Below are 57671 nucleotides of genomic sequence, written 5' to 3'. Positions count from 1 at the left end.
CAGCCCCTTGCCAACCAGGATGATGGGTTTGGCATTTTTATCAGGACTGCCTTTATATTCCATGACTGACATCAGAGATTCATTCTGAGAACCCTGACCAACCGCCAGATACGCATTCATGCCTAGCTCTTTCATCTGCTCTTCACCAATCACTTTTGTTGTAATATGGCTATTAGCAGCATCTGCGAGCTGGCGTGCCTGAGAAGCTAGATAAGCTGCATTACAGATATTGGGTGGCATATTACCAAGATCTTTGGCCGCTTTAATACCGGCAGCAATAGCAAGGCCGTGCTGGATTGCACGTTCACCGCTGGTTAGCTCCCGACGGGTTGGAACATTGAAAACCATTTTACGCAGTGGGCGACGCAACTCATTTTTATTACTTTTGAGTTGGTTGAAAACATAGAGCGATTCTTTTGCTGTTTCTACCGCTTGGCGCACTTTCCAATAATTATTGCGGCCTTTAACATGCAATTCTGTTAAGAAGCAAACAGCTTCCATTGAACCCGTTTCATTGAGGGTATTGATAGTTTTCTGAATAATCTGTTTATACTGGCGTTCATCCAATTCGCGCTCTTTACCACAGCCGATAAGCAGAATACGTTCAGATAACACATTGGGAACATGATGCAGCAGCAGTGATTGACCAACTTTGCCTTCTAGCTCACCACGGCGTAGCAATGCACTGATGTAACCGTCACTTATTTTATCAAGTTGTTCAGCGATAGAGGAAAGACGGCGAGGTTCGAAAACGCCGACAATGATACATGCACTACGTTGTTTTTCCGGGCTACCGCTTTTTACACTAAACTCCATGCGTTCTCCTGAATCTTAAAGACAAAGACGGATGCTATCGCTAAAATATAGCGTTCCGCATTAATCTACCCCATAGAAAATTAACTATTTATGTTAAGCTAAACGCACTGGTTGTTATTATTTAGCTAACTATATAAGTATGTTCTGACTGGGAACCTGAATATGGAATGCTTCGATATCATTTTAGCAGTGAGGAAGCCAAACTGATGCACATAATAAATGGTATATATACAATGAAGTTAGCGATTTTCCTGCAAAAAGACAAGTTTTCACAGGCGTAATAAGCGTGATCATCATTAGATATCTGGTACGGGAAACCCTGAAAAGCCAAGTTGCGATACTCTTTATCCTTTTACTGATCTTTTTCTGTCAGAGATTAGTCGAAATTTTGGGTGCCGCAGTGGAAGGAAACGTCCCGGCAAATTTAGTTTTATCCTTGTTAGGATTAGGTGTGCCTGAAATGGCGCAGTTGATTTTGCCCCTGAGTCTGTTTCTTGGGGTATTGATGACTTTCAGTAAACTCTATACTGAAAGTGAAATTACTGTTATGCATGCGTGTGGTTTGGGCAAGCGTGTGCTGGTGGTTTCGGCGCTTATTCTGGCGTTGTTAACTTCCGCGTTAGCGGCAGTGAATGTCATTTGGGTCATGCCGTGGTCCTCGAAATATCAAGAGCAGGTGGTAGCTGATGCTAAAGCTAACCCACGCTTGGCAGCGATCATGGAAGGGAGGTTCAAGCCTTCCGAGGATGGTAATCTGGTGCTCTATATTGGCAATGTGCACGGCAATAAATTTGAAAACGTATTCCTTGCCCAACTTCGCCCTGTTGATAACCAGCGTCCTTCCGTTGTGATCTCTGATAGCGGTCATATGGTGGAGCGACCTGATGGCAAACAGGTGGTCGTCCTTAATCATGGTACTCGTTATGAAGGCACTGCAATGCTGCGTGATTTTAGGATCACTGAGTTCCGTGATTATCAAGCGATTGTCGGGCATCAGACTTCAATCGTAGATAATAGTAAAGTTGAACAGAAGTCTATTATCCAGTTATGGCAGGATAATGATAAGGATTCCCGCGCTGAGTTCCATTGGCGTCTGACTCTGGTGCTCTCGGTGCTGATTATGGCTATGATGGTTGTACCGTTAAGTGTGGTGAACCCACGTCAAGGGCGAGTGTTAAGCATGTTGCCTGCAATGTTGCTTTATCTGATTTTCTTCTTATTGCAAAGCTCTCTGCGTTCTAACGGTAGTAAAGGCAAATTGGACCCGATGATTTGGATGTGGCTGACTAATGGGACTTATCTGATATTGGCGCTGGTTCTCAATATTTGGGATACGTTGCCGGTGCGTAGGCTCCGGGCTCGTTTCAACGGCAGAGGAGTAGCCTGATGTTTGGTGTATTGGATCGTTATATCGGGCGGACTATTCTACAGACTATTCTGATGACGCTGTTTATGCTGGTATCACTCTCTGGCATTATTAAGTTTGTTGAGCAGTTAAGAAAAGTGGGACAGGGGGAATATACCACTATTTCCTCTGGTCTCTATGTTTTGCTAAGTGTGCCGAAAGATATTCAGATATTCTTCCCGATGGCAGCTTTACTTGGCGCCTTGCTGGGGCTTGGTACGCTGGCGAACCGTAGTGAGTTGGTGGTTATGCAGGCTTCTGGATTTACCCGTATGCAGATTGCTGGCTCAGTGATGAAAACGGCTATTCCGTTGGTAATCCTGACTATGGTTATCGGAGAGTGGGTCGCGCCACAAGGTGAACAGATGGCGCGTAATTACCGGGCTCAGAAGATGCTTGGTGGTTCTCTGGTTTCAACAAATAAAGGTATGTGGACGATAGATGGGGACGATTTTATCTACATCCAGCGGATTGTGAGTGATACAGAGATTAAAGGCGTCAATATCTATCATTTTAGTGATGAAAAAAAACTACTCTCTGTAAAGTATGCAGCCAGTGCGGTTTATGATAATGATAACGACCTGTGGAAGCTTTCTCAGGTGGAAGAATCTGATCTGACAGACAGCAAAAAAATCACTGGATCACAACATATTTCTGCTGACTGGAAAATTCTCCTGACGCCAGAACAGTTGAATGTGGTAGCACTTGAGCCAGAAGCGCTTTCTATCAGTGGCTTATATCAGTACATCAAGTACCTTAAGCAGAGTGAACAGGAATCAGGCCGTTATCAACTGAATATGTGGAAAAAAATATTTGCGCCGCTTTCAGTTGCAGTGATGATGTTGATGGCACTCTCTTTTATCTTCGGACCACTGCGCAGTGTGCCGATGGGAGTGAGGATAGTAACAGGGATCAGTTTCGGCTTCCTATTTTATGTACTTAATGAGATCTTTGGCCCACTGAGTTTGGTGTACAGCGTGCCAGCGGTTTTGGCGGCACTGTTACCAAGCCTATTGTTCCTTACTGTGAGTATTTATTTACTCCTTAAGAGAAGACAGTAGCTTCTAGAAATAGTGGTACCAGTATGGAGCCAGATATTAGAGGCAACATAGGGATAGGGTTTTTGGCTAAGAAACCCTATCTTGGATATCTCGATTTTAGGACGTAAAAGGTTCAAGCTTGATGGTGATTTTTCGACAATGCAGTTACTAGTTGATTAACCCCCGTTGTTACGCTACTGAACTGGCTGTGTTGTTTACGAGTGATCACAACAAACACCCCGATATTTTGTTCGGGGATCATTGCCATATACGTATTGAATCCTCCGCCACCGCCGGTTTTCTGATAAATACCCGGCACATCACCATGAGCGTTCATGTAAACCCAACCAAGGCCAACGCCATCTGCCTGACCGGCAACATCCATCCCTTTAATTGAAGCCAGATTGGAACGTTTAAAATAAATCCCTTGTTCGCGACTGGCCGTTTGTTTACGTAATTGACTGTCTGAGGATAAAAATTGCTGCATCCAGCGCTGCATATCTTTTGGCGTTGAATAGATTCCACCACTGCCTGCCGCAGCAACAGTATTAAGACACGGACTCGGTTTATAACTTTCCATCAAACGAGCACACTGAGAACGGTTTGGTGTCAGTGTAGTGTCTTTCATGTAATAAGGGCCGGTGATTTTATCGTATAACAAACGGGTATATGGCTTACCTGTAGCCTTAGAGAGCGCATCTGCCAATAAATCGTAAGCCAGATTGGAATAAGATGCTGTTGTGCCTGGTGCGGAGTCTAATTGAGCTGTTTTTAACCAGACCCAGCGATTGGCTTGTGCAGGCCAGACAAAAACAGGGCGCCCCCATTTACCGCCCGGCTGCTCACGAGGTAAGCCACTGGTATGGCTTGCCAGATGGAACAACCGGATAGGTTGAAGAGGGCTGTATTGGGGCACTTTCACGCCATAATAGCTATAATCCTGCAATGGATCGGTGGAGCGCAGAACCTCATCCTCTTCGAGCTTGATCATAATCTCACTGGTCATCAGCTTGGTTAGCGAGGCAATACGGATGAGTGAATCGGGCTTCGGACGGATACCACTTCCCGGACGTGTTTCACCGAAACTGCGGTAAACCGTCTGATTATTATCAATCACCACCATCGCCATGCCTTGCGCATTACTGCCGTCAAAAATATCCTGTGCATATTGATCAACCAACTGTGAAGCTAGCTTTTTAGTTCTCGCATTGCCTTCGAACACTTCCCATTTCAATGGTTGTTTCTTTGGTTGCAAAAACTTTACCGAAAATGTTTTATTTGAAGAAGAGCAGGCTGTAAGAGCCAACACTATGGCAGAAATAGAGAAGATCTTAAAAAACTGTTTATTCATTTTGAATTGACCAATCAGGCATATTTCCAGTGAATTCACAAACAGGATAAAGATAGCAAAAGCTGTTATTTATTCTTCTTAAACAGCATCATTAACGCGCCAATGACAATGCCCAAAAAGATCCCGGCGCCAATCCAGCTAATAATCGTCATAACCATTTACCTCATAGCGAATTATCATGTTGAGATTATATAAGGTGATTATAGGTTGTCTATCGACGTCAGGTAGAAAAGATATTGCTGGGTGTATTTATTTAAGGCTTTTATGTTCAGTAATTGAACGCACATTTGTGCTGAGAGATGGGTTTGATCTTTTTTTCGACATTTAAACCAAAGTTAGAAGGATAACAGTTGCTAACAGATCGCTGACAGGTATAATGGCCCTCGTTTTCCGCATACTACTTCAGTGCCGAAGTGGCGAAATCGGTAGACGCAGTTGATTCAAAATCAACCGCCTTCGGGTGTGCCGGTTCGAGTCCGGCCTTCGGCACCAACGGAACATCAATGGACGTTAACTGGCGTCTTTTTTTGTGCCTGAAATCCGCGTCACACAAGGCTTTCCGCGATTTTCCTTTCAACAGAAGTCAATCTGAGTCAATCCACATCAAGTCGCTTGTGAGTATAGAACCGAGTATATATGTTGGTTCGATAATGGTTATATACTCACAGCGGTACATGGAAGGAGAACCGTTATGGCTCTGACAGATATCAAAGTGCGTTCTGCAAAACCTCAGGAAAAGGAGTACACCCTTGTTGATGGGGATGGCATGTTTTGCTTATTCACCCTAATGGCTCAAAATATTGGTGGTTTCGTTTTCGCTTTGGAGGTAAGCAGCACCTGATGGCGTTTGGTGTTTATCCTGAAACATCATTAGCTGACGCTAGACAAAAGAGGGAAGAGGCCAGAAAGCTGGTTGCTGCCGGTATCGATCCTCGTGAGCATAAACGTGCTGTGAAAGAAGAACAGGTGAAAGAGGCCATTACATTTGAATCGGTTGCCAGAGAGTGGCATACCGCTAATAAGAAATGGTCGGAAGATCATAGTCGGCGAGTGCTTAAGAGTCTGGAGGACAATCTGTTTCCGGCTATTGGCAAGCGTAGTATCGAAGAACTTAAAACTCGCGATCTGCTTGCACCAATCAAAGTTGTAGAGGCGACAGGTCGCTTTGAAGTCGCTTCTCGTCTTCAGCAACGAACAACAGCTATCATGCGCTATGCAGTGCAAAGTGGCTTAATCGATTACAACCCTGCCCAAGAAATGGCTGGAGCTGTCGCTTCAAGTAATCGTGTCCATCGTCCGGCACTTGAGCTAAATCGCTTACCAGAACTACTCCACCGGATTGATGGTTATACGGGACGCCCTTTGCCCCGTCTGGCTGTTGAGCTCACGTTGTTAATCTTCATTCGTTCCAGTGAATTGCGCTTCGCTCGCTGGTCTGATATCGATTTTGAAACAGCAATGTGGACGATACCGGCAGAACGAGAAGCTATCGAAGGGATAAGGCACTTACAACGTGGTTCAAAAATGCGCAAGCCTCATTTGGTGCCATTGTCTCGTCAAGTGTTAGCAATTCTTAAAGAGGTTCATAAGCTCAGTGGGGATCGTGATTTTGTTTTCATAGGGGGTCATGACCCTCGCAAACCGATGAGTGAAAACACTGTGAACAAGGCGCTTCGTGTTATGGGCTATGACACGAAGGTGGAGGTTTGTGGGCATGGTTTCAGAACGATGGCGTGTAGCTCGCTGATTGAATCGGGGTTGTGGTCGAGAAATGCGGTAAAAAGACAAATGAGCCATATGGAACGTAACTCAGTGCGAGCGGCTTACATTCACAAGGCTGAGCGTCTGGATGAACGTCGGTTGATGTTACAGTGGTGGGCGGATTATCTGGATGTGAATCGGGAGAAGTCAATAAGTCCGTTTGATTTTGAAAAGAGGAATAGATGAGGTGATTCAGGGCACGAGAGTGTTTAGATAACTAGGTCAAATTTAGGACCTTCGTAGTCTACAGCCATGCACAGTATCAGGAAGGGAGAAGGAGCGGTGGTATGGGGATTTTGTCGAGCTATGCTAACTAAGACCCTTTAAATCTGTGAACAGGGAAAGAGGATATCTAACATCTTTCCCTTTTGTAAGATATCTATGGCTCTTGATTGTATATAAAAACAGTAAATTAAACAGTGCATTAGATCACTAAAAACGTTGACGTAATTTTATTTTTTCCAGTTTTCGTGATACATATCGCGTTAAATGGTTTCATTTGCATTCAGCCAGGACAGCTGGGTAACAATTGAAATTTTTAGCTATTGTAGGAGAGTGGGGTGGCTAAAAATAAAGCGGCAAATGCTGGAGTTGATGCGTTAACTGGTTTCAAGTTTCAAAGAAACTGTGCGCTATATCTTCTATTAGACAATTTTAGTTCTTTTATAAATAAGAATTTTTTTATTTGTATTGAGCATCACGATGATTTTCTCTTCTGCTTTAAAACTGACTGCTTAAGTTATATTAATGAGATTCATGCCTACCAAGCCAAAAAACTCAGCGGGAAAATATGGACTATAGATACTAGATTCTCAGAGGTGGTATCGAAAATACTATTGGTTGGAGATAATCTAAGAAATGATTCTTTCGAAAAAAGTGAAGATTATAAGCATCAGTTAACGTTTATCTCAAATACAGAAATAGAATTAAAATACTCACCAACAAAGAAGCTAAAGAGTGAAGGTGCTGTTGAACAGATATTAAAGATAAATGAGCAGAACTTTGTCTGCTTATATGATAAATTGCATCAAAACATTAAAAATAAAATTGAAGAGAAAATTACTGAAATTTGTAATGAAGAGTCTTCTGTTTTCCATCGACAAGAACTAGATAATCTAATTATTCAGTGGGTAGATTTTCCTAGAACAGCGGCTAAACAAAAAGAATCCCTTATAGGACTAATGTCTAAGAGATTTCCTCATATAGCTGATGCGAAAGCAGCTATTGATGTAATACTTAATCTATTTAGGGATGTGGAGACAGTATACAACCAAGGGCAGGAGATATGCTTGCTTGACCCTACAAAAAGGGTTGAAGGTGAGGAGGTTAAGAAGGTTATGGAAATAATTGACTCACAACAAAAGGCATTCGATCACTGGCGAGCCGCTGCTCAGCAATTCTCAATACAATTTAGAATACCAATAAATATACAGAAAAATCATGAAAGTTATATAATAAACTCTTTTGAATTGCTCAAAGATATGAGTAATTATGATTATCAAGTTATTAAAAACTTCATTAGAAATAACGATTACACAACTCAGCACTATACTCTTCAAGACATGTTAACTGCATATGTTCATGGTATTAGAAAATGTCACTCTCTAAGTCTAAATAGCATTGATACTTTTTTTGCAGTTCTTTGTTCTTATATTGAGTGCTATGATTAAGGAATATCATGAAGACAATTATCAGATTTGATAGACTGTTTGTTGTTTCTGAAACTCACGGTATGTATTTTGACCAGAAATTTTCACATGCAATAAATATAATTAGCGGATGCAATACTTCTGGTAAAAGTACTTTAATGCAAAGTATTTTATTTACTTTTGGTATAAATGATGTGAAAGATGGGTTAAATGAAATTCTTAGGTACAACCCTATTTTTAGATTGGATTTCTGTATTAATAAAGGGGGGATAGAAGAGAAATATACAATAGTAAGAAGTTCAGGCAGTGTGTATTTAAAAAAGATGGCGCAAGATGTTGTTGGTTTTCATGGGGTTGATGCTGACTCTCGAGTTGAACATATAAAACTTAAAGAGAAGCTTTCTCAATTATTTGACTTTGATATGTTTTTAGAGCAGAAAGGTGAGTTGAAAAAAGCTTCAATAGAATGCATGTTCCTTCCTTATTATATTTCTCAGTCTGTTGGTTGGGTTTACTTAAGGGAGTCCTTTTCTAATCTTGGTTTTTATAAAGATTTTAAAGACACATATCTAGATTATTATTTGGGTATTGAAAATAAATTTGATCGAGAATATTATTATCAACTAAAAAATGAAAGGGCACAACTTCAGTCTCAAATTTCTTCGTTAAATAAGTATAGTAATGAACCTCGCTTAATAGTATCGAAATTATTGGATGAGGAATTTGGTGATGAAGCTCAAAAATATATCGATGGTTACATCCATTCAGTAGAATTGTTAGATGAAGAACGCGATATTTATACAAACTTATGCAATAAGTTATCATTGACTAAAAATCATATCAAGATATTGAGAAGAACCAAGAGAAATATAAATACTCAAAGCTTTAATAATATCGATCGTTGTCCTGCCTGTACGCAAATACTCCCATATTCCTTGGAGGGGTTGTACAGTTTTTATCAAAATATTAATGATACAGATAAGCTTTTAGAGCAAATCAATATTAAAATGCAAAAAATTCAGTCCGACATAAATGGTTCGTTGGCGAAAATTAAAAATCTAGAAATTGATATATCCTCTAAGTATTCATATTTCCTTGAGAAAAAAGCACAAAACATTTCTGTTGATACATGGATCGACAATAAAGCAAACGTACGACTTTTAAGTAATATACATGGAGAGATAGAGGAGTATATGTCAAGGGTTGACGAGCTTAAATTATTAATTGATGACATGGGAGAGGAGCAGTCTCTTTTCTCTGCCCGATTGAGCAAGGAAAAAGATTTTAAGAGTATATTTCAAAAATATCTTAATCAGATGCAGTTGTTCAACGTAAAAGAACCTAGATACATAGAACTTTATAAAATTAATTCTTTCCCTTTCCAGGGCGTTGAGTTGCACAAAACTGTAATGTCATATCATTTTGCATTAAATGCTCTAATAGAAAAGACCGCTAAAATACACAGACTTCCATTTATGCTTGATGCAATCCTTAAGGAAGATATCGATGATAGAAATTTCGCCCTTATCCTGTCTTTTGTAGGAAAAAATCTTCCCTCAGATACTCAATCATTCGTATCTATCTCAGAGTATACTGATGATAAATTGGTAAAAGATGGTAAGGAAGTGAACGTTGTCAGAAGAACTAAGGCTCAGGATATTAAGGACCGATATTTCCCTAGTAATACGAAGCTATTTTTTATTGGTGATGGAAAACATGAGAGAACGTTTTTATCTAAGCCTTTGGATTTAAACCTTGATATCTACGTTGATACTTGTCTACTTATCGAATAATTTATTCAAATTAAAAGCCAGCGAGTAAATTTACTCGTTGGCTCAGATTATTGACAAAGTGCTGGTTTTTTTATCCGGCACTTTGTTTTAATTAACCCGAATATATGGACACCTACTTGAATTAAGTCGGTGTCCATATATTCGGGTTAGCTTAGATAACCCTAATCACCTTCAGATTCATGTTACGAATAATGCAATTTGTGAGGCAGTGTTGCTTGACGGTATAAGGACTGTTTACTCATTTCGTTACTCGTTTTTTGATAATTCCACTTTGGAGTTATTGTAAATGATGATATGCCTCCATTGGCAACTCTCTGGCTACATCACGAAACCAAGGCAAATCATGCCATACTGCTGGATCGCCAATTATGAAAATGTGTTTTTTTGCTCGAGTGAGCGCAACGTTTAACAGATTAGGCTTGCTGGCAGCCCATTTTGCGCCACTATCATTATTTTCGTCGCAGCCCAAAACAAAAATGACAATATCGTTTTCTTTGCCCTGAAAAGTATGCACTGTACCGGTACAGTTTTTTTGCCATACATTAAGCTCTTTTCGGGTTATCAATGGCATAGATTGCCGCCAGATAGCCAAATCGCGTTTTTCCAGTAACTCACAAAGTGCGGATTTAACCGCCTTGAACGGTGTAATAACGTAAATCGAATGGAGCGAGACATTAGCAGCAAGCAGTTGGTCTAATAGCCTGAGCAAATCTTTACCGTGGCTGTCACGATATTGTTTTTCACCTGTCCCCCCAACCGATGCCAGCCAATGATTTTCCAGAATGCTGTTCACAGGTTGGCAGCGAATCTTGTCCGCATCAAGCCCATGAATCATGCGGCCATTGTAGGTCATCCTATTAGCTAAACTAAACATCGGTTCAATACAACGACGGTGTACCCACAATGGAATACCTAGCCAGATCAGGTCGTTCATTACTTCTAATTCACATCCCCAATGATTGACGCGATCAGCAACCTGCTGCACTGAAAGTAATCCTGGATTCCAGTCTTTGGCCTTTTCATTCAGAGCATCCAGGCAAAGACGTTCAACCAACGGCGGAGGGGTCGTAAATACCGGTTCAATCTGCAAAGGGTCTCCAACGACCAATACCCGTTTTGCCCGCCAGAGTCCCCCGACAGCTTGTTGTGGAGGTGCCTGACCGGCTTCATCGATCATTAACCAACCGAGTTCTTAGCTTTCCACTCCATGAAACATGCGCCCCATAGATGCGAAAGTTGTGGATAATACGGGCACAAACATAAACAGCGTTTGCCACCAGCGTATAGGCGTGATTTCGGAATGAGGTTGTGCTAAAAAAGCCGCGAGATTAAATATTATGCAGTCTTTAAAACGAGGTACTACTAGTGCTTCATAAAGCCAAGCCTGATGAAGTTCCATCGCTGTGATAAATAATGTGGAACGTTGACGATTTATCTGTGCGTTCTGCCAAAAGGCCGTTCGTTGTAATGTTGCATCAGTGATAGGTTGGTTGATATCTGGCAACGTGATATCGGAAAACTGCTGTTTCAAAGTTTGCAGTGAACGATAGTCATTCTCCCGTTGTTGAATAATTTTTTCGATATCCTGTTGTAAGGTTCGCTTTTTTTCAGTTATGTCATTAACTGACTTGCGTTGTTCCGCAACACGTTGGGCTTGTTCGGCTTGCAACCCCATCAGTCTTAATACCTCGTGTTGTGCACACCGCAACGTTTCTTTATACGCATGCACTCGCTTGCGATTCATCAGACGCATTAGCCATCCTGGCGCATCACTTTCGATAATTTTTTGTTGCTGTTCCGCATGTTGGAGCTGTTTTCCTAATACGTCCTGTTCTGTTTTCACCTGTTCCAGCCTGTTAAGCTGAGTTTCGTACAGTTCTTCTGTTTGCTTCAGCTTTAGTGATAACGTGTCGAGTGAATTGTCATGCTGTTTTTCTATCAGATGCACAAACATTTCTAGTTGTTGTTGAAGTTTTTTTGTTTTTTCCAGACATACGAGGAAACGTTTTTTAGCGGTGGCGAAAGAGATGGGATTGTGATAATGCCTCCAGCTCCAAAGACTGAGAAAATTCTCTTCAGCGGGACGAGAGGCTTCAGTTGGGGTATCACGTAAAAAATGTTCATCAAAAAATAAGCGCTGAGAAAATTTAGTTCGGTTCGGTTTTTTGCCCAGAGCAGCGGAAATGATCCCCCAGCATTGTTTCTCTTTCTTCAATGGACGATAGAGGTGATAGGTTTTAACTTTTCCCTGACTATTTTTACTTTTTTTATGTTCGCGCTTTGGGCGGTTTTCGGCAGCTATCTGGTTTGCGGTTGGTGCTAAATAGTCAAGCGATTGGAATTCTTCAGCCAATGATTTCTTTTGCGGCAATTCTTTTGATATGTTTTCTGCTGCTGCGTTGTTGGATGACACAATGATCATTTCGAAACCAGTGAGTTCATTCACAATAAAACCGGAATTGTCCAGTGTGTCATCGACTTTTTGATAACGCGTAAGTATCTTCGCTCGTTCAACAATGTTATGTGCTACTAGATCGCGCAGAAGCGTCGTTTTTCCAGTTCCCGGAGGGCCGTTGACAGAAAGCAGCCCACCGTCAGCGAGTTCTTCTATCGCCGTATTAATAGCAAATTGCTGCATTAGCGACATGGCATGTGTGGGGTCGGAAGGCCAGCGTCCAAGAGGCATGTTCGCTGGATGCAGTTGCCTGATAATGGAGGCAAGCCCGTCTTGTGAATAAAGGTCTGGATTCCTTGAAACACTATGATGAGAAAGATACGTTCTGAGAGCTTTGCATCTATCTCCTCGTTTCAGGGCCGTAATAGCGTATTCAATGTCCTCAAAGAAAAAACTATTTAAAATAGGGAGTGCAAAGGTTTTATCATTGGCGCTGACTTCTTCTTCAATTTCATCACCATTTTCTTGTGATGCTTCTGTACAGTCGCCATTTCCCTCCATCCAGTCTATTTGTAAAGCATATTGCCATTGAGGTTCAAAATCTGCCCAACTCACCAGATGTGTTGTCAGCAGTGTTAAAATATCACTTGCTTTTAAAATACCGGGGCCATTTTCTCGTATTGGCCTCAGAGAAACGCTAAAGTTGCCGAGGATATTTTTAAGATGCTCGCAACTGGCTGAAAATATCTTCGTATTAAGCTGTTCAAAACGTTCATCACGCAGGTGCCCTAAAGCCCAGGGAAGAGAACTCACTGAAAATTTATCCAGAGCAGGGTTTCCTTCCGCGCCTAATGGAATTTTGGCAAAGCAGGTTGTTCCTTCTTTATCCAGCCGTTGCTCAAATTCTTCTGCATAATACCCTTCATCTGGGCCGAACACCGCTTGGCTGATCGTGTTAGCGATAGCTTTATCAAACAAACCGACGTACAAGTTGTATAAGACTTTTTGGTCGGGAATATCATGTTGTTGACGGAGTTCTGACGAAAGCCAGGGTAGTGCCTTATCTCCCAACTGATAGAGTGTTTTAAGCGGAATGAGTAAACTTTTATCTTTTTTTTCAAGAGTATAAGGTTGGAAGAACTCTATACGTTGCCAGGTACGGAGAATATCATTCGAAAGGGAAGTTGCGGTCATCATAGCTCTTTGAATTATCTAACAAATGCCTTGAATGATAAGAGTACAGCAATCAATATGAGTTTTGTAGGCGTTTGGCTTAAGCGTTATGACATACGTCACAGTCTAGTAGCAAAACCCCTCATACTTTATTCATCTCCTCCTTATATTCATCTTCATTTTCCTCTTTAACGCCAAGTTTTCCTTTTGATGACGGTAAATCCCCTCAGATCCCCGCTTCGCTGTAAATCAAAATTTCACCGCGTTTTAAGAGGATTTTGTCAGTAGGGAACACGGTATTAGCCCTTACAAAGTCAGATAAATAAAAGCCTACAGAAAAATGTGTATAGTGTGCGCAGTTGAGAGATGTAAAAAGATTTTCAGGGAGTATCATCCGGCAGGAATTAAATTATTTTTGTTGACCCTGTTTGTTATATAAACGAAGATGTTAAAAATAAGTAAAATTAAACTGGAGTAAAGAGGGTACATGAAATATAAAAAATATGATCCCAGTGTGGAAGGTTACATGGGGGATTTTTTAAGGGGTAATGTAGGTATTAATCAGTTAAAACCTCAACATGAATTCTTTGATGCTGTAGGGTTAGAAAAGGTATTGAGTGATAATACCATATATATTGCACTTCTCACTCCAGAGGAAGCTGTGAGTATTTTAAGTGATATTAACCCTTTTTCACCAACAAGACCAAAAATAAAATTAAATAATTACCATGAAAAGGTTTTCTATGTTACCGATCCCATTTCACCTTTTGCCGGAAATATACATGATTTTTTTGGATTTTACGCGATTGTCAGAGAGTTTAAAAGTATAGGGATCACAGCAACGGAATATTTTGATAAAAATGGCAAGTGTTATATAAAAATATCAGGTCATGCAGGTCTTAGACGTATTATTACAGGAACGCGATACGGTGCTAACAATCTTAAAATGCTATCGATGGGTATAGGACAGCAAGGTCTGAATTCAAGTATTGTTAAAGGGGTTAAATTCTGCATTATCTTTTCTGTTATGTATCGAACGATTGAAGCTGTTTTTAAAGATGAATATACCTTAGCCGATTTCATTGGCAATATAACTGTTGATATGGCTAAAACGGCAATAATTGCGGCTACTTCTTGGGCTGCGGGTTCATTTGTGACTGCTACAGCTATTTTAGGTGGTAGTATTATTGCCGCTGCTGGAGTTGTTCTTCTTGTTGGATTGGGGGTTGCTATTGGTCTGGAAATTCTGGATGCAAGATATGGAATAAGTAAAAAGTTAATAGAGTTAATAAAAGAAAAAATGGAAAGAAAACCAAGGTTGCCAGAAGGAAATTTACAGCATGTATTTAACAGCTTAGGTAAAATAAAATGAATAATAAGTATGTAAAAATCACATACGGGATAATATTATTAATAATAGTTACTTCTATAATGTACTTAGTAAGCGAGTGTGTTTTTTCATTGATTTTAATGAAAGAAAAAATAATATTTTCTGGCACTATTGTTATGTATTTTATTTCATTTCCTTTAATATTTTATGCTATATCAGGCTCCATTTTTTTCTTTGTTTTTGATCGATTGCCGAAATTTAATAAGCTGATTATCAGATACTTAACTATGCTGATGATTGCATCATTTATCGTTAGCTTTCCTATCTCTTTTTATGTTGGTTATAAGTTAAAAAATGACGGCTATTTAGTGTGTGAAAAGATTTCATGGATGTCGCCTACAACTTATGTCAAAGACATTAAATTGTGTGAGTAAAAATTTTGTAAATAACATCAACTTTGCCTAAAAGCAGCAATTTCAGCATCACGTAAATTCAAGCTCGGCTTTTTGGCTTGGAAGGTATAAACAATTAATCCCGACACAATCTCTAACAAAAACCGAACATACTAAGCTGTACTGGAGAAGAGAGCCAACAGTTACATTAAATTCCCTCTTAACACACCACACACATTGGTTTACCTGAAACCGGCTCGGGATGAATTTCTGCTTTGATGCTGAATACCCGCTGTAATAATTTCGGTGTCATAACCTCTTCTGGCGAGCCTTGGGCGACAACCTGCCCTTGCGAAAGCAGCACCAGATGGTCACAATACCGGCTGGCCTGATTAAGGTCGTGGAGTATGGTGACGACTGTTTTTCCTTCGTTGTTCAGCTCACGCAGCAACTTCATCAATTCCACTTGATGGTTGATGTCAAGATACGTAGTGGGTTCATCGAGTAGGACCAACGGTGTATTTTGGGCCAGAACCATTGCCAGAAAAGTGCGCTGGCGTTGTCCGCCTGAAAGGTCGGTAACGCGTTTATCGGCAAGATGACTAATCTGCGTTTTTTCCATTGCTTGTTGTACAAGATGACGATCATGAGATGTTAAACGCCCCCAGAATGTAAGCCAGGGGCTGCGTCCGTATGCAACCAGTTCATGGACAGCGATCCCCTCTGGAGTGAGAGGGTGTTGCGGTAAGAGCGCCAGATGTCTGGCGAGCTTGCGTGAGGAAAAGTGTGTTAAAGGTTCACTATCTATTGTTATCTTTCCAGATAATGGTGTTAATAGCCGTGAAAAGCATTTCAGTAATGTCGATTTCCCGCAGCCGTTGGGGCCGAGTAGCGCCGTGATTTTCCCGGTTGGGAGGGTGAGAGACAGGTCATTCAGAATGCGTTTCTCCCCGTAGCCCGCAGATAACTTTTCCGTAGCCAGTTGCATTTAACGTGTCCTCACTAAAAGCCAGAAGAAATAAGGGGCGCCAATGATGGCGGTTAACACACCCGCAGGCAGCTCGATTGGTGGGTTTATGGTCCTTGCCAGCAAATCGGCTAGCAACAAGACCTGAGCCCCCATAAGCATGGATGCTGGTATAAGCCAGCGATGCCGTCCTCCTACAAGTTTGCGAACGAGATGGGGTACCACGAGACTGATAAAGCCAATTGGCCCGCAAACGGCGACGCCTGTTGCAGCAAGCGCTACTGCCAGCATTAATCCCCAGGATTGTACGTGTAGGAGCGAAACGCCCAGTGTGCTGGCGCTGTCATCACCGAGTGCCAGCAAATCTAAATCGCGACAAAAGCGCAGGCTGAGTGGTATCAGTATCATCAATATCGGCAGGGCTATAGCCACAAATTGCCAGTCGCGTCCCCACAGACTGCCTGTCAGCCACAAAAGTGCGTTGTTGATATCTTGCGGGCGTGAAAGCATTAGGTAGTCGGTGATGCTTGTCCAGGTAGCTGAAAGCGCCACGCCAACCAGTGCAAGGCTCAGCGGCGAAGAGGGGCCAGCAATCGCCCGTAGCAGGATTAGTGCGGCCATTCCACCACCAAAAGCGAGGAGCGGAAGCCACTGCACTGGCAGAGAAGGGAAAAGGATCAGTGCACTCACGGATGCTAGGCTTGCTGCGTGATTTACTCCCAACACATCGGGGGAGGCCAGAGGATTACGAACAATACCCTGAACCAGAACGCCGGAAAGCGCCAGCGCAGCGCCTACAGTGATGGCCAGTAAAATGCGCGGTAGGCGGTACTGTGTTAACACAAAGTGGTGTTTGTCACTGGGTTGCCAGCCGCTGATTAACGCTTCCCAGGGAAGTGGTTGCGCACCCATACGTAGCGCTAGCACCAGCGTAGCCGTCAGCAACATTACCAAAAGTACGATAACTTGACGATTCATGTTCGCCTCCTTGCCAGCCAGACAAAGCAGGGGGCGCCAATCAGAGCCAGCACTGCACCTGCCGGGAGTTCTCCTGGCCAGGCCAGTGCACGGGCCAGTAAATCCGCAAGTAACATAAACACTGCTCCCAGTAACATACTCATTGGCAGTGTGCGGCGCAGATCGTAGCCAACCCAGAAGCGCGCCAGATGCGGCATCAGCAGGCCAATAAATACGATTGGCCCTGCCACACTGACACAGGCTCCCACCAGAATCAGTACCGCCAGACTGACGAAGATACGCAGGCGCGTCAGGTTCACGCCGAGCGTATGGGCACTGACATCGCCAGCGTTGAGCAGATTAAGCGATTTAGCCGACAACAAAACCACAGGTGCAGTGACCACTACGAAAGGGAATAGTTGCCAGAACTCAGGCCAGCGGACATGGGAGACCCCACCAGCCAGCCAGTAGAAAATGCCGTAAGCATGATCTTCGGCAAGTAGTAGCGTAATACGTGTTAATGCCATACATAAGGCAGATAAGGCAATGCCCGCCAGAATTAGCTGGTTGCGATTGTATTTTTGTTGCCAGCTTCCACTTGCGGCCATCACCATCATCCAGCTAATTCCACCGCCGCAGGCCGCCATCAGGGAAATGGAATATCCGGCTAACGGTGCTGGACTGAAAGCGCTGACCAGCGCCATTGCCAGTGCTGCGCCACTGTTAATGCCCAGTAAGGAGGGGGAGGCCAGAGGATTATGAGTGAGAGTCTGGAGTAGTGCACCGGCCAATGCCAGAGCTGCACCGAGTAGAATAGCAACCAGACTGCGTGGTAGCCGCAGATTGATAACCAGCGCTTCCGGCAGTGTCGGTATATGACCTGGCACTAGCGCTTTAAGCGAGCTGATGGCGGGAATGGGGATAGCAGAATAACAAAACAGGCTTAGCCAGAACGCACTAAACAGTGCAACCAGCGGCAATCCCCAGCGCCAGATCGGATGATGGTGGCATCTCATGGAGTTTCGTTAACCGGCTGATGATGGAAGATTTTTACCGCATCACTGCCAATGTGTTCAGCGGCGAATATCCCGCGCATGCGCGCCCAGGTGTTGCTGTCTACCGCCGCTATCTGATGTTTGTGCTGTGCCGTCATCATCTGCCACAGCGCATCCTGCTGCCAGCGCTTCACGATGCTTTCCTGGCGATAGTGGGCCACGATAAGCCAGTCAGGATTAAGGGCCAGTAACTGTTCAAGGCTGAGAGAAGCCATTGCTGCGTGATTAACTGGCGTGGGAACTTTCAGCCCTAATGCCGTTAAGACGCTGCCGGTATAGGTGTCGTTGGAGTGCAGGTTAAATTGCTGTTCGCGCGAGGTGCCAAAAACCACACTGACGCCTTGTGGCAACTGGCTGGCATAGTCTTTCATGCGTTCATGATGTTCTGCCAGCCGTTTTTGCATCTCATTATCTTTTCCCATCACTTTGCCGATGATCGCGGCAGATTGCAGGTTTTCTGCGTAGGTTTCGTTGCGAGACTTTAGCAGCAGGACGGGCGAGATGCCCTTGAGTGCCCGATAAATCCCCGCGTGGCGTTGGCTGTCTGCAATGATGAGATCGGGCTTCAACGCGCTAATAGCTTCAAGGCTTGGCTGGGCGCGAATGCCCGTTGATTGCCAGGGCTTAATACGCTGGCGAACGTCCGCGAGGATGCGCTGCGAATCATTATCATCGGCAATCCCCACCGGGCTGATATTGATGGCGGCCAACGCGTCCGCAAACGACAGTTCTAGTACGACCACGCGCTGAGGAACGGTATTGAGGGTAAAATTGCCCTGCTCATCTTGCACCGTGACCGCCGCCATGGCGTGGGGCAGGCTGGTGAAGAAGAGCAAAACGATAAACATGACGTGAATCGGTGCAGACATAACTTAACTCCAGAAATAGCAAAGCCGGGCAATGGCCCGGCGAAAGGATTAATCTAACATCAGAACTTTAGCGAACCCTGCATATAGAATGTGCGTGGCTGCCCGGCGTAGATGCCTTTGTTATTATCATCATAGGAACGGGTGTAATACTCGTGGTCGAAAATGTTTTTCACCCCAAAGGCCAGACTCAGATTGGCCATTTGTGGACCGAAGTCATACGCCACGCACGTATCCCACAGCATAAAGCCCGGAATGCGACCGTTGCTTCCATTGGCGCTTTCCTGCACGGTATTAGCGTTATCAGCAAACTGGCTGGATTGGGATGCGCTGTTGAGGTTGAAGGTCCAGTTGCCCGGTTTGTAATCTATGCCAAATGTACCTTTATGTTTCGGCGAGAACGGCACTTGATTCCCGTAGGTGTTGCCTTCTTCACGAATCTCCGCGTTCACATACGTGTAGCTGGCGTAAACCGAAACGTTCTCCAGATTGGGCGTAAGTTCGGAAAGATCGTAACGTGCCTGAGTTTCTAACCCGGTGTGTCGGGTTTTCCCACGTGCCGTAACAGTATCGTTAGTCTGGTTGGAGTCGTACTGATTGTTGAAGTTAATCAGGAACAGCCCCATTTCCGCAGTCAATGCGCCGTCGTCGTAGCGAGTTCCGACTTCCCAGGTTCGCGCCTTTTCAGGTTCTACATTGCCGCTTTTCACCGCCTTGCCAATTTGGCTGTACTGTACGGTACCGAACGAGCCTTCCGTATTGGCGTAAAGATTCCAGCTATCATTAATGTGATAAAGAACATTGAGTGCAGGCAACGGTGCATCGTAGCTTACTTCTTGGCGGGTGCCTTTTACATTGTTGTTTTGGAAGGATTTGATATGTTCGAATCGTATCCCAGGCGTGATGGTCCAGTTGCCGATATCAATGCGGTCGTCAATATACCAAGCATGTGCTTCGGTGCCGGAGCGGGTATTACGATCATAAGGGCTCGACGTGCTGGGTAATTCGCCGCTGCTGGTGGCGGTGTAGTAACGCATTTCGTGACTGGTTTCATTTACATAACGGTAGCCAATCCCTACCTCGTGGGCCGAAGGCCCTAAATTGATGAGCTGGCTATAGCGCGGTTCGATGCTGCGCACCCAATATTCGCGTGGGGAAAGGGTAATGCGCTTGCCCTGCTCAAGATAGCCGCTGCGCAAGGTACGGGTATATAAGCCCTGAATATTGAATTTGTGTTGCTGGTCGGGCTGATACTGATAACTGAGGCTTGCAAGCTGACGGCGACCCCAGAAGCGGTCATATGGGCGAGTGGATTGCCAGCGATTGGCATCGTAATCGGCGCGTGAAAGGCCCCCGGGCATATCCGCACTGCCATCGTAATATTGCAGTAGGCTGTTGAAAGTGTGTATTTCATTAGGTGCGTAGCGGCTTTTGAGTATCATGTCGTCAATGCGCGTGGCGCTGTGCTCGCGCCAGTCGCCACCACGTGTGCCGGAGTAGAGAAGTGCCGTGCCGAAACCGTTATCTGTCGTACCGCCAATCATGAAATTATGGGTTTCTTTTGGATTATTTTGGGAGGATGTGGGACTAAGTTGTCCTTCCACACTGGTCTCAATACCAAAATCTTGCGGGATAGCGCGGGTCACGAAATTCACCACGCCACCTACACTTTGTGGCCCGTAGCGCACAGCGCCGCCGCCGCGTACCACGTCTATTGCGTCCATGTTGCCGAGAGATACTGGCGCTAATGATAGCTGTGGCTGTCCATAAGGCGCGAAGGGTACTGGAACGCCGTCCATCAGAACCGTAGAGCGGCTGGCGAGACGTGGGTTCAGGCCACGAATGCCAAAGTTCATCGCCAGATCGTGGCTGCCGGTACCGTTGTTTTCTGGTGCGTTGACGCCGGGAATGCGGTTCAGCACTTCACGCATTGTGGTTGCGCCTGTTTTAGCAAAATCTTCCCGGCGGATGACATCACGTGCGCCTGCATGTTCAAACACGTCAGCTTCACGCGCATTGCCTAGCCAGTCGCCTACCACGGTCAGCACGTCTTTCTGCGCAACAGGGGCGGGTTCGAGTGTGAACGTGTTATCACCCAACATTTTCGCCTGCAAATCAGTACCGACCAGTAAGGTGTTCAGTCCATCGGTGGTGGCGTAATTGCCGTGTAGACCGCTACTCTGTTTGCCGCGCGTTAAGCTGGCATCTACCGCAAGGATAATACCGGCGTGGGTGGAATACTGATTGAGAACTTTATCCAGTTCGCCCGCATTAATGTCATAGTGTGCGCTGGCTGGCTCTACCGCAGCATAGGTTATCCCTGAGGTTAGGCAAGCCACTGGTAACAAGCTCAAACGAATCGCCATTACTAGCGGTGTTGCTTTGTGAAGCGTGCGTAGTGGCTGTGCATGTAAAGGCATCATGACGTCTCCAAAATCATTTTGTTGCTGTATTCACTTATGAAGTCGAACGAAGAAATAAAAAAGGACAATCGAAAATGATTATTTTTTACGTTAACGATTTTTCCATGGGAAGAACATTCACCCAGTAACGGGTAATATATTGAATTTTAACGGGAAGTGTTTTCTCTATGACAGTTAATACCGTATCGGTATTTTTCGTCGGGAAAGTTCCGCTTAAGCGTAATGAGGCGACAGTCGGGTCGCAGCGTAATACGCCGTTGCGATAGCGGGCGAGGGTTGCTATTACTTCACTCAGTGGCTTATCGCTGAAGCTTAGTATACCCTGCGTCCACGCGTTGTCTTCGGCGGTTGCCGCGGTCAGTTCGCCAAAATCGGTGGCGTTGAATCTTAGGCTTTCACCCTGACACACAATACATTTGCGGTCTGCACCGGTCAGTATCACCTCTACGGCATGCTGCTGAACGCTAAGTAGCGTGGTGTTGGCTTCCTGACGAACCGTAAATTGGGTACCGAGTGCGGTCAGTTGTGCATGGCGGGTTTGTACACGCAACAGTTTTGCTCCGGCATCATGCCCGGTAGTGATGGCAATTTCGCCGTACCAGAGATGTACCAGACGTTGCTGAGGGCCAAAATGGACATCTACAGCACTGTCGGTATTGAGTGTAAGCAGTGTGCCGTCGCTCAGTCGATGATGCTGAATATCCCCTTTAGCAGTATGGTAATTGGCCCGCAGACCCTCTCCCACTTCCGAACACCACAGTTGCCAGCCACCGCCAACGCCTAGTAGCAACAGTATGCCTTTCATCATCCTGCGTCGTGACAGGTGAGTTTCCTGGAGTGTGTGGCTTGCCACGTTGCCTGGCACGACAAGCATCTGGTTACGCAGATTTTCCACTTGCTGCCACGCCCACTGATGATCCTGATGCTGTTCGTACCAGCGCTGCCATTTTTCAGTTTGCAGCGGACTTACTTGATCACTACTCAGTATTGCATACCAGTGTGATGCTGATTTTAATGCCTGGAGACGAGAATTGGTCAACATGGTGTTCATATTAGAGTCCATGCTCCAGGCGAAACAGCAGGCAGTGCTCGGTGGCTTTGGCCATATATTTTTTCACGGAGCTGACGGACACATTGAGGCGTGAAGCAATGTCGCTGTAAGTTAGATTTTCAAGCTGAGACAGTAAAAACGCTTGGCGCGTTTTGCTGCTCAGACCATCGATCATCTGGTCGATTTGCTGGAGTGTCTCAAGTTGACACTGACGGATTTCCGGCGAAGGCATAAGTGTTTTGGGCTGTTGTGCGAGCAGTTCCAGATATGCCTTTTCCAGCGCGTTTCGGCGAAACAGATCGATCATCACCCTTTTGGCAATAGTGCAGAGGAAGGATTTTTGGTCGCGAATGGCTTGTAGCGAGTCGCCGGCCATCACACGCAGGAAGGTATCCTGTGCTACGTCGTCGGCGTCAAAGGACGATTGCAGTTTGCGCGTGAGCCAGTTTTTCAGCCAGCCATGATGAGCGCCGTAAAGCGATTCAAGCGTCAGCTCAGCGGAAACAACAATGTGGTCAGACATAACCTATAATATCAAAAGTTAATAATCACGGTATTATATTAATGTGAGAATGGTTATCATTACAATCATTCCGAAGGTTTTTTATTTCATGTTGATGTGACTCAAGTAGGTGTAGCTGGGGGACCTATCTCTGTTTCCTTAAGATGTTGGAGAAAGTGGTCAATGAAGAGTGAGCTATGGCCGGAAAAAAACCTGAAGTCAGTCATAAAAGAACGGTAGAGAAAGGTGAAAGTCGGTACGACTGACCCAGAAAGTGGATTTATATACCGAGCCAATTAACCTAAAGAGCGCTTTTTACTTACTCCACAGATCCCGATTTGCTAAGGTTAGGCCATGTGGTTTATCGTTTTTTGTACTATCTAAAAGTAAAAGATTACAGAAACTTTCACTCATTAAATAAAAGTAAATATGCCTTATCCTGAACTTGGCAAAAGTAAGTATTAAGAAAGCCGTTTTTGTCTATCAGTGTGGTTTTAGAATCTGGGAAAAGAAGCAAGTGTATCATGAGTAAATAGGTAAAGACTTAAATCATCAAAGGTAAAAAGAAGTGATTAAGGATTTTTTAAAGCGGGTGAAAAATCTGATGCTATATTAACATTGAAAGAGAAAACATCGGAGAAAACGGGTTTTAAATTGATTAACCAAAGTGATAAAATAACAGTGTTAACCCAATGATAAGAATACGATGTTATATCAAAATATTTAACCGCATTAGGTGTTGATTTTAATACCATTAGCATGCCTGTTATCCTTTCTGGTTTTAAACCTAAAAAAATTAAATACAGAAAAAACTAAGGACTAATTTAATGAAATTGGAAGGTTTAAATGAAAGGAGGGAGATGGAAAAAACTATTATATTTACATAAGATACTTAATAAAAATCATTTATTAAACGAATTTTTAATTAAAAACAAGAAAAGAAAACCATCGGAATTAAAATTAATTTATAGGTTTATCATCTTTATTAACGTGGTTCACCATTTATTTTTACCTGCATATTAATTTGGGGGTGATAACACGTTCATTTTTATCGGTGATTAATCAGCTAAGAGTTATAAAAACAGGTGCTCCATTAATGCCAGTTTTTAAAAGTCATATAGTGACTAAAAACGGCCTATTTACTACCATGTTTAATGCATTTATCGGCGATGTTATTCTTCGGTTATTTTATATTTAACTAACCTGCTATGGCTATTTAAAAACGTAAATATAGTGATTTTTTATTTAATGGTTTTTTTATAAATAAATTTCACTTATGGTAATGGTTGATGGCATTTAATCTAAATCCATTAACAAAGAGTTAAAAAGAAACTAGCACGTAAAATAATATTATCCGAACCGGATAATATTAAAGTATTTTCTCGCTGTTATTTTATGAAAAAAGCCGCAATAAATGATGTGATAAAAAAAGATAAAACGGTTAATTTAGCAAGATTTAAAATTTGAAAAAGAGGTGATTATCCGAAAAGATACAAATGGGGATCTTTATATCATCAAGCTATTTATTGGTTAATTTATGTGGAAAAGTAAAGGGTTATGGATCTATAAAAACAGCTTTAAATTACCGATAAAATAGTGTCGGTAAAGATAAAAAAGGGTGTAATTTACATTGGTAAACGTAAAGTACGATATTCCATGATGATTAATATTAATATAAAAAGCATATGTCAAAAGTGGTAAAAAACTGTTAAAACTTTATACTGATTAAAATCAATGGTTGAAAAAATGGCTTTTAATAATAGTTTAAAACCTGTCAATTATAAAACTATCAGTGGAAAAGGAGAAATGAAAATCAGTTTGAATATGTTTTCAGGTAAAAAGATAAATTAAAATATTAATCCGTTAATCCGTTAATCCGTTAATCCGTTAATCCGTTAATCCGTTAATCCGTTAATCCGTTAGTCCGTTAGACCTTTCACCATCGTTGTATGAATGGTATTAATGACAATATTAATCCAATCCAGCGAAATACCATTCTTTTCAAGAGCGTCCTCCGATTTATTGGGGGTATCGTTTTCGTCTTACCAATACCGTCATATGCTCCCAACATACGGTAGATCATTTATTGCTTAGTAAATATTTACAATTACTTATAATTTCAGTTAGTTATTTTTCCATCAGGGCCATACCAGCATCATGTGTACATTAAGTGTATCTTTAATTGGTGTATCCCATTTTTTGTAGATTGGCCTGACAAGTGATAGTAAAAACTATTAGTATTGGGAAAACGATCACTTTAGTTTGAAAACTATTTTCAGGGAAATAGAAATGTTACATGTACTTGCATGGCCTGATCTGTTTATTTGCATTTTTGCCGTTTTCTTTGCTTATCTGATTTTTGGTATGGCAGGGTTTGGTTCTGCTCTTATTGCTAGCCCGATTTTGGCACTTTATATTCCGGTAGCGAAAATTGTCCCTTTATTAGCTTTGATAGATCTGACTGCCGCAGTGATTAATATTACCAGAGATGGCAAGAAATCAGAGTTTAGTGAGATCAAGTTAATTGTTCCGTTAATGATTGCCGGTAGCTTGATTGGCGCTGCCATTTTATTGATGGCTCGACCTGATGTTTTAGTTCTGGTGTTGGGGTTATTTGTTGTTTTCTATTCAATTTATTCGCTATTTTTCAGTAAAACCTACCGCCAATTCCCTGCTAAAGCCGCTATTCCATTTGGCCTGAGTGGAGGTATTTTCAGTGCACTATTTGGTAGTGGGGGCTTTCTTTATGCAATTTATCTAACCGGGCGGATATCAGATAAGGAAATTTTCAGGATTACTCAGACGACTTTAGTTGGTTTCAGTACCCTGACAAGAGTGATTATTTTTGTTGTCATGGGTATTTATCTGGATACTTCATTTTTGTTATTAATACTGGTATTTATTCCAGCCATGTTGTTGGGAATCTATTTTGGCCGCCAGGTGACACTGAAAATCTCCAGGGAAATATTTTTGAAGTTTATCAATATTATTGTGCTGGCTTCGGGGTTAATGCTGATATTTCGTTATATATTTGCTCTTTAAAATAGTAACTAATCATAATTAATATATTTAATATAATATCATTAATTTGTTGTTTTCATTTTGTTTCGTATTTATTCTCTTTATTTTTGCTGGATAGGCACAAATAAAATGAATAGTCGTGATTATAGAAATAATAATTTTTTTGCCATTTTTACTATTACCACAAGTGTCGCTGTTATTGGCATTGTCATTGGTTTGACTATCCCAATGATAGCGTTACGCTTGAATAGCCAAGGTATTGATGAGTTGTATATTGGTTTAATTTCTGCCGCTCCGGCATTAGGGGTTCTTTTGAGTGCTCCGGTAGTCCAGAAAATTGTAGCTCTGGTAGGCAAGAAACACGTCATGATGATTGCAACAGGGGTTTCTGCTGGCAGTTTGCTCCCACTTTTGGGTTCGTTGCCGATGGAGTTGCTTTTTCCTCTGCGTCTAGTTACTGGTGTTGCTAACGGGTTAATGATCTGTCTAGGTGAAACCTGGATTAATGAACTCTCTGAAGAGAATAAACGAGGCAGGGTACTGGCTGTTTATACAACAGTTTTTACTATCAGTCAGTTGCTTGGCCCTTCTATCATTGCTTTTTATGGTATTGCAGATAAAACGCCGATACTGATTTGTACTCTGATCCATATCTTTTCACTGGTGCTTTTTGTCATGGTAGATCAGAAGAAAGGCGATAGGTTGCCGCAACACAGTAAGAAATCCAATTTCTCTATTGTTCAATTTGTGAAGATTGCGCCGGCGATCTGTGGTGGTGTGCTATTTTTTTCCTTTTTCGACGGGACCATTCTGTCTATGTTACCCATCTACGGAATGAGTTGTGGGTATGCCGAAGTGGTAGCTGCACTGATGATAAGTGTCGTTCTTGCTGGTGATGCAGTGATGCAGCTCCCGTTTGGTTGGCTGGCGGATCATATGAATCGTATGCGTTTATACCAGATTTGTGGTGTAGCAACGCTCGGAGCAAGTGCGTTATTACCATTTGCGATGGCACATCAGTATTTTATCTGGCCTCTGTTGATTGCTTTAGGGGCAACTGCGGGGGCTGTCTACACCATTGCATTGGTCCAAATTGGTCAGTATTTTTCAGGAAATGATCTGATAGTGGCTAATGCGGCGGCGGCTATGTTGTGGGGTATTGGGAGTTTGTTTGGGCCACTGCTTGCCGGTATAGCGAGTTCAGTGACGCCATCAGGTTTACCTATTCTACTTGTCATCATTGCAGCACTGTTTCTGATTTCAACAATGGATCGGTTTAATCTACAGAGTGAGAACGGCTGAGGTGTTCAGCCGGAGAGTGTTACAGGCGTAGAAGCTGGCTGTGAATAGCAGTCAGCACTGAGTAAGTCTTATTTATTTTCAAGTCGTTAGCTAAATAATACTGTTAGCTATTGATTTCGACACTATGATCACTGGATAATCTTTCGCCTCAAATTCTCTCACTGTTTTCTATTCTAAAAGCCAAACGATTGCTTTTATGATTTGTTGAACCGATTGGTGCAATATTCATTAAGTGTTGTGTTATTAAGCGAGGTAATCGTTTTCGTTTGATTAGGAAGTGGAAGAAGTACCATGAACATAATGCAGGGGAATGACATGTCTGGCACTCAGGCACCAGTTAAATGCAAACTGGACAAGTATTTTAAATTGACTGAACGTGGCACAACCGTACGCCGTGAAATTCTGGCAGGGCTCACAACTTTCTTGGCGATGGTTTATTCAGTCATTGTTGTACCGGGGATGTTAGGGCAGGCAGGGTTTCCCCATGCGGCTGTCTTTATTGCGACTTGTTTGGTTGCCGGTTTTGGTTCTTTGTTAATGGGGCTGTGGGTGAACTTGCCAATGGCAATTGGTTGTGCAATTTCGTTGACTGCATTTACCGCTTTTAGTTTGGTTTTAGGACAGCAAATTACTATTCCGGTTGCACTCGGTGCGGTATTTCTGATGGGGTGTTTGTTTACAGTGATTTCTGTGACCGGTATTCGTTCTTGGATTTTACGCAATATACCCATGGGCATTGCGCATGGTGCAGGGATTGGTATTGGGCTGTTTTTGTTACTGATTGCGTCAAACGGTGTTGGTCTGGTCATTAAGAACCCACTGGAAGGTTTGCCTGTTGCTTTGGGTTCGTTCACCTCTTTTCCGGTTATGATGACTCTGCTTGGGCTGGCTGTTATTTTTGGCTTGGAAAAATTGAAAGTCCCCGGCGGTGTGTTGCTAGTAATCGTGGTGATTTCTGTTATTGGGCTGATTTTTGATCCGGCGGTGAAATATCAAGGGTTCTTTAAGGTACCGAGTCTGGGAGATGATGGTCTGTCCCTGATTTTTAGTATGGATATTATGGGGGCTTTGCAGCCAATTGTGTTACCTAGTGTGTTGGCGTTAGTAATGACCGCGGTGTTTGATGCGACCGGTACCATCCGTGCGGTAGCAGGGCAAGGGAACCTGTTGGATAAAGGTGGACAGATTATTAACGGCGGTAAAGCGCTGACTGCCGATTCTGTCAGTAGTATTTTTGCCGGTGCTATTGGTGCTTCTCCGGCTGCGGTATATATCGAATCAGCCGCGGGTACCGCCGCAGGCGGTAAAACAGGTTTAACCGCAACAGTGGTCGGTATCCTGTTCCTGTTGATTTTGTTCTTTTCTCCACTTTCATATCTTGTACCGGCGTATGCCACTGCGCCGGCGCTGATGTATGTTGGTCTGCTGATGCTGAGTAATGTCAGGAAACTGGATTTTAATGATTTTGTTGGGGCGATGTCCGGTATGCTTTGCGCGGTCTTTATTGTTCTGACTTGCAATATTGTAACCGGCATTATGTTGGGTTTCAGTTCTCTGGTTGTTGGTCGTATCTGTTCCGGTGAATGGCGCCAATTGAATATCGGTACAGTGATAATTACGATCGTTTTAGTAGCATTTTATGCTGGTGATTGGGCTATTTGATTGATTAAAAAGTGCGTAAGGTCTGTTCACCCCTGCGCACTTTGCTATTTCTTGCGATTACTTTTAAATTCTTAATTATTTCCCCCTCTATTTATCTGATTAGTTTACAATATTCCTGCAATTCTTTCGGATACGGCTCCGCGTGTATCTACCTTTTTCGATTGATTCAGTTACTTTAGTATTAAGATTTATTCTCACTGTTTTTGTGTTAACGGGAAGAAAAAGAGTTTCAATCTGTATACCAACGGTTCTTAGGTAAATTGTAAGGGCAACATGGAAATATTCTTTACTATTCTGATCTTGATTTTGGTGGTTTCAGTTTCTGGTGTTCTGACTAAAGTGATTCCGTTCCGCATACCTTTGCCGTTAATGCAAATTGCTATGGGAGCATTGCTGGCCTGGCCGCACTTTGGTTTACATGTTACTTTCAATCCTGAGCTGTTTCTCGTTCTGCTAATCCCTCCTTTGTTATTCGTTGACGGCTGGAAAATGCCAACCAGAGAGTTTTTCCAGTACGGACGGGAAATTTTTATACTGATGCTGGTATTGGTGCTGGTGACTGTTGTCGGTATTGGTTATCTGATTTACTGGCTGATGCCAGGTATTCCGTTAATTGCTGCTTTTGCCCTTGCTGCTGTGTTATCGCCAACAGATGCGGTGGCTTTATCATCCATTGTTGGAAAAAGGCGTATGCCTAAGCGCATGATGAATGTGATGGAAGGGGAAGCGTTAATGAATGATGCTTCCGGCCTGGTAGCCTTAAAGTTCGCTGTAGCGATAGCAATGGGAACGATGGCATTTTCTGTTACTGGCATGACCATAGAATTCTTCAAAGTTGCTATAGGCGGTTTGTTATCCGGTATTGCAGTAACCTGGCTGTATAGTAAATCCCTGCGCTTAATGAATCGTTGGAGCGGTGGCGATCCGGCAACCCAAATTGTTTTCATGTTGCTGTTGCCATTTGCCTCTTATCTGATTGCAGAACATATTGGTGTTTCCGGTATCCTTGCCTCAGTTGCCGCGGGTATGACGATCAGTAAATCTGGGGTCATCCGTAATGCTCCGTTGGCAATGCGTTTGCGTGCTGATAGTGTCTGGTCAATGCTGGCGTTCGTGTTTAACGGCCTGGTGTTTATCATGTTGGGCCTGCAACTACCGGGGATCTGGCAAACTTCCGTTATACAGGCAGAACTTGATCCAACCGTTGAAACCTGGATGTTGTTTGCCGCAGTCGCAGTGATTTATGGGGCGCTTCTGCTATTGCGTTTCTGTTGGTTGTGGCTGATGAAGAATATCAGCAAAGTCTTTATGAAGAAAAATCCACTGAATTTTGCGACTTATACCACCCGTGAATTGTGGCTGGCATCTTTTGCCGGAGTTCGTGGTGCAATCACCCTTGCTGGTGCACTGTCTGTTCCTCTGTTTCTGGCGGATGGTACGCCATTCCCGGCACGTTATCAGCTTATCTTTATTGCCGCAGGGGTCATCCTGTTCTCGTTGTTAATTGGAGTTCTCTCTTTGCCATTCCTGTTACGGGGAATGCAAACTTCCGATAAGGAGGCAGATATCAGTGAAGTCAGAATGGCACGGGCAGCTATGGCGGAAGTGGCGATTGTTAGTATGAATAAGATGGAAGAGCGTCTTTCTGCTAGCCCCGAAGAGCAGTTGGATGCTGAGGTGATTACTGAAGTTGCTTCTAGGGTAATTGGCTATTTGCGTCGCCGTACTGTGGGGCAGGATGAGATAGAACATAACCTGCTAGTGGAAGATTTGGAACGTCGTTTTCGTCTGACTGCATTAAGGGCAGAGCGCGGTGAGTTGTATCATCTGCGTGCAACCAGAAAAATCAGTAATGAGACACTTCAAACCTTGCTGCATGATTTGGATTTACTGGAAGCTTTATTGGTACAGAAAGAGCACTGATCTCCTATATTTGTTGGTTGTCACGACAATCTTGTGAGCCACTTTATTCAGCCTGATTGGTGAATATCTTGCCTATCAGGTTGATAGCTGATTTGTGGTGTTTGCTCGTGTCTGGTTGGTGGTATTGGTTTTCCTGCCGTAGATACCGGAACCTCTTGGCAATGATGAATAATATGTTGGTTCCGGTAGAATGGCTGATAAATTTACCATTGAGGGGAGTTGGGTTGCTGAGTTGTTCTAGGGGTATCGACGCTTACTTTTGAAATTCCTTTTACGAATGGCAGATTATCCATTGCGTGTTGGCGTGCGGAATGGATAAATGCGTCAGTCTCAGGCTGGTACTGTTCGCCTTCACGAACGGCAGCGTACAGCCTGCTCCATAAACCTTCTCCCAGTGTTTTAGTCACCACTAACTCTTGCCTTTCAAATGTCTCAACAACCCAATGTGGCAGAGCTGCGATTCCCATGCGGGCAGCGACCATTTGAATCAGTAATAGGGTGTTATCCACATTTTTCAACGTAGGGACAACGCCCGCTGGTTGCAAGAAACGCCGCCAGATATCGAATCGCTGACGTTGAACGGGGTAGATCATCAATGTTTCATTAATTAAATCTTTTGGCTGGATGTGCAGTTTATTGGCCAGAGGATGATCCGGAGCAACAACCAGCTTGACCTCATAATCAAATAGCGGTGTGTAGTGCAAATGACTTTCAGGGAGAATATCTGATGTCAAAACGACATCCAATTCTCGTTGCTGTAGTGCAGGTTGTGGATCAAAAGTGACGCCGGATTTGAAATCCACATTGACTTGTGGCCAGGTTTCTCGGAAATGCTTGAGTGCAGGTGTCAGCCATTGAATACAGCTATGGCATTCAATAGCGATACGCAGATTTGTTTGGCCCGGCTCTTTACATTCGCGCAGTGCATTTTGAACCAGAGGGAGAACTTGTTCTGCTAGTCGTAATAAAACTTCACCCTGTGGCGTGAAACGAAGCGGTTGACTTTTACGAATGAACAACCGGAAGCCAAGGCGATGTTCAAGATCGCTGAACTGATGAGACAAAGCGGATTGTGTTTGATGCAGATGATTGGCTGCTGCCGCTAATGAACCGCAATGACTCAATGATTGTAATGTTTTTAGATGTTTTATTTCGATCATGAGAAACCTTCAAGGTGATAATGAATAAATTGCGCTTGTGGTTTATACCTTACCTGTTGATTATGGATGTGTAAACATCTAGACGGCTAAAAATGACGGGATAATGAAATGACGATTATTAATCACACACTTGGCTTTCCACGTATCGGTTTGAAAAGAGAACTCAAAAAGGCTCAGGAAAACTATTGGGCAGGGAAAATTTCTCAGCAAGAATTATTGGAAACTGGGCGTGAGTTACGTGCCCGTCACTGGGAGCAACAGAAGCAGGCTGGTGTTGATTTAGTGCCAGTTGGTGATTTCGCTTGGTATGATCATGTTCTGACGACCAGTTTACTACTCGGTAATGTGCCACCGCGTCACCAGAATCCAGATGGCACGATTGATCTGGATACACTGTTCCGTATTGCTCGTGGTCGTGCTCCGACGGGTGAACCTGCTGCTGCCGCAGAAATGACTAAATGGTTTAATACTAACTACCATTATATCGTGCCAGAATTTCAGCAAGGGCAGGAATTTAAGCTGAGTTGGACTCAGTTACTAGAAGAAGTGGATGAAGCGTTGGCTCTGGGTCATCAAGTAAAACCCGTTTTACTGGGGCCGGTAACTTACCTGTGGTTGGGTAAAGTGAAAGGTCAGGTATTTGATCGTCTCTCTTTATTGAAAGATATTCTTCCTGTTTATCAGCAAGTATTGGCTGAGTTAGCTAGACGTGGTATCGAATGGGTTCAGATTGATGAACCTGCGTTGGTACTGGAACTGCCAGCAGAGTGGTTGGCAGCTTATCCGGTTGCTTATCAGGCACTACAGGGGCAGGCTAACTTATTGTTGACTACCTATTTTGATAGCGTTGGTCACAACCTAGAAACGATCAAATCCTTGCCGGTACAAGGGCTACATGTGGATCTGGTTGCTGGTCAGGATGATATCGCGCAACTGAATGAGTCATTGCCGAAAGAGTGGGTGCTTTCCCTTGGTGTGATTAATGGTCGTAATGTGTGGCGTGCTGATTTAACGACTAAATATCAGTTGATTAAGCCATTGGTAGATAACCGTACACTGTGGATCGGTTCTTCCTGTTCTCTTCTGCATAGCCCTATCGATCTGAATGATGAGACTGCGCTTGATGCAGAGGTGAAAAGCTGGTTTGCGTTCGCATTGCAGAAATGTGAAGAGTTATCCCTGCTGGCTGCGGGATTGAATCAGCCAGAAGGCGGTAAACAAGCAGAGTTGGATGCTTATAGTGCGCCAATCCGTGCTCGTCGTGAATCTAAACGGGTGAATAATCAGGCTGTTACTGAGCGCCTTGCCGCAATTAATCCACAGGACAGTGAGCGTAATCAGCCATACCCACAGCGTGCGGAAATACAGCGTCAGCGCTATAACTTGCCATTGTGGCCGACAACAACAATTGGATCGTTCCCGCAAACGACGGAAATTCGTGGCTTGCGTTTGGATTTCAAAAAAGGTCGGGTGGATGGTGCCAGCTATCGTACTAATATCTGTGAACATATTAAGCAGGCAATTAACGAACAAGAACGTTTAGGATTAGATGTATTGGTGCATGGCGAAGCTGAACGTAACGACATGGTGGAGTATTTCGGTGAACACCTCGACGGTTTTGTCTTTACGCAGAATGGCTGGGTTCAGAGCTATGGATCTCGCTGCGTTAAGCCACCAGTGATTATTGGTGATGTCAGCCGTCCTGAAGCTATCACTGTAGAATGGGCTAAATATGCTCAATCGCTGACGGAGAAACCTGTCAAAGGGATGTTAACTGGGCCGGTGACAATTCTCTGTTGGTCATTCCCAAGGGAAGATGTCAGCCGTGAGACGATTGCTAAGCAGATTGCATTGGCACTGCGTGATGAAGTGGACGATTTGCAAGAAGCGGGCATTGGTATCATTCAGATTGATGAGCCAGCATTGCGGGAAGGTTTACCACTGCGCCGGGAAGAGTGGCAGTCCTATCTTGATTGGGCGGTAGAAGCATTTAAATTGAATGCTGCAATTGCTAAAGATGACACGCAGATTCACACTCATATGTGTTATTGCGAGTTCAATGACATTATGCCTTCCATTGCAGCATTAGATGCGGACGTGATTACTATTGAGACTTCCCGTTCAGATATGGAGCTGTTGGATTCATTCGAAAACTTCTCTTATCCGAATGAGATCGGGCCAGGTGTTTATGATATTCATTCACCTAACGTACCCAGTATTGAATGGATTGAAGCACTATTACGTAAAGCGGCTGATCGTATTCCGGTTGAACGTTTGTGGGTTAACCCGGATTGTGGCTTGAAAACCCGTGGTTGGACTGAAACTCGCCAGTCACTGGCAAACATGGTACAAGCGGCGAAACGCCTCCGCGAATCAGTGAAATAATTAATCCAGCAATTTGCCTGTCACCATTAATTGGTGATGGGCATTTTTCATAAAATAATCTTTTTTTTTTGCAGTAGCGCATTGTGATACGGCTTAGCTGGGATCTTTTCTATTACCAAACTTTTAGTAACTTATATATGCCATATTGGTATTTGAAAAAGTATATTTTATTAACAAAATAACTGGGGTATTAACAAGATGGAAGCATTGTAATAGAAACTTAATAATTAAAGAGAGGATTATATGGATGTTAATAATTTGCAAGGTAAGAAAAGTAGCTCTCGAAGAAATTTTTTAAAAAGCAGTGCTGCTATTACGGCGACTGCGGCACTTGCTCCGATGAGTTTAGCTCGTGCGGAGGCAAAGTTATCCCCACAACATGGAATAGGCGTATGTACGCTTGCGCCAGAGCAGATATCAGGGCCGTATTTCCGAAATGACAAAATTGTAAGAAGGGATATTACCGATTCAGAAGTAGGAATACCTTTTTTATTGAAAATTACTGTCATGGATAAAAAAACATGTAAACCGGTTGATAATTTATTTGTTGATATTTGGCATTGTAATAGTCGGGGAAAATATTCTGGTTGGAGTTATATCAGCCCCGATATAGTACCTAATGTTGCTGGAATAGGTTCTAGCAATAGAACTGATGATAAAAATTTTCTAAGAGGAGCTCAACCATCGGATAAGAATGGGATAGTGAATTTTACGACTATTTATCCTGGGTTTTATGCTGGTAGAGCGACTCATATTCATATTGGAATCAGAAAATTGAGCACAGATGTGACTGACAAAGAGCACTTTGCTTTTGTAGGTCAAATGTATTTTCCAGAAGAGATCAATACAGAGGTTTATAAGTATGATCTGTATTCAAAACGGAGGGTAATCCGAACCAAAAATCATGAGGATGAATATTTTAAAAATATGAGTGGTCATCTTTCAGAAATAAAAGTAACAAAAATAGACGAATCTGATATTAACCGTGGGATACTGGGTGAAATAATTCTATCGATAGACTTGGAAAATATATCTAATTTCATAACTAAAGATGATTTATATTCCCATACGGTATGACCGGTTTTGTTGAATAAACTAAACTTCAATGTAATAACAGTCTGAATTATAAAGTAACCTATGTAAATGGTATGCTGATTAATAATTTAATAAAGTATCAGTACTTGATATTTACATACGGATATTGTGCAGGCACAGAGAGGATTATCTTTACTGTTTGATGGATATTATCAGTAGATCATATTTTCTGTGCCTGTCATTTTCTCAGAGAAAAACTTTCAGCCTCGCAAACAGAATGTCAAATTAATGAGTTGCGCCTCCATGAATGGCGATATCTTCACTGTTTTTTAATGCTTCATCAATAGCAATTTCCAGCGCTGTTATAACTGTTTCCAGGGTCATACTCGGAGTACCTGGATACCGAACTGCTTGCTCAGGTAGATAAGGAATATGGATAAATCCACCGCGTATTTCAGGATTGGTGTATGCCAAATGATGCAACAAGCCATACATGACATGATTACAGACGAAGGTGCCTGCGGTTTGTGAAATGGAGGCAGGGACTCCGGCGTCACGCAAACCCTTAACTATTGCATTGATCGGTAACGTGGCGAAGTAAGCGGCAGGGCCTGTTGCGACTATGGGGGTATTGATAGGCTGATTGCCTTGATTATCAGGAATGCTAGCATCATTGATATTAATTGCCACGCGTTCCACGGTAATATTTGGTCTACCGCCTGCTTGTCCTACGGCAATGACCAGATCAGGCTGTACATCATCAATAGCAGCATACAGACAAGCCAGAGAGACGTCGAACACACATGGAAGCTGACGCGCTTCAATGCGGGCCCCACATAATTCTCGCCCCTGTAATTGCTTAGCTGCTTCCCACGATGGATTAATCTTTTCTTTGTCGAAAGGCTCGAAACCTGTAATTAAAACTGTTTTTTGTGTCATCATAGATAGTGCCCTATATGGTGGAAAGAGTCTAATATATCTAAACAATATGCATCCTATAAAAGGATAACTGTGATATTTATATTTGGTAATTGTTTTATTTTTGTTGAAAATATAATTGTAATATGTTGGTAAATAAGCAAGAAAAATACAGTTAATTTTTTAATATGTTAATCATAAGAAAAAGTTATTTTAAAAATAGTCCAACTTATTGCGTTGTTGATTTATAAATGTTAGGAGAGTATTTTAATAGCGACGGTGATTTATATTTGGTTCAGTTGATAGTTTATTGGAAATATTTTGTTTTATGACCGGGTTATGAAACGATAAATTTTTCTTTGTGATGGGATGGATATTAGCCCTTATTAACTCTCAGGGAAAAAATATTTCGATGAGATAATCCGTGATATATTTTTCTCGGTATGTTTGAAATATAAATATAACTAAACAATGGATAGTTTTTTCCATAATATGAGCTCATTCAAGTTAGTTTATGGACGGAAGAAAATGCCCTGTTTCTTTATCGTCTCATGGTTATTTTGTGATTTATGTCTCAAAATAATGTACGTTTTTCTTTTTTATATTACTTTGAAGTGACATTTATCACTAAAAGATGTCTAAATGCTCAGTACAGTAGATCTCAACTAATTTCATTATAAATTTTCTTGCTGAGGAGTCTGATATGTCTGATGTATTTCACTTAGGTCTGACCAAAAGCGACCTGCAAGGCGCAACTTTAGCTATTGTTCCGGGTGATCCGAAACGTGTGGAAAAAATCGCAAGATTGATGGATAACCCGGTTCATCTTGCTTCTTTACGTGAATTTACGTCATGGCGGGCAGAAATTGATGGTAAGGCTGTCATTGTGTGCTCTACGGGTATTGGTGGCCCGTCAACCTCTATTGCTGTTGAAGAATTAGCGCAATTGGGGGTGCGTACTTTTTTGCGTATCGGTACAACAGGTGCAATTCAGGAAAATATCAATGTTGGTGATGTGTTGGTGACTACCGCTGCTGTTCGTTTGGATGGTGCCAGCCTGCATTTTGCTCCGATGGAATTCCCGGCGGTTGCTGATTTTGAATGTACGACTGCTTTGTACGAAGCAGCAAAAGATTTGGGTGCAACGGTACATGTGGGGATAACGGCCTCTTCCGATACTTTTTATCCCGGTCAGGAGCGTTACGATACCTATTCTGGCCGGGTTGTGAGCCGTTTCAAAGGCTCAATGGCTGAATGGCAGGCGATGGGCGTCATGAATTATGAAATGGAATCGGCAACTTTATTAACAATGTGTACAAGCCAAGGGCTACGTGCGGGTATGGTTGCTGGTGTCATTGTTAACCGTACTCAGCAGGAGATTCCTAATGTTGAATTACTTGAGAAAACAGAAAGTAACGCATTGGGGATTGTCGTAGAAGCTGCTCGCCGTTTGTTGTAAATCATACTTTTTGGGCCGGAGTATTCCGGCTCACTCTTATTTTAAAGAGAAATCTGTTAATGTTTTAATACCTAACAACTCATTAAAAGTCATCATGATCACAACATCTTTATTGCACCCATCAGTACTTCCCCTCAATGGAGGGATTAATTTTCGTGATTTAGGCGGTAAAAAAGTAGCGAATGGTGGAAAAATCAAATCAGGTTTACTTTTCCGCTCAGGTTCTCTGGATCGCTTAACAGAAAAAGACCAATCTTTCCTGGAAAATAGAAATCTCTTTCAAATCATAGATTATCGTGATACCAGTGAAATAGCGGATAAGCCCGATTTGGTATGGAATGGCGCTAATTATCATCATGCCCCGGCCAATCCATTATCTGAGGAAGTGAATGCGAATCTGGAGAAGTTGACATCAGATATGTTGGAACAATTTGATCCGCAAACATTTATGTTCCGTCTTTATGCATTACTGCCTCTGAAAAATTCAGCCTATAAGACATTAGTTAAATTACTGCAACAACCGGAAAAAGGTGGGATAGTCCAGCATTGTGCGGTAGGTAAAGACAGAACCGGTGTAGGTTCTGCGCTGGTATTGTTTGCTCTGGGGGCTGATTTGAATACGGTAATGGAAGATTATTTAGTAACTCACTTTACTCTGGCTCCTTACCGTGAATATTTATTAAATGAGCATGCGAAAACCATGAGTGATGATGTAGTTGATAAATTCGCTTATGTTTATTCCGTGAGAGAAGAGTTTTTAATGACGGCATTAAACAGTATTAACCAACATTATGGCAGTGTAGATATATGGCTGGAAAAAGATCTTGGCCTTGATTTTTCTGCTCGTAAGAAATTACAAGGTTATTTCCTTGAATAAAAAGTTGGTTTAATTCTGGTTAATGCAGCGGTGGTTAAATTGAATGTGGTATTAATCAATACAGGAATATGAATTTGAGTCTTCATGAAATAGTTGATCTGGTAATCGCTTTTGTTAAAGCTCATGATACCTGGATCATGCCGATTGTTTTCTTGCTTGCTTTTGGTGAATCTCTGGCTTTTTTCTCTTTGTTATTACCTGCAACGATCATATTGCTTGGATTGGGGGCATTAATAGGCGAAGGTGGTCTTAATTTCTGGCCAATTTGGTTGGCAGCAGCAGCAGGGGCTTTTTTGGGCGATTGGGTATCTTATATTGTTGGCGCCTATTTTAAAGGTGATATTAGTAAAGTTTGGCCGATTTCTCGTAAACCACAACTACTGACACGAGTGCACCATTTCTTTGAACGTTGGGGTATCTGGAGCATTTTCTTTGGTCGATTCTTTGGGCCATTCCGTGCAATTGTGCCATTAGTCGCAGGTATTTGTACCATGCCATTGCGTTATTTCCAGATAGCGAATATCTGTTCTGCACTTATCTGGTCTTTTGGGGTATTAGCTCCAGGCGCGTTTGGTTTGCAATGGTTAGTGCAATGGGTGAGTTAATTGAGAGCAGCTTCGCAGACTGAACCATCTGTATAAATCATTCTGGACATCTATACAGTAGCAATTTAGTTTATCTGGTCGAAGAGTGTAATAGAGGAAATACCGGTGGGTATCCAGTTGTTATATACGTTGATAGGTGCTCTTGGCGGCCTGTTGGGCGGTGGTATTCTCGTTTGGTTCTCCGTTCATCAACGTATTCAACAGCAAGAATTGGAATTACGGAAATTGGACAGCCAGCTTGCCGTTGCCAGTGAGAAACTTGAACAATCAGCTTATTGGCGTGTTGAATGCGAGCAATTGAACCAGGAATTGCGGGCTCAAAGAGAAGTTAATAGCGTGCAAGAATCTGAACTGCGGGAAGTGACTACACGCTTGGAAGAGAGTCGTCTCGCGGCTGAAGAGAAGCAGCGGTTGCTGATCAACAGTGAACTACGTTTGAATACTCAATTTGAGAATTTGGCTAATCGTATTTTTGAACAAACGGGCCGCCGTACGGATGAACAAAATCGGCAAAGTCTCAATACTCTTTTAGCGCCATTTCGTGAACAGCTTGATGGCCTTCATCGGCAGGTACAGGAAAGTTTTGGTCAGGAAGCCCGTGAACGGCATACTCTTGCACATGAAATCCGTAACTTACAGCAACTGAATGTCCAGATGGCACAGGAAGCTATCAATCTGACAAATGCCCTTAAAGGTAATAATAAAATTCAGGGAGATTGGGGAGAAGTCGTGTTATCCCGTATTCTGGAAGCTTCTGGTTTACGAGAAGGGCATGAGTTTTGTACTCAGGTTAATATCAAGGTAGAGGGTAACCGCCGTTTCCAACCTGATGTTATTGTTCATTTGCCGCAAGGGAAGGATGTGGTCATTGATGCCAAGATGTCACTGGTCGCTTATGAGCGTTATTTTAACAGTGGCGATCGGCATCAGCAGGAGTTAGCCCTTCAAGAGCATATCGACTCGATTAAAGGTCATATTCGTGGTTTGAGTCGCAAAGATTACCAACAGTTGCCCGGACTGAAATCGTTGGATTATGTATTGATGTTTATTCCGGTTGAACCTGCTTATTTGGTTGCGCTTAACAAGGCGCCTGAGCTGCTTGATGAGGCTCTTAAACACAATATTATGCTAGTTAGTCCATCAACATTGTTGGTTGCTGTGCGTACTATTAATAACTTGTGGCGCTATGAGTATCAAAGCCAGAATGCGCGTTTAATCGCGGATAAGGCCGCCCGTATGTATGATAAAATGCGTTTGTTTGTCGATGACATGCAAGGTTTGGGGCAAAGCCTGGATAAGGCTCAACTTAATTATCGGCTGGCAATGAAAAAGCTGACCGAGGGACGTGGCAACCTGATCAGCCAGGCAGAGAGTTTTCGTAATTTAGGTGTTGAAGTGAAACGTCCTATTGATCCCGAACTGGCGGATAGGGCCAGCCAACCACCCTGTGCTAATGATTAATACCAAGATAGGGTTTTATCTGAAAGGCTGATACACTTTTATAACGCTTTGAATAAAAAATGGGCAAATAACATGGTAGACCAAACGAAACAAACCACACATTTTGGTTTCCGTACTGTAGCAAAGGATGAAAAAGCAGGCATGGTGGCCGACGTGTTTCATTCTGTTGCGGCAAAATACGATTTAATGAATGATTTAATGTCGTTTGGTATCCATCGTATCTGGAAACGTGTGGCTATTGATGCCAGTGGTGTACGCCGAGGTCAGAGGATACTTGATTTAGCTGGCGGTACTGGCGATCTGACAGCCAAATTTTCTCGTATCGTTGGTGAAAAAGGTGAAGTTGTTCTTGCTGATATCAATGAATCTATGCTGAAGGTTGGGCGTGAGAAATTACGTGATGTTGGTATTGTTGGTAATGTCAGCTATGTGCAGGCTAATGCGGAAGCGTTGCCTTTCCCTGATAACTATTTTAATTGCATCACTATCTCTTTTGGTTTGCGCAATGTTACCGAAAAAGAAAAAGCCCTGCGTTCTATGTTTCGGGTGTTGAAGCCGGGTGGACGTTTATTGGTACTTGAATTTTCTAAACCTTTGTTCGCACCGTTAAGCAAAGCGTATGATGCTTATTCTTTCCATGTGCTGCCAAAAATTGGTCAGGTTTTTGTGCAGGATGCTGACAGTTATCGTTATCTGGCGGAATCCATCCGTATGCATCCTGATCAGGATGCGCTTAAAACGATGATGGAAGAGGCTGGCTTTGAACAGGTGACTTATACCAATATGACTGGCGGCATTGTTGCACTACATAGAGGTTTTAAATTCTGAGATGGAAAGACCATCACTGAGTACAGTTATTAATTCCACACTTACGCCGGTTTTAACCGCAGTGATGGAAACATCGTTGAATTACCTGTTGTACCGTGAGCCCGTGTTAAGGCCAGCCCGTATGCGGTTGGTGAATAAAGTTTTGTCGATTGAATTAAAAGAAATGAGTACACCACTCACATTGGTGTTTAGTGAGAAACAGGTGGACGTATTAAGTCAATGGGTCGAATCTGCCGATTGTACTGTTAAAACTCATGTTTCTGCTTTGCTTAAGCTACGGGATCGCCAACAAATTTCCAAATTGCTCAATAGTGGTGAAATGGTTATTGAAGGGGATATGCAGGTTGTTCAGCAATGGTCTGTTTTGTTGGATATGGTTGAATGGGATTTGGCCCATTATCTTTCCCCTTATTTCGGGGATATTGCTGCCGAAAGTATGAGTCAAGTCATTAAAAAAGGATTTCAGTTTGTTTCCGGTTCAATGGAATGTCAGAGAAATTATCTGGCGGAAACGTTAATAGAAGAATGGAAACTGGCTCCAAATCAGCTTGAAGTGGCTTATTTCAGTGAAGAAGTTGGCATGTTGGCCAAAGATATTGGGCAAATAGAACAACGATTGGCAGTATTAGAGGAAAAATATGACTCCAGGTGAATTAAGACGCCTTTATTTGATCATACGGGTTTTTCTTTCTTACGGATTGGATGAGCTAATTCCTCGAATTCGCTTAACCTGGCCTCTTCGTTTTGGTCGTTATTTGTTGTTCTGGATCCCGAATAGACATAAAGATAAATCACTTGGGGAGAGACTACGGCTTGCCTTACAGGAATTAGGGCCTGTTTGGATTAAATTTGGACAGATGCTTTCAACGCGGCGTGATCTGTTTCCTCCAGCAATAGCGGATCAACTTGCATTGTTGCAAGACCGAGTTGCCTCTTTTGATGGTGCTTTGGCGCGTCAATATATTGAAACCGCTTTAGGGGGAGCATTGGAAACCTGGTTTGATGATTTTGAACCTATTGCTCTGGCCTCTGCTTCAATTGCTCAGGTCCATACTGCCCGGTTAAAAGAGGATGGACGGGAAATTGTTATCAAAGTCATTCGTCCTGATATTCTACCGATTATCAAAGCAGATATCCGGTTAATGTACCGTCTGGCAAATTGGGTACCAATGTTATTACCCGATGGACGCCGTTTACGCCCTCGTGAAGTTGTGCGGGAATACGAGAAGACGTTAATTGATGAACTGAATTTGCTGCGTGAAGCGGCTAATGCAATTCAACTCCGCCGTAATTTTGAAAAGAGTTCAACGCTTTATGTACCGGAAATTTATTCTGATTATTGCCGTGAAAATGTTCTGGTGATGGAGCGGGTTTATGGTATCCCTGTTTCTGATATTGAAGCATTGGAAGCGCAGAATACCAATATGAAATTGCTGGCTGAACGGGGCGTACAGGTCTTTTTTACGCAGGTTTTTCGCGATAGCTTCTTCCATGCGGATATGCATCCGGGAAATATTTTTGTCAGCTATGAACATCCTGAAGATCCGTTTTATATTGGTATTGATTACGGTATTGTTGGTTCTCTTAATAAAGATGATAAACGTTATCTGGCTGAGAATTTTATTGCTTTCTTTAATCGTGATTACCGGAAAGTTGCTGAACTTCATGTGGATTCAGGCTGGGTTCCCAGCGATACCAATGTTGAAGATTTTGAATTTGCAATCCGTACAGTTTGTGAGCCAATCTTTGAGAAGCCGCTTGCGGAAATTTCATTTGGTCATGTACTTCTGAATTTATTTAATACTGCACGTCGTTTTAATATGGCAGTGCAGCCTCAGTTAGTTCTTCTGCAAAAAACACTTTTGTATGTAGAAGGTTTAGGACGGCAGCTTTATCCCCAGCTTGATTTGTGGAAAACAGCAAAACCATTTCTGGAGGAGTGGTTGCATAGCCAGGTTGGATTGCCAGCGGTTATTCGGGCATTGAAAGAAAAAGCGCCTTATTGGGCAGAAAAGTTGCCAGAACTACCTGAATTAGTGTATGACAGTCTTCAACAGCATAGACATTTGCAAGCGAGTATTGAGAAACTATCAGATCATTTAAAAGGGCAACAGATAAAACAGCGGCAGTCACAGTATTTGCTTGGTGTTGGTGCGACATTGTTTCTCTGCGGCAGCTTGTTTTTGTTGTCTGGCTTGGCAAATATTCCTTGGTTGTTTATAGGTGCGGGTACCGTTTCGTGGTTGTTTGGCTGGTTTCGGCTAAGTAGGATTTAGTAAAATTTGTTTTAGGGCAAATTTTTTTGAAGGTCGGTTATAGTTCGTCGTATGTATAATGAACTGTTAAAATAATCCCTGTTAAATAGAGGTAAATCAGAATGGGCGGTATAAGCATTTGGCAATTACTCATTATTGCGGTCATTGTGGTGCTGCTGTTCGGCACGAATAAACTCCGTACTTTGGGTTCTGATCTTGGGGCATCTATTAAAGGTTTTAAAAAGGCGATAGGGGATGATAATCAGCCTCAACAGGCTCAAAAAACCAGTAATGACGCCGATTTTGAGACTAAAAATATTACTGAAAAACAATCTGTAGCTCAGTCTGAAACATCTGAGAGCAAAAACAAAGAGCAGGTATAAACTGTGTTTGACATTGGTTTTGGTGAGCTGCTGCTGGTTATGGTTATTGGCTTGGTGGTTCTGGGGCCAGAACGGTTACCGGTGGCAGTAAAAACGGTTGCTGGTTGGATCAGGGCACTGCGCTCTTTAGCTGCTAATGTCCAAAATGAGCTGGCCCAAGAGCTGAAATTGCAGGAGCTCCAGGAAAGCCTGAAAAAAGTTCAAGAAGAAGCGGGGTTGCAGAATTTATCCCCGGAACTACAAGCTTCGATGGATGAGCTAAAAGAAGCTGCTGAGTCTTTGAAAAAAGCATACCAAAATGAACCTGATGCGGAGAGTATGAAAGCATCAGAAATAAATGAGGTGGCACAAAAGCCGGCAGCGTCTCAGGTTGTGGCTTCATCTGAGCCTTCTGCTCCAGTGGATGATCAAGCAGCTTCTGCAACGAAGAAAAAAACTTTTGATGAAGTTAATGGTGAACACTAAAACATGGCTGTTGATGATACTCAACCACTTATCAGTCACCTTATTGAATTGCGTAAGCGAATTCTAAACAGTTTACTTACTGTATTAGTGGTTTTTTTAGCATTGGTTTATTTTTCTAACGACATCTATCAGATGATTTCTGCACCTTTGATTAAGCAGTTGCCTCAGGGTGCCAGTATGATAGCGACAGATGTTGCTTCTCCCTTTTTTACGCCAATAAAACTGACCATTATGGTGTCGATATTTGTATCTGCACCTATGGTTCTCTATCAAGTATGGGCATTTATTGCACCTGCGTTATATAAGCATGAACGCCGCTTGATGATCCCTCTGCTTGTTTCCAGTAGCCTGTTGTTTTATTTGGGGATGGCGTTTGCTTATTTTGTTGTATTTCCGATAGCTTTTGGATTCTTTGCTAAAACGGCGCCTGAAGGGGTGCTGATTGCAACGGATATCAGTAACTACTTAAGCTTTGTCATGGCTCTGTTTATGGCCTTTGGTGTCTCTTTTGAAGTACCCGTTGCCATTATTTTATTATGTTGGAGTGGGGTAGTTACACCTGAATCCTTGAAGAAAAAGCGTCCGTATATTTTGGTAGGTGCTTTTGTTGTTGGCATGTTGTTAACGCCGCCGGATGTTTTCTCGCAAACCTTGCTGGCTATTCCTATGTATCTGCTGTTTGAACTGGGGATTTTGCTCTCCCGTTTTTATACCGGACAGCGGAAATTGGGGGATCGTTCAGAGGAAGATGAGCAGGAAGCGCCAGAAGCGAATACGGAAAAGTGATAATAGTAATCTTAACATGTTGTTCTGTAGTGCTAAGATAATTAGTACGAAGTGATAGCATATTAATTAACCCAGCGCGAATGCGCTGGGTTTGAGTTAGGAGAGCTATATGAGCTATGCATTTCCAGGAACTTTCCCTGGTCGACGTATGCGCCGGTTGCGCTGTCATGATTTTTCCCGCCGTCTGGTTGCTGAAAACCAATTAACTGTTAATGATTTAATCTATCCTGTATTTGTGATGGAAGGCACTAATCGTCGTCAAGAAGTGCCCTCTATGCCCGGTGTGTATCGTCTGACGATGGATCTTTTGCTGAAAGAAGCTGAAGAGATTGCTCGACTGGGGATTCCGGTGTTGTCTCTGTTCCCCGTTATTGAAGCAGATAAAAAATCTCTGGATGCGGAAGAAGCTTATAACCCTGATGGGTTGGTTCAGCGTACGGTTCGTGCACTGAAAGATGCCATTCCTGAGCTAGGATTGCTGACTGATGTGGCATTAGATCCATTCACTACACATGGTCAGGATGGGATCATCGATCAGGATGGTTATGTGATGAATGATATAACCAAAGAGATCTTAGTCAAACAGGCATTGTCACATGCAGAAGCTGGTGCTGAGATTGTGGCACCGAGTGACATGATGGATGGGCGTATTGGTGCAATCCGTGAACTGTTTGAAGCAGAAGGACATGTAAATACTCAAATTATGGCTTACTCCGCTAAGTATGCTTCTGGTTATTACGGCCCATTCCGAGATGCAATCGGTTCAAATCGTCATCTGAAAGGAGGTAATAAAAAAACCTATCAGATGGACCCTGCGAATAGTGATGAAGCGTTGCAGGAGATTGCACAGGATTTGCAGGAAGGCGCTGATACTGTAATGGTAAAACCAGGTATGCCTTACTTGGATGTTATCCGCAGGGTAAAAGACACATTCGGTGTACCAACCTTTGCTTATCAAGTATCTGGCGAGTATGCCATGCACATGGCTGCTATTCAGAATGGTTGGTTACAGGAACAGGTAATTGTGGAGTCTCTGTTATGCTTCAAGCGCGCAGGAGCAGATGGTGTACTGACGTATTTTGCAAAACAGGTTGCTCAACAATTATATGAACAGAAGCGTTAATATTTGATTAAAAACGGGCGAATGCAAATTCTGCCCGTTTTTTGTTTGGTTAAATTTTCACAAACTGTTTATTATTAAGTGCCTTAGGTAATTGTTTATTCAGAATATTAAGTAACAGAATAGAACGGGTTTCTCCATCTGGCTCATTGTAGATAGCTTGCAATCCTTCAAAAATTCCTTCGGTGATTAATACGGTATCACCAGCCACAGGTGTATCTGGTGATACATATTCTTGCTCAGTTGCTGATACGATCTCTTTAATCAGTGTTTCCGGTACGATAGCAGGGTGCACGCCAAAACGGACAAAGTGGCTAACACCGCGTGTTGAATTAATAGTTGTAGTATGAATAATTTCAGGATCAAACTGAACAAACAAATAATTAGGAAAAAGTGGTTCTATATTCACAGTACGTTTACCACGGGTTATTTTTTCAATTCTGGCGGTAGGAGTCAGGCAAGCAACATCCTGTCGTTCCAGATTTTCTATTGCTCGTGAAATTTGCCCACGTTTACAGTAAATGAGGTACCAGTTTTCCATCTTTAATTAACCTTGATCCAATGACTATTAAGCATAGCAAAATAGAAAAGGGCATTACAGGCATTATCTTAGTGATAATTGTTTAATGATGCATATTTATTGTTATGAATGGGGTCTATGTTTTTCAGTAAAAAAGCGATGAGTAATATTTTGGTAAGTGACAGATAAAGTAATTAATATAAAATTGATTGTTATTTGTTCAGAAAATATTAATAAAAGAAAAATATCAGTATTTCTGTTGAGTAATTGCAAAATTTGATAGTCATTGAGTAGTTATATGGGAAATCCGTGGTGAGCGATTGGCTGTATCTTGTGTGGTGAACCGAGAAAAGATAGTGACAGCATTATTTCTGTGGTAAGAGTGAAGGTATCGAGATGTTCCAACTAAACATCTTACTGAGTAATTTGATGCTCAAGTATTAACTCATTAGGTTCCATTTCGTTGTATTTGACTTTAAGGTCGCAAGGTTGAATTAACCCCGTTGCTTTTTAGTAACTTATTGGTTTACTTTGTAGTCTTCTGAAAAAAACACAAAAAAGCTGAGTGGGATGGCTTATAATGTTTTCCCCCTTAAAAACCGGCATAAATGAATAGTATGAAATACCGTGACTTAAGAGATTTTCTAACCTTATTGGAGCATAAAGGTGAGTTGAAACGCATCAGCTTTGAAGTTGATCCTTATTTGGAGATGACTGAAATTGCAGATCGTACCCTTCGCGCTGGTGGGCCTGCCTTGTTGTTTGAAAATCCCAAAGGTTATTCAATGCCTGTATTGTGTAATTTGTTCGGTACTGCTGAACGTGTTGCTATGGGGATGGGGCAGAAAGATGTTAAAGCTTTGCATGATGTAGGTAAGCTGCTAGCTTTTTTGAAGGAACCCGATCCTCCAAAAGGTTTTCGTGATTTACTGGATAAACTACCGAAATTTAAGCAAGTCCTTAATATGCCAACTAAACGGCTTAATACTGCGCCTTGCCAGGAACATGTTTCGGTTGGTGACGATGTAGATTTAACCCGTATTCCTATTATGCACTGTTGGCCCGAGGATGCTGCGCCGTTGATTACTTGGGGGCTGACAGTCACCCGCGGCCCGAATAAAGAGCGGCAAAATCTTGGTATCTATCGCCAGCAGGTACTGGGTAAAAATAAACTCATTATGCGCTGGTTATCTCATCGTGGTGGTGCGCTTGATTTTCAGGAATGGTGTCAGGCACATCCAGGAGAACGTTTCCCGGTGGCTGTTGCCTTGGGGGCTGATCCAGCGACAATATTGGGGGCTGTGACGCCAGTTCCTGACACATTATCGGAATATGCATTCGCCGGGTTATTAAGAGGATATAAAACAGAAGTTGTAAAATGTCTTTCAAGTAACTTGGAGGTACCAGCAAGTGCTGAGATCGTATTGGAGGGGTATATTGAGCCTGGCGAGTTAGCTCCAGAAGGGCCATATGGTGATCATACGGGCTATTATAATGAAATCGATATGTTCCCGGTGTTTACTGTGACACATATTACTCAGCGTCATGATGCTATTTATCATTCGACTTATACTGGCCGCCCGCCAGATGAACCTGCTGTGTTGGGGGTTGCATTGAATGAGGTGCTGGTACCGATTTTACAAAAACAGTTTCCTGAAATTGTCGATTTTTATCTGCCTCCTGAAGGTTGTTCCTATCGTCTCGCCGTCGTGACTATGAAGAAACAATATCCAGGTCATGCCAAGCGGGTCATGATGGGAGTTTGGTCATATCTACGGCAATTTATGTATACAAAGTTTGTTATTGTTTGTGATGACGATATCAATGCCAGAGATTGGAACGATGTCATTTGGGCAATCACTACGCGAATGGACCCGGCAAGAGATACAGTATTAATGGAGAATACTCCGATAGATTATCTCGATTTTGCATCACCAGTTTCAGGATTGGGTTCGAAAATGGGAATGGATGCAACGAACAAATGGCCGGGAGAGACGCAGAGGGAATGGGGACGCCCTATTGTGATGAGTGAAGAAGTGCGTACCCGCGTCGACAAAATCTGGGATGAATTAGATATTTTAGGACCATAAGAGGGAACGCATGACAACACTGAGCTGCAAAGTAACCTCTGTAGAGGCTATTACTGATACGGTTTATCGGGTACGGTTACTTCCCGATTCTCCGTTCTCATTCCGCGCCGGTCAGTATCTGATGGTGGTAATGGGTGAGAGAGATAAACGTCCGTTTTCAATGGCATCAATGCCTTCAGAAAAGGAGTTTATTGAATTACATATTGGTGCTTCTGAACTGAATTTGTATGCAATGGCTGTGATGGATAGAATTCTGGATCAGAAAGTGATCGATATTGATATCCCTCATGGTAAAGCCTGGTTTCGTCAAAGCAGCACTAATCCGCTGTTATTAATTGCAGGCGGTACGGGGTTTTCTTATACCCGTTCTATATTGCTGACAGCATTGGAAGAACAACCTGAACGCCAGATATCTATTTATTGGGGTGGTAGAGAATCACAACATTTATATGACTTGGCTGAATTGCAATTACTTACAGAGCGTTATCCTAATCTGATGGTTGTTCCGGTTGTTGAACAGTCGGAGAATGGATGGTGTGGACGTACTGGAACCGTGCTCAAAGCGGTACTAGAGGATTTTGGTAGTTTAGCCAATTATGATATCTATATTGCGGGGCGATTTGAAATGGCAAAAATTGCTCGTGAGCGTTTTTGTAGTGAGCGTGATGCTTCTGCTGACAACATGTATGGCGATGCTTTCGAATTCATTTAAAATAATAATAAAAAAACCCGCCCCTGACAGGCGGGAATTACGGCAACAACGACTCAGTTATAATATTTTCTACAGATCAGTTCTTAATCCATTCTTTCTATAATAGTAGCAATACCTTGGCCTAAACCGATACACATGGTTGCCAGCCCAAACTGAACATCGCGGCGCTCCATTAGATTCAACAATGTTGTTGTAATGCGAGCACCTGAACAGCCTAATGGGTGCCCGAGAGCGATTGCTCCACCATTAAGGTTCACTTTGTCATCCATGCGATCCAGCAAATTCAGACCTTTCATGCAGGCAAGTGATTGAGCGGCAAATGCTTCGTTTAGTTCAATTATGCCAATATCATCCAGCTCTAAACCTGCTTTTTTGAGAGCTTTCTGTGTAGCAGGGACAGGGCCATATCCCATAATGGAAGGATCACAACCAACAGCAGCCATTGAGCGGATACGGGCACGAGGTTTTAGTCCCAGATTTTTAGCATAGCTTTCACTGGTTATCAGCATCGCAGATGCACCATCGGATAAGGCAGAGGAGCTGCCTGCTGTAACCGAGCCTGTTACCGGATCGAAGACAGGACGCAGAGCTGCCAGATCTTTCAGATTGGTATCTGGACGGATAACTTCATCGTAATCAAACAGTTTTAGTATGCCATCGGCATCGTGACCATAAATTGGTGATATCTCATTGGAGAATGCACCTGATTGCGTTGCTTGTGTTGCACGTTGGTGCGAACGAAGCGCAAATTCATCCTGCATTTCACGGCTGATATGGTGAATCTTTGCCAACATTTCAGCGGTTAAACCCATGACTCCTGCGGCTTTGGCAACGCTCAGACTCATTTTAGGATGGAAATCCACTCCATGAGTCATCGGGACATGCCCCATGTGCTCTACACCACCAATCAATGTAACATTAGCTTCTCCGGTCATGATCATACGAGCGCTATCATGCAGCGCTTGCATTGATGAACCGCATAGCCGGTTAACCGTTACGGCCGGTACAGAGTGAGGGATATCGGCCAGTAAAGCTGCATTACGGGCAATGTTGAAACCTTGCTCTAGAGTTTGCTGGACGCAGCCCCAGTAGATATCGTCGATTTCATGTTGCTGTATTGCCGGATTACGTTTAAATAGCTCTTTCATCAGGTGAGCGGAGAGATCTTCAGCCCGGACCTGACGGAATGCACCACCTTTTGAGCGCCCCATTGGGGTGCGGATGCCATCAATAATGACTACATTTTCCATGTTTCCAGACCTCACGCTGTTTTTCCGGTGCTGACAGCAATCGCTGCTGCTGTAGAGTAGTAACTTTCATTACGTTCAGCTTTGGCTTTCAGACCAGGTGGTACCTGATAAAGAGCACCGAGGTGAGCATAATTTTCAGCCATTTTTACGTAAGCTGCTGTTCCCATTGTTTCCAGATAACGGAAAACACCACCGTGGAATGGAGGGAAACCAAGGCCATAAACCAGAGCCATATCAGCTTCTGCCGGGCTGGCAATGACACCTTCTTCCAGACAACGGACAACTTCGTTGATCATCGGGATCATAGTACGAGCAATGATCTCTTCACCGGAGAAATTATTCTTCTGTTGGCAGATAGTTTCCAGCAATTGGTCTGTTTGCTCATCCCGCTCTTTTTTAGGCTTACCTTTCTTATCTTGAGTGTACTTGTAGAAGCCAAGACCGTTTTTCTGCCCGTAACGTTGATTGTCATATAAAACATCAATGGCATCTTTATAATCACGCCGCATACGATCTGGGAACCCTTGGGCCATGACTGATTGAGCATGATGTGCAGTGTCAAGACCGATAACATCAATAAGATAAGCAGGACCCATTGGCCAGCCAAATTCTTTCTCCATGATTTTGTCTATTTGGCGGAAATCACCACCATCACGCAATAGCAGACCGAAGCCAAGGAGATAAGGAAGCAGTACCCGGTTTACAAAGAACCCTGGACAGTCGTTAACGACGATCGGGGTTTTACCCATTTTGCTGGCATAAGCGACTACGGTTGAAATTGTCTTTTCAGACGTTTTTTCACCGCGAATCACTTCAACCAATGGCATACGGTGTACCGGGTTGAAGAAATGCATACCACAGAAGTTTTCTGGGCGTTTTAGGGACTTAGCTAATTCTGAAATTGGAATTGTTGATGTGTTGGATGCTAGGACACAATCTTCGTTAACCAGAGTTTCAGCTTCTGATAGTACAGCTGCTTTGATTTTAGGATTCTCTACTACAGCTTCAACCACGATTTGAACCTGTTCGATATCGGCATAATTTAAGGTAGGTTGAATAGAAGAGAGGGTTTTCGCCATTTTTATGGCATCTAGACGGCCACGTTCAAACTGTTTGTTTAGAAGTTTAGCGGCTTCATTCATGCCTAATTCGAGGGCTTGCTGGCTGATGTCTTTCATCATGACAGGAATCCCTTTGCGGGCAGATTGATAGGCTATACCACCACCCATAATTCCAGCACCTAGAACTGCGACATACTCAGGTGTTGTAACTTCTTTCAGATGTTTTTTTGCCAGTCCTTTTACGTACTGGTCATTAAGAAAAATACCCACTAAGGCACGGGCAACATTTGTCTGTGCTAAAGGAATGAAGTTGGCGGTTTCTATTTTCAGTGCTTCATCACGACCAAATGTAGCGGCTTTTTCTATGGATTTAACTGCGGTGATAGGAGCAGGGTAATGAGGGCCGGCGACTTTCATCACCATACCTTTTGCCACACTAAAACTCATGCCACGTTCAATTTCATTGAGTTTCAAAGGCTCTAATTTTGGCTGACGCGCGGCTTTCCAGTCAAGGTTCCCTGCAATTGCTTGTTCCAGCATTGATACTGCGGAATCAACCAGTTTTTCTTTGGGAACCACTGCATCAATCAAACCGTTTTTCAATGCTTCTTCTGCACCAATGTCTTTACCTGCGGCAATGATATCCAGTGCATTATCAGTCCCGATCAGGCGTGGAAGGCGAACTGAGCCACCAAAACCAGGCATAATACCAAGTTTGGTTTCTGGCAGCCCAATGCGTACATCCGGGGAGGCTACACGGAAATCTGTAGATAGAACACATTCACAACCGCCACCAAGAGCATAACCATTTATTGCTGAAATGGTTGGGACGGGTAAATCTTCTATCCGGTTAAAAATGCTATTTGAAAAGTTAAGCCATTCTTGCAGTTTTTCTACAGGTGAATCGAATAAAGAGAGGAATTCAGTAATATCTGCACCAACAATAAATGCGGCTTTTTCAGAACGTAATAAAACGCCTTTCAATCCAGTTTGTTGCTCTAGGCTGGCAACAGCCTTATCGAGAGATGCAACGGTTTTGGTATCTAGTTTATTAATCGCGGCTGGGGCACTGAAAACCAGTTCAGCAATGCCATCTTTCAGCCAGCTTACTTGAATTGTTTCACTTTGATAGAGCATGTCGTTCTCCTAAATGAGCGCATACCATCTGGTATGACCAGATGGGTTTGATTGTGGTTATTATGTTAAGTAAATGCAAATGAGTGATTAGTTTTTTGCAAGGGTGATCACAAGTGAGATTTGTATCTCATTGACAATAATTGTTTTTATATTTTGATAAATAAGGTGTTAGCGGGAGCCGATAAATTGAGAGGTTTTTTGCGTGATACCTGCAAATATCAATGGCTATGATAAGCTAATGGTTTAGTCATAAAATAAAAAAGGTCAATTGAAATGGAAAAGTTGGCATCTCTGTACCACGAACATATTTCTACATTGCAGCAACGTACCTGTGAAGCATTGGCCCGTAATCAATTTGATGCTTTGCTTATTCACTCTGGTGAGTTACAGCGTATTTTTCTTGATGATAGAGATTACCCTTTCAAAGTTAATGTTGACTTCAAAGCTTGGGTACCAGTAACTAAAGTGCCTAATTGTTGGTTGTGGGTAGATGGTATTAATAAACCTAAATTATGGTTTTACTCGCCGGTAGATTATTGGCACAGCGTAGAGCCGCTGCCGACTAGCTACTGGACTAAAGAAGTTGAAATGATTCAGCTGGCAAATGCTGGAGATATCAATTCAGTGTTAAGCACTTATGTGAAACAGAATGTTGCTTACATCGGTTGTTCACCACAAAGAGCGAAAGAGATTGGTTTCTCTGAACACAATATTAATCCAAAGTCTGTTCTTGATTATTTGCATTTCTATCGTTCATACAAAACAGATTATGAACTAGCCTGTATGCGTGAAGCACAAAAAACGGCTATTGTCGGACATTTGGCTGCTTATGAAGCATTTCAGGCTGGGATGAGTGAGTTTGATATTAATATCTCTTATCTTATGGCAACAGGTCATCGTGATACAGATGTGCCTTATAACAATATTATTGCTATGAATGAGAATGCGGCTGTTTTGCATTACACTGCATTGCAGCACAACGCACCTTCGGATATTCGTAGTTTTCTGATTGATGCTGGTGCTGAATATAATGGCTATGCAGCAGATATCACCCGCACTTATTCAGCAAAAAGTAATAATGAATTTGCTTCTCTAATTAAAGATATGGATGCTGAACAAAAAGCGTTAATTAGTACAATTAAAGTAGGTGTTCGCTATACCGAATATCATATTCAAATGCATCATCGGATTGCTAAGTTGTTGAAAAAATATGGTATCGTGAAAGATGTCAGTGAAGAAGTCATGGTTGAAAAAAAGCTGACAACGCCATTCTTTCCACATGGCATTGGTCACCCTCTTGGATTACAGGTCCATGATGTGGCAGGGTTTATGCAGGATGATACAGGTACACATTTAGCCGCTCCGGATATGTATCCTTATCTGCGTTGTACCCGTATTCTAGAACCCCGCATGGTGCTGACTATCGAACCAGGCATTTATTTCATCGAATCGCTGCTTGTACCTTGGCGTGAAAGTGAGTTCAGCAAACATTTTGACTGGAATAAAATTGGGATGTTTAAACTTTTCGGTGGTATTCGTATCGAAGACAATATTGTGATCCATGAAAATAAAGTGGAAAACATGACTCGGGATCTTCAATTGCCATAATGAAGCCTTATTTGATACCCGCAGCTTCAGTGAGTTTTACTGAAGAGATTAAAAAAAGTCGCTTTATTACCTTGCTGGAGCATACTGGCGGGGTGGATGAAGCTAAAGCGTTTATCCAGCAAATTAAAGCTCAGTACCCTGATGCCCGCCATCACTGCTGGGCATTTGTTGCTGGTGCACCGGATGATTCACAACAGTTGGGTTTTTCAGATGATGGGGAACCTTCAGGAACCGCGGGTAAGCCGATACTATCCCAACTTATGGGAAATAATATTGGTGAAATAACCGCGGTTGTTGTCCGCTATTTTGGTGGAATAAAATTAGGTACTGGTGGGTTGGTAAGGGCATATGGAAGTGGTGCCCAACAGGCGCTGAAATTGCTGGAGACAAAATATAAGGTTCCACAGAAACTCTGTTCCTTGCAGTGTGAATATGCCCATATCTCTATGATTGAACAGTTATTACAGAAGTCATCAGGGCAAATTATTTCCAGTGAGTATGCAGAGAATGTTACTTTGCGAATTTCACTTCCAACTACCTTAGTGGGGGAAGTCGGTGATAAATTACGTGATCTAAGTCGCGGTGTACTGTATTTAACACCTGATCTGTAAATATTCTCTGTAACTGGATTTCTAAGGAACCAGCTGAATGCATTTTCGTGCCATAACCCGTATTGTTGGGCTGCTTGTCATTCTTTTCTCTGTCACTATGATAATTCCAGGATTGGTAGCACTTATCTATCGTGATGGCGCTGGGCGTGCATTCAGTCAGACATTTATTTTTGCCTTAATTATCGGTTTGATGCTTTGGATACCAAACCGGGAGCAAAAACATGAGCTAAAGCCCCGGGAAGGGTTTCTTATCGTTGCTTTGTTTTGGACAGTACTTGGTAGTGTCGGGGCTTTACCTTTCATCTTTTCTGAACAGCCCAATCTTTCTATTACAGATGCATTTTTTGAATCTTTCTCCGGTTTAACAACAACGGGTGCTACGACACTGATTGGGCTTGATTCCTTGCCTAAAGCGATTCTTTTCTACCGGCAGATGCTGCAATGGTTAGGTGGTATGGGGATTATTGTGCTGGCTGTTGCAATACTGCCTCTACTTGGGGTTGGTGGAATGCAGCTCTATCGGGCTGAAATGCCTGGCCCATTGAAAGATAATAAAATGCGCCCGCGAATTGCTGAAACGGCAAAAACTTTATGGTTGATTTATGTGTTACTGACAATTGCCTGCGCTTTAGCGTTATGGGTTGCGGGTATGTCAGTTTTTGATGCCATTTCTCACAGTTTTTCAACTATCGCAATTGGTGGATTTTCTACACATGACGCGAGTATTGGTTATTTCAATAGCCCTGCGATAAATACCATTATTGCGATTTTTCTGCTGATTTCTGGTTGTAACTTTGGTTTGCACTTCGCGGTATTAACGGGACGTAGCCTGACAGTATATTGGCGGGACCCTGAATTCCGTATGTTTATCTCCATTCAATTAGTGCTTGTTATTATTTGCACTCTGATCTTATGGAATCACGCTGTTTATAAGTCGGGGATAGAGACACTAAACCAAGCTTTTTTCCAGGTTGTTTCAATGGCGACAACAGCAGGGTTCAGCACAGATAGCTTTGCTCGTTGGCCATCATTTTTGCCGATACTGCTATTGTGTTCCGCTTTTATTGGAGGTTGTGCGGGTTCAACGGGAGGAGGACTGAAGGTCATTCGTATCTTATTGCTATTCTTGCAAGGTTCCCGTGAATTGAAGAGATTAGTTCATCCAAATGCGGTTTATACCCTCAAGCTAGGGCGAAGGGCATTACCTGAAAGGATTATTGAAGCTGTTTGGGGATTCTTCTCTGCTTATGCTTTGGTATTTATCATTAGTTTATTATTACTTATCGCAACTGGTGTAGATGAACTTTCTGCGTTTTCTGCAATAGCCGCTACACTAAATAATCTAGGGCCTGGGTTGGGTGCTGTTGCGGATAACTTCACTGCAATGAATCCGACAGCCAAATGGATATTAGTTATAACGATGTTGTTTGGTCGCTTGGAAGTATTCACTTTATTAGTTTTATTTACACCAACCTTCTGGCGTGAATAGTCTGTTGGGAGAGGGATATGGCTATGAATTGTTTGTTTCTTTATTCCAGTCGGGATGGGCAGACTAAGAAAATCATTACCCGCATTGCTGAAAATCTACGCAGATCAGGGGAGATATGCGAACTCAGAGATTTAGCAACAGTAAAAACGATCAATTTGGAATCTTATGACAAGGTTATGATTGGAGCTTCGATCAGATATGGTCATTTCAATTCGGCACTGAAAAAGTTTGCCATCTGTCATCAACAACAACTTAATAAAATGCCAACTGCATTTTTTTGCGTAAATCTGACAGCAAGGAAGCCAGAGAAACGTACACCAGAAACAAATGTGTATGTTCGTAAGTTTCTGCTTAATACCCCGTGGAAGCCAGATTTGTGTGGTGTTTTTGCTGGTGCATTACTTTATCCTCGTTATCATTGGTTGGATCGGGTAATGGTTAAAATGATTATGAAAATGACTGGTGGGGAAACTGATACAACTAAAGAGATTGAATATACCGACTGGCAGCAAGTTGATCATTTTGCTGATGATTTCCTTGGAATAGTGGGTAAAAAGTAACTGATTTGTTCTTTTTTTCAGTGTTTAGTTGGAAAAGTGCGCGAACGATGGTTTTTTTTAAA

The 57671-nt window shown here is 42.7% G+C and carries 45 protein-coding genes, 1 tRNA gene and 2 pseudogenes (1 of these 48 running past the window's edge); 31 read left to right on the top strand and 17 right to left on the bottom strand.

The window, feature by feature from the left end; translation table 11 throughout:
• Window positions 1-816, bottom strand: the 5' portion of a protein-coding gene (pepA, locus tag KZ793_RS08405; protein WP_225814941.1) for a leucyl aminopeptidase. The gene continues 705 nt to the left of window position 1, outside the view; 816 of the gene's 1521 nt are visible here — the first part of the coding sequence; it begins with the start codon at window positions 814-816; its stop codon lies off the left edge, out of view.
• 286 nt (window positions 817-1102) lie between these two features.
• Here pepA and lptF point away from each other — a divergent pair, with 286 nt between their 5' ends.
• Window positions 1103-2203, top strand: coding sequence for an LPS export ABC transporter permease LptF (lptF, locus tag KZ793_RS08400; protein ID WP_225814940.1), 1101 nt, complete (start codon window positions 1103-1105; stop codon window positions 2201-2203).
• Window positions 2203-3282 (top strand): LPS export ABC transporter permease LptG, encoded by a 1080-nt coding sequence (gene lptG, locus KZ793_RS08395; RefSeq protein ID WP_225814939.1) that lies wholly within the window; start codon window positions 2203-2205, stop codon window positions 3280-3282. Before lptF ends, lptG begins: the two co-directional genes overlap by 1 nt.
• 112 nt (window positions 3283-3394) lie before the next feature.
• On the opposite strand, the gene ampH is transcribed toward lptG, so the two are convergent.
• Entirely contained in the window at window positions 3395-4612 is a 1218-nt protein-coding gene (gene ampH / locus KZ793_RS08390; protein ID WP_225814938.1) for a D-alanyl-D-alanine-carboxypeptidase/endopeptidase AmpH, read from the bottom strand.
• A gap of 407 nt (window positions 4613-5019) precedes the next feature.
• Between ampH and KZ793_RS08385 the strand changes: the two genes are divergently transcribed.
• From KZ793_RS08385 to KZ793_RS08370, 4 genes and pseudogenes are all read left to right on the top strand, one after another.
• Window positions 5020-5104 (top strand) — tRNA-Leu (locus KZ793_RS08385).
• A 199-nt stretch (window positions 5105-5303) separates the two neighbouring features.
• Window positions 5304-6559, top strand: a pseudogene (locus tag KZ793_RS08380) (tyrosine-type recombinase/integrase).
• Between the two features lie 374 nt (window positions 6560-6933).
• On the top strand, window positions 6934-8043 hold the full coding sequence (locus KZ793_RS08375; RefSeq protein WP_225814937.1) for a DUF4297 domain-containing protein: 1110 nt from the start codon (window positions 6934-6936) through the stop codon (window positions 8041-8043).
• A gap of 8 nt (window positions 8044-8051) precedes the next feature.
• Window positions 8052-9815: a hypothetical protein gene (locus tag KZ793_RS08370; protein ID WP_225814936.1), complete on the top strand. Its 1764-nt coding sequence runs from the start codon at window positions 8052-8054 to the stop codon at window positions 9813-9815.
• A 277-nt stretch (window positions 9816-10092) separates the two neighbouring features.
• Here the strand turns inward: KZ793_RS08370 and KZ793_RS08365 are convergent, their stop codons facing one another.
• Together KZ793_RS08365 and KZ793_RS08360 are read right to left on the bottom strand one after the other, a co-directional pair.
• A complete protein-coding gene (locus tag KZ793_RS08365) occupies window positions 10093-10992 on the bottom strand; it encodes a DEAD/DEAH box helicase (protein WP_225814935.1) in 900 nt (299 codons plus the stop codon).
• Between the two features lie 15 nt (window positions 10993-11007).
• Entirely contained in the window at window positions 11008-13404 is a 2397-nt protein-coding gene (locus tag KZ793_RS08360) for a DEAD/DEAH box helicase family protein (RefSeq protein ID WP_225814934.1), read from the bottom strand.
• Between the two features lie 466 nt (window positions 13405-13870).
• Here KZ793_RS08360 and KZ793_RS08355 point away from each other — a divergent pair, with 466 nt between their 5' ends.
• Together KZ793_RS08355 and KZ793_RS08350 are read left to right on the top strand one after the other, a co-directional pair.
• Complete coding sequence (locus KZ793_RS08355) at window positions 13871-14755, top strand: hypothetical protein (protein ID WP_225814933.1); 885 nt, start codon at window positions 13871-13873, stop codon at window positions 14753-14755.
• A complete protein-coding gene (locus tag KZ793_RS08350; protein WP_225814932.1) occupies window positions 14752-15147 on the top strand; it encodes a DUF1240 domain-containing protein in 396 nt (131 codons plus the stop codon). Before KZ793_RS08355 ends, KZ793_RS08350 begins: the two co-directional genes overlap by 4 nt.
• Window positions 15148-15164: 17 nt before the next feature.
• Here KZ793_RS08350 and KZ793_RS23060 read toward each other — a convergent pair.
• The 8 genes and pseudogenes from KZ793_RS23060 to fecI form a co-directional block, all read right to left on the bottom strand.
• Window positions 15165-15275, bottom strand: a pseudogene (locus KZ793_RS23060) (IS982 family transposase); the annotation flags it as partial.
• A 50-nt stretch (window positions 15276-15325) separates the two neighbouring features.
• Window positions 15326-16093 carry a Fe(3+) dicitrate ABC transporter ATP-binding protein FecE gene (gene fecE, locus KZ793_RS08345; protein ID WP_225814931.1) on the bottom strand — a complete coding sequence of 256 codons (768 nt, stop codon included), beginning with the start codon at window positions 16091-16093 and terminating at the stop codon, window positions 15326-15328.
• Entirely contained in the window at window positions 16094-17050 is a 957-nt protein-coding gene (gene fecD, locus KZ793_RS08340; protein ID WP_225814930.1) for a Fe(3+) dicitrate ABC transporter permease subunit FecD, read from the bottom strand. It lies immediately after the preceding gene.
• Window positions 17047-18045 carry an iron-dicitrate ABC transporter permease FecC gene (gene fecC, locus KZ793_RS08335; protein WP_225814929.1) on the bottom strand — a complete coding sequence of 333 codons (999 nt, stop codon included), beginning with the start codon at window positions 18043-18045 and terminating at the stop codon, window positions 17047-17049. Before fecC ends, fecD begins: the two co-directional genes overlap by 4 nt.
• Window positions 18042-18953 carry a Fe(3+) dicitrate ABC transporter substrate-binding protein FecB gene (locus KZ793_RS08330; protein ID WP_225814928.1) on the bottom strand — a complete coding sequence of 304 codons (912 nt, stop codon included), beginning with the start codon at window positions 18951-18953 and terminating at the stop codon, window positions 18042-18044. Before KZ793_RS08330 ends, fecC begins: the two co-directional genes overlap by 4 nt.
• A 59-nt stretch (window positions 18954-19012) precedes the next feature.
• The gene (gene fecA, locus KZ793_RS08325) at window positions 19013-21373 is read right to left on the bottom strand and encodes a TonB-dependent Fe(3+) dicitrate receptor FecA (RefSeq protein WP_225814927.1); all 2361 of its coding nucleotides are present in this window, start codon (window positions 21371-21373) and stop codon (window positions 19013-19015) included.
• 85 nt (window positions 21374-21458) lie between these two features.
• The gene (fecR, locus tag KZ793_RS08320; protein ID WP_225814926.1) at window positions 21459-22424 is read right to left on the bottom strand and encodes a ferric citrate uptake sigma factor regulator FecR; all 966 of its coding nucleotides are present in this window, start codon (window positions 22422-22424) and stop codon (window positions 21459-21461) included.
• A 1-nt stretch (window position 22425) separates the two neighbouring features.
• Entirely contained in the window at window positions 22426-22947 is a 522-nt protein-coding gene (gene fecI / locus KZ793_RS08315; protein ID WP_225814925.1) for a ferric citrate uptake sigma factor FecI, read from the bottom strand.
• Between the two features lie 2268 nt (window positions 22948-25215).
• Here fecI and KZ793_RS08310 point away from each other — a divergent pair.
• The 4 genes from KZ793_RS08310 (at window position 25216) to KZ793_RS08295 (ending at window position 30834) form a co-directional block, all read left to right on the top strand.
• Window positions 25216-25968, top strand: coding sequence for a sulfite exporter TauE/SafE family protein (locus KZ793_RS08310; protein WP_225814924.1), 753 nt, complete (start codon window positions 25216-25218; stop codon window positions 25966-25968).
• 108 nt (window positions 25969-26076) lie between these two features.
• On the top strand, window positions 26077-27249 hold the full coding sequence (locus KZ793_RS08305; RefSeq protein ID WP_225814923.1) for an MFS transporter: 1173 nt from the start codon (window positions 26077-26079) through the stop codon (window positions 27247-27249).
• 315 nt (window positions 27250-27564) lie between these two features.
• The gene (locus KZ793_RS08300) at window positions 27565-28911 is read left to right on the top strand and encodes an NCS2 family permease (protein WP_225815067.1); all 1347 of its coding nucleotides are present in this window, start codon (window positions 27565-27567) and stop codon (window positions 28909-28911) included.
• Window positions 28912-29184: 273 nt separating this feature from the next.
• Window positions 29185-30834: a Na+/H+ antiporter gene (locus KZ793_RS08295; RefSeq protein ID WP_225814922.1), complete on the top strand. Its 1650-nt coding sequence runs from the start codon at window positions 29185-29187 to the stop codon at window positions 30832-30834.
• Between the two features lie 203 nt (window positions 30835-31037).
• Here KZ793_RS08295 and metR read toward each other — a convergent pair whose 3' ends face one another.
• Window positions 31038-31994: an HTH-type transcriptional regulator MetR gene (metR, locus tag KZ793_RS08290; protein WP_225814921.1), complete on the bottom strand. Its 957-nt coding sequence runs from the start codon at window positions 31992-31994 to the stop codon at window positions 31038-31040.
• Between the two features lie 108 nt (window positions 31995-32102).
• On the opposite strand from metR, the gene metE reads away from it, so the two are divergent.
• Complete coding sequence (metE, locus tag KZ793_RS08285; protein ID WP_225814920.1) at window positions 32103-34379, top strand: 5-methyltetrahydropteroyltriglutamate--homocysteine S-methyltransferase; 2277 nt, start codon at window positions 32103-32105, stop codon at window positions 34377-34379.
• Window positions 34380-34622: 243 nt separating this feature from the next.
• Window positions 34623-35456, top strand: a complete 834-nt coding sequence (locus tag KZ793_RS08280) for an intradiol ring-cleavage dioxygenase (protein WP_225814919.1) — start codon at window positions 34623-34625, stop codon at window positions 35454-35456.
• A 243-nt stretch (window positions 35457-35699) separates the two neighbouring features.
• On the opposite strand, the gene pcp is transcribed toward KZ793_RS08280, so the two are convergent.
• Complete coding sequence (gene pcp, locus KZ793_RS08275; protein WP_225814918.1) at window positions 35700-36356, bottom strand: pyroglutamyl-peptidase I; 657 nt, start codon at window positions 36354-36356, stop codon at window positions 35700-35702.
• A gap of 679 nt (window positions 36357-37035) precedes the next feature.
• Between pcp and udp the strand changes: the two genes are divergently transcribed.
• The 11 genes from udp (at window position 37036) to hemB (ending at window position 46574) form a co-directional block, all read left to right on the top strand.
• Window positions 37036-37791 (top strand): uridine phosphorylase, encoded by a 756-nt coding sequence (gene udp, locus KZ793_RS08270; RefSeq protein ID WP_225814917.1) that lies wholly within the window; start codon window positions 37036-37038, stop codon window positions 37789-37791.
• Window positions 37792-37885: 94 nt separating this feature from the next.
• On the top strand, window positions 37886-38668 hold the full coding sequence (locus KZ793_RS08265; protein ID WP_225814916.1) for a tyrosine-protein phosphatase: 783 nt from the start codon (window positions 37886-37888) through the stop codon (window positions 38666-38668).
• Window positions 38669-38736: 68 nt separating this feature from the next.
• Entirely contained in the window at window positions 38737-39273 is a 537-nt protein-coding gene (locus KZ793_RS08260) for a DedA family protein (RefSeq protein WP_397443590.1), read from the top strand.
• A gap of 165 nt (window positions 39274-39438) precedes the next feature.
• Window positions 39439-40734, top strand: coding sequence for a DNA recombination protein RmuC (gene rmuC / locus KZ793_RS08255; protein WP_397443592.1), 1296 nt, complete (start codon window positions 39439-39441; stop codon window positions 40732-40734).
• Between the two features lie 72 nt (window positions 40735-40806).
• Window positions 40807-41562, top strand: coding sequence for a bifunctional demethylmenaquinone methyltransferase/2-methoxy-6-polyprenyl-1,4-benzoquinol methylase UbiE (ubiE, locus tag KZ793_RS08250; protein WP_225814914.1), 756 nt, complete (start codon window positions 40807-40809; stop codon window positions 41560-41562).
• Between the two features lies 1 nt (window position 41563).
• A complete protein-coding gene (locus KZ793_RS08245; protein ID WP_225814913.1) occupies window positions 41564-42214 on the top strand; it encodes a ubiquinone biosynthesis accessory factor UbiJ in 651 nt (216 codons plus the stop codon).
• On the top strand, window positions 42201-43838 hold the full coding sequence (ubiB, locus tag KZ793_RS08240; RefSeq protein ID WP_225814912.1) for a ubiquinone biosynthesis regulatory protein kinase UbiB: 1638 nt from the start codon (window positions 42201-42203) through the stop codon (window positions 43836-43838). Before KZ793_RS08245 ends, ubiB begins: the two co-directional genes overlap by 14 nt.
• A gap of 101 nt (window positions 43839-43939) precedes the next feature.
• Window positions 43940-44200 (top strand): Sec-independent protein translocase subunit TatA, encoded by a 261-nt coding sequence (tatA, locus tag KZ793_RS08235; RefSeq protein WP_036778270.1) that lies wholly within the window; start codon window positions 43940-43942, stop codon window positions 44198-44200.
• Between the two features lie 3 nt (window positions 44201-44203).
• Entirely contained in the window at window positions 44204-44665 is a 462-nt protein-coding gene (tatB, locus tag KZ793_RS08230; RefSeq protein ID WP_225814911.1) for a Sec-independent protein translocase protein TatB, read from the top strand.
• Between the two features lie 3 nt (window positions 44666-44668).
• On the top strand, window positions 44669-45451 hold the full coding sequence (gene tatC, locus KZ793_RS08225) for a Sec-independent protein translocase subunit TatC (protein ID WP_225814910.1): 783 nt from the start codon (window positions 44669-44671) through the stop codon (window positions 45449-45451).
• Window positions 45452-45560: 109 nt separating this feature from the next.
• Window positions 45561-46574, top strand: coding sequence for a porphobilinogen synthase (gene hemB / locus KZ793_RS08220; RefSeq protein WP_225814909.1), 1014 nt, complete (start codon window positions 45561-45563; stop codon window positions 46572-46574).
• Between the two features lie 49 nt (window positions 46575-46623).
• On the opposite strand, the gene rfaH is transcribed toward hemB, so the two are convergent.
• Window positions 46624-47112 carry a transcription/translation regulatory transformer protein RfaH gene (rfaH, locus tag KZ793_RS08215; protein ID WP_112878799.1) on the bottom strand — a complete coding sequence of 163 codons (489 nt, stop codon included), beginning with the start codon at window positions 47110-47112 and terminating at the stop codon, window positions 46624-46626.
• A gap of 596 nt (window positions 47113-47708) precedes the next feature.
• Here rfaH and ubiD point away from each other — a divergent pair.
• Both ubiD and fre read left to right on the top strand, forming a co-directional pair.
• Window positions 47709-49181 (top strand): 4-hydroxy-3-polyprenylbenzoate decarboxylase, encoded by a 1473-nt coding sequence (gene ubiD, locus KZ793_RS08210; protein WP_225815065.1) that lies wholly within the window; start codon window positions 47709-47711, stop codon window positions 49179-49181.
• Between the two features lie 10 nt (window positions 49182-49191).
• Window positions 49192-49893 (top strand): NAD(P)H-flavin reductase, encoded by a 702-nt coding sequence (gene fre / locus KZ793_RS08205; RefSeq protein WP_225814908.1) that lies wholly within the window; start codon window positions 49192-49194, stop codon window positions 49891-49893.
• An 83-nt stretch (window positions 49894-49976) separates the two neighbouring features.
• Here the strand turns inward: fre and fadA are convergent, their stop codons facing one another.
• Window positions 49977-51143: an acetyl-CoA C-acyltransferase FadA gene (gene fadA / locus KZ793_RS08200; protein WP_225814907.1), complete on the bottom strand. Its 1167-nt coding sequence runs from the start codon at window positions 51141-51143 to the stop codon at window positions 49977-49979.
• A gap of 11 nt (window positions 51144-51154) precedes the next feature.
• A complete protein-coding gene (gene fadB, locus KZ793_RS08195; protein WP_225814906.1) occupies window positions 51155-53341 on the bottom strand; it encodes a fatty acid oxidation complex subunit alpha FadB in 2187 nt (728 codons plus the stop codon).
• A gap of 273 nt (window positions 53342-53614) precedes the next feature.
• Between fadB and pepQ the strand changes: the two genes are divergently transcribed.
• Genes pepQ through hemG form a run of 4 tightly spaced genes read left to right on the top strand, consistent with a single transcriptional unit; the run spans window position 53615 to window position 57609 of the window.
• A complete protein-coding gene (gene pepQ / locus KZ793_RS08190; RefSeq protein ID WP_225814905.1) occupies window positions 53615-54949 on the top strand; it encodes a Xaa-Pro dipeptidase in 1335 nt (444 codons plus the stop codon).
• On the top strand, window positions 54949-55560 hold the full coding sequence (locus tag KZ793_RS08185; RefSeq protein WP_118984525.1) for an IMPACT family protein: 612 nt from the start codon (window positions 54949-54951) through the stop codon (window positions 55558-55560). Before pepQ ends, KZ793_RS08185 begins: the two co-directional genes overlap by 1 nt.
• Before the next feature lie 37 nt (window positions 55561-55597).
• A complete protein-coding gene (gene trkH / locus KZ793_RS08180) occupies window positions 55598-57049 on the top strand; it encodes a Trk system potassium transporter TrkH (RefSeq protein ID WP_225814904.1) in 1452 nt (483 codons plus the stop codon).
• 23 nt (window positions 57050-57072) lie between these two features.
• Window positions 57073-57609 (top strand): menaquinone-dependent protoporphyrinogen IX dehydrogenase, encoded by a 537-nt coding sequence (gene hemG, locus KZ793_RS08175; protein WP_225815064.1) that lies wholly within the window; start codon window positions 57073-57075, stop codon window positions 57607-57609.
• Window positions 57610-57671: the final 62 nt, after the last annotated feature.

The sequence above is a fragment of the Photorhabdus antumapuensis genome (assembly GCF_020387775.1).
Lineage (GTDB): Bacteria > Pseudomonadota > Gammaproteobacteria > Enterobacterales > Enterobacteriaceae > Photorhabdus > Photorhabdus antumapuensis.
This window is presented reverse-complemented; position numbering and strand designations above follow the sequence as displayed.

Coding starts and splice junctions, on each gene's coding strand:
- lptG (WP_225814939.1), top strand. CDS start 2,203: ATGTTTGGTGTATTGGATCGTTATATCGGGCGGACTATTCTACAGACT.
- fadA (WP_225814907.1), bottom strand. CDS start 51,143: ATGGAAAATGTAGTCATTATTGATGGCATCCGCACCCCAATGGGGCGC.
- KZ793_RS08355 (WP_225814933.1), top strand. CDS start 13,871: ATGAAATATAAAAAATATGATCCCAGTGTGGAAGGTTACATGGGGGAT.
- fecD (WP_225814930.1), bottom strand. CDS start 17,050: ATGAATCGTCAAGTTATCGTACTTTTGGTAATGTTGCTGACGGCTACG.
- trkH (WP_225814904.1), top strand. CDS start 55,598: ATGCATTTTCGTGCCATAACCCGTATTGTTGGGCTGCTTGTCATTCTT.
- metE (WP_225814920.1), top strand. CDS start 32,103: ATGACGATTATTAATCACACACTTGGCTTTCCACGTATCGGTTTGAAA.
- KZ793_RS08265 (WP_225814916.1), top strand. CDS start 37,886: ATGATCACAACATCTTTATTGCACCCATCAGTACTTCCCCTCAATGGA.
- KZ793_RS08370 (WP_225814936.1), top strand. CDS start 8,052: ATGAAGACAATTATCAGATTTGATAGACTGTTTGTTGTTTCTGAAACT.
- KZ793_RS08365 (WP_225814935.1), bottom strand. CDS start 10,992: ATGATCGATGAAGCCGGTCAGGCACCTCCACAACAAGCTGTCGGGGGA.
- fecR (WP_225814926.1), bottom strand. CDS start 22,424: ATGAACACCATGTTGACCAATTCTCGTCTCCAGGCATTAAAATCAGCA.
- pepQ (WP_225814905.1), top strand. CDS start 53,615: ATGGAAAAGTTGGCATCTCTGTACCACGAACATATTTCTACATTGCAG.
- pcp (WP_225814918.1), bottom strand. CDS start 36,356: ATGATGACACAAAAAACAGTTTTAATTACAGGTTTCGAGCCTTTCGAC.
- KZ793_RS08260 (WP_397443590.1), top strand. CDS start 38,737: ATGAATTTGAGTCTTCATGAAATAGTTGATCTGGTAATCGCTTTTGTT.
- ubiB (WP_225814912.1), top strand. CDS start 42,201: ATGACTCCAGGTGAATTAAGACGCCTTTATTTGATCATACGGGTTTTT.
- ampH (WP_225814938.1), bottom strand. CDS start 4,612: ATGAATAAACAGTTTTTTAAGATCTTCTCTATTTCTGCCATAGTGTTG.
- fre (WP_225814908.1), top strand. CDS start 49,192: ATGACAACACTGAGCTGCAAAGTAACCTCTGTAGAGGCTATTACTGAT.
- fecA (WP_225814927.1), bottom strand. CDS start 21,373: ATGATGCCTTTACATGCACAGCCACTACGCACGCTTCACAAAGCAACA.
- fecC (WP_225814929.1), bottom strand. CDS start 18,045: ATGAGATGCCACCATCATCCGATCTGGCGCTGGGGATTGCCGCTGGTT.
- KZ793_RS08305 (WP_225814923.1), top strand. CDS start 26,077: ATGAATAGTCGTGATTATAGAAATAATAATTTTTTTGCCATTTTTACT.
- KZ793_RS08245 (WP_225814913.1), top strand. CDS start 41,564: ATGGAAAGACCATCACTGAGTACAGTTATTAATTCCACACTTACGCCG.
- KZ793_RS08330 (WP_225814928.1), bottom strand. CDS start 18,953: ATGTCTGCACCGATTCACGTCATGTTTATCGTTTTGCTCTTCTTCACC.
- fecI (WP_225814925.1), bottom strand. CDS start 22,947: ATGTCTGACCACATTGTTGTTTCCGCTGAGCTGACGCTTGAATCGCTT.
- KZ793_RS08300 (WP_225815067.1), top strand. CDS start 27,565: ATGTCTGGCACTCAGGCACCAGTTAAATGCAAACTGGACAAGTATTTT.
- fecE (WP_225814931.1), bottom strand. CDS start 16,093: ATGCAACTGGCTACGGAAAAGTTATCTGCGGGCTACGGGGAGAAACGC.
- rfaH (WP_112878799.1), bottom strand. CDS start 47,112: ATGGAAAACTGGTACCTCATTTACTGTAAACGTGGGCAAATTTCACGA.
- tatA (WP_036778270.1), top strand. CDS start 43,940: ATGGGCGGTATAAGCATTTGGCAATTACTCATTATTGCGGTCATTGTG.
- KZ793_RS08280 (WP_225814919.1), top strand. CDS start 34,623: ATGGATGTTAATAATTTGCAAGGTAAGAAAAGTAGCTCTCGAAGAAAT.
- KZ793_RS08185 (WP_118984525.1), top strand. CDS start 54,949: ATGAAGCCTTATTTGATACCCGCAGCTTCAGTGAGTTTTACTGAAGAG.
- udp (WP_225814917.1), top strand. CDS start 37,036: ATGTCTGATGTATTTCACTTAGGTCTGACCAAAAGCGACCTGCAAGGC.
- KZ793_RS08310 (WP_225814924.1), top strand. CDS start 25,216: ATGTTACATGTACTTGCATGGCCTGATCTGTTTATTTGCATTTTTGCC.
- metR (WP_225814921.1), bottom strand. CDS start 31,994: ATGATCGAAATAAAACATCTAAAAACATTACAATCATTGAGTCATTGC.
- fadB (WP_225814906.1), bottom strand. CDS start 53,341: ATGCTCTATCAAAGTGAAACAATTCAAGTAAGCTGGCTGAAAGATGGC.
- KZ793_RS08295 (WP_225814922.1), top strand. CDS start 29,185: ATGGAAATATTCTTTACTATTCTGATCTTGATTTTGGTGGTTTCAGTT.
- tatC (WP_225814910.1), top strand. CDS start 44,669: ATGGCTGTTGATGATACTCAACCACTTATCAGTCACCTTATTGAATTG.
- KZ793_RS08360 (WP_225814934.1), bottom strand. CDS start 13,404: ATGACCGCAACTTCCCTTTCGAATGATATTCTCCGTACCTGGCAACGT.
- KZ793_RS08350 (WP_225814932.1), top strand. CDS start 14,752: ATGAATAATAAGTATGTAAAAATCACATACGGGATAATATTATTAATA.
- hemB (WP_225814909.1), top strand. CDS start 45,561: ATGAGCTATGCATTTCCAGGAACTTTCCCTGGTCGACGTATGCGCCGG.
- ubiD (WP_225815065.1), top strand. CDS start 47,709: ATGAAATACCGTGACTTAAGAGATTTTCTAACCTTATTGGAGCATAAA.
- ubiE (WP_225814914.1), top strand. CDS start 40,807: ATGGTAGACCAAACGAAACAAACCACACATTTTGGTTTCCGTACTGTA.
- hemG (WP_225815064.1), top strand. CDS start 57,073: ATGAATTGTTTGTTTCTTTATTCCAGTCGGGATGGGCAGACTAAGAAA.